Origin of the sequence: Pseudomonas sp. NPDC087346 (genome assembly GCF_044744235.1) — a bacterium.
Lineage (GTDB): Bacteria > Pseudomonadota > Gammaproteobacteria > Pseudomonadales > Pseudomonadaceae > Aquipseudomonas.
Genome location: NZ_JBIUXX010000010.1, coordinates 117,490 through 163,403, shown reverse-complemented (window position 1 = coordinate 163,403; position 45,914 = coordinate 117,490). Strand labels below are relative to the sequence as shown.

At 58.6% G+C, this 45,914-nt stretch carries 42 protein-coding genes, 1 pseudogene and 1 riboswitch (1 of these 44 running past the window's edge); of the genes and pseudogenes, 16 read left to right on the top strand and 27 right to left on the bottom strand.

Annotated features, from left to right (window positions below; all coding sequences use genetic code 11):
- Together ACIOZM_RS09330 and ACIOZM_RS09325 are read left to right on the top strand one after the other, a co-directional pair.
- A pseudogene (locus ACIOZM_RS09330) lies at positions 1–306 on the top strand (integrase core domain-containing protein); the annotation flags it as partial.
- Between the two features lie 47 nt (positions 307–353).
- Positions 354–434, top strand: coding sequence for a hypothetical protein (locus ACIOZM_RS09325; protein WP_401212418.1), 81 nt, complete (start codon positions 354–356; stop codon positions 432–434).
- A gap of 46 nt (positions 435–480) precedes the next feature.
- Here ACIOZM_RS09325 and cdiI read toward each other — a convergent pair whose 3' ends face one another.
- The 6 genes from cdiI to ACIOZM_RS09295 form a co-directional block, all read right to left on the bottom strand.
- Entirely contained in the window at positions 481–843 is a 363-nt protein-coding gene (gene cdiI, locus ACIOZM_RS09320; RefSeq protein WP_401212404.1) for a ribonuclease toxin immunity protein CdiI, read from the bottom strand.
- Between the two features lie 14 nt (positions 844–857).
- Positions 858–1,286, bottom strand: a complete 429-nt coding sequence (locus ACIOZM_RS09315; RefSeq protein WP_401212401.1) for a CdiA family toxin C-terminal domain-containing protein — start codon at positions 1,284–1,286, stop codon at positions 858–860.
- A 43-nt stretch (positions 1,287–1,329) separates the two neighbouring features.
- Positions 1,330–1,635 carry a hypothetical protein gene (locus ACIOZM_RS09310; protein ID WP_401212398.1) on the bottom strand — a complete coding sequence of 102 codons (306 nt, stop codon included), beginning with the start codon at positions 1,633–1,635 and terminating at the stop codon, positions 1,330–1,332.
- Positions 1,632–12,968 (bottom strand): filamentous hemagglutinin N-terminal domain-containing protein, encoded by an 11,337-nt coding sequence (locus tag ACIOZM_RS09305; RefSeq protein ID WP_401212395.1) that lies wholly within the window; start codon positions 12,966–12,968, stop codon positions 1,632–1,634. The genes ACIOZM_RS09310 and ACIOZM_RS09305 overlap by 4 nt, the downstream gene beginning before the upstream one ends.
- 24 nt (positions 12,969–12,992) lie before the next feature.
- Complete coding sequence (locus ACIOZM_RS09300) at positions 12,993–14,699, bottom strand: ShlB/FhaC/HecB family hemolysin secretion/activation protein (protein ID WP_401212392.1); 1,707 nt, start codon at positions 14,697–14,699, stop codon at positions 12,993–12,995.
- 92 nt (positions 14,700–14,791) lie between these two features.
- Positions 14,792–15,241 (bottom strand): winged helix-turn-helix transcriptional regulator, encoded by a 450-nt coding sequence (locus ACIOZM_RS09295; protein ID WP_401212389.1) that lies wholly within the window; start codon positions 15,239–15,241, stop codon positions 14,792–14,794.
- 197 nt (positions 15,242–15,438) lie between these two features.
- Between ACIOZM_RS09295 and ACIOZM_RS09290 the strand changes: the two genes are divergently transcribed.
- Entirely contained in the window at positions 15,439–16,257 is an 819-nt protein-coding gene (locus ACIOZM_RS09290) for an alpha/beta fold hydrolase (RefSeq protein WP_401212386.1), read from the top strand.
- A gap of 29 nt (positions 16,258–16,286) precedes the next feature.
- On the opposite strand, the gene ACIOZM_RS09285 is transcribed toward ACIOZM_RS09290, so the two are convergent.
- Genes ACIOZM_RS09285 through ACIOZM_RS09265 form a run of 5 tightly spaced genes read right to left on the bottom strand, consistent with a single transcriptional unit; the run spans position 16,287 to position 21,105 of the window.
- Positions 16,287–18,314 carry an LTA synthase family protein gene (locus ACIOZM_RS09285; RefSeq protein ID WP_401212383.1) on the bottom strand — a complete coding sequence of 676 codons (2,028 nt, stop codon included), beginning with the start codon at positions 18,312–18,314 and terminating at the stop codon, positions 16,287–16,289.
- 22 nt (positions 18,315–18,336) lie between these two features.
- Positions 18,337–18,948 carry a hypothetical protein gene (locus ACIOZM_RS09280; RefSeq protein WP_401212380.1) on the bottom strand — a complete coding sequence of 204 codons (612 nt, stop codon included), beginning with the start codon at positions 18,946–18,948 and terminating at the stop codon, positions 18,337–18,339.
- A complete protein-coding gene (locus ACIOZM_RS09275) occupies positions 18,948–20,243 on the bottom strand; it encodes an exo-alpha-sialidase (RefSeq protein ID WP_401212377.1) in 1,296 nt (431 codons plus the stop codon). Before ACIOZM_RS09275 ends, ACIOZM_RS09280 begins: the two co-directional genes overlap by 1 nt.
- 50 nt (positions 20,244–20,293) lie before the next feature.
- Positions 20,294–20,839, bottom strand: coding sequence for a cytochrome b/b6 domain-containing protein (locus ACIOZM_RS09270; protein WP_401212374.1), 546 nt, complete (start codon positions 20,837–20,839; stop codon positions 20,294–20,296).
- Positions 20,839–21,105, bottom strand: a complete 267-nt coding sequence (locus tag ACIOZM_RS09265) for a PepSY domain-containing protein (RefSeq protein WP_401212371.1) — start codon at positions 21,103–21,105, stop codon at positions 20,839–20,841. The genes ACIOZM_RS09270 and ACIOZM_RS09265 overlap by 1 nt, the downstream gene beginning before the upstream one ends.
- A gap of 171 nt (positions 21,106–21,276) precedes the next feature.
- On the opposite strand from ACIOZM_RS09265, the gene ACIOZM_RS09260 reads away from it, so the two are divergent.
- The 3 genes from ACIOZM_RS09260 (at position 21,277) to mntP (ending at position 24,244) form a co-directional block, all read left to right on the top strand.
- Positions 21,277–21,939, top strand: coding sequence for a response regulator (locus ACIOZM_RS09260; protein ID WP_401212368.1), 663 nt, complete (start codon positions 21,277–21,279; stop codon positions 21,937–21,939).
- Positions 21,936–23,312 carry an ATP-binding protein gene (locus ACIOZM_RS09255; protein ID WP_401212365.1) on the top strand — a complete coding sequence of 459 codons (1,377 nt, stop codon included), beginning with the start codon at positions 21,936–21,938 and terminating at the stop codon, positions 23,310–23,312. Before ACIOZM_RS09260 ends, ACIOZM_RS09255 begins: the two co-directional genes overlap by 4 nt.
- 191 nt (positions 23,313–23,503) lie before the next feature.
- Positions 23,504–23,673: riboswitch (yybP-ykoY riboswitch) on the top strand.
- Positions 23,674–23,680: 7 nt separating this feature from the next.
- On the top strand, positions 23,681–24,244 hold the full coding sequence (gene mntP, locus ACIOZM_RS09250; RefSeq protein ID WP_401212362.1) for a manganese efflux pump MntP: 564 nt from the start codon (positions 23,681–23,683) through the stop codon (positions 24,242–24,244).
- 2 nt (positions 24,245–24,246) lie between these two features.
- Here the strand turns inward: mntP and ACIOZM_RS09245 are convergent, their stop codons facing one another.
- From ACIOZM_RS09245 to ACIOZM_RS09180, 14 genes are all read right to left on the bottom strand, one after another.
- The gene (locus tag ACIOZM_RS09245) at positions 24,247–24,963 is read right to left on the bottom strand and encodes a DUF72 domain-containing protein (protein WP_401212359.1); all 717 of its coding nucleotides are present in this window, start codon (positions 24,961–24,963) and stop codon (positions 24,247–24,249) included.
- Positions 24,960–25,391: a DNA methylase gene (locus ACIOZM_RS09240; RefSeq protein WP_401212356.1), complete on the bottom strand. Its 432-nt coding sequence runs from the start codon at positions 25,389–25,391 to the stop codon at positions 24,960–24,962. Before ACIOZM_RS09240 ends, ACIOZM_RS09245 begins: the two co-directional genes overlap by 4 nt.
- Positions 25,392–25,490: 99 nt before the next feature.
- Positions 25,491–25,748, bottom strand: a complete 258-nt coding sequence (locus ACIOZM_RS09235; RefSeq protein ID WP_401212353.1) for a hypothetical protein — start codon at positions 25,746–25,748, stop codon at positions 25,491–25,493.
- A 2-nt stretch (positions 25,749–25,750) separates the two neighbouring features.
- Complete coding sequence (locus ACIOZM_RS09230) at positions 25,751–26,392, bottom strand: cytochrome c oxidase subunit 3 (protein ID WP_401212350.1); 642 nt, start codon at positions 26,390–26,392, stop codon at positions 25,751–25,753.
- A complete protein-coding gene (locus ACIOZM_RS09225; RefSeq protein WP_401212347.1) occupies positions 26,379–27,977 on the bottom strand; it encodes a cbb3-type cytochrome c oxidase subunit I in 1,599 nt (532 codons plus the stop codon). The genes ACIOZM_RS09230 and ACIOZM_RS09225 overlap by 14 nt, the downstream gene beginning before the upstream one ends.
- The gene (coxB, locus tag ACIOZM_RS09220; RefSeq protein ID WP_401212344.1) at positions 27,974–28,918 is read right to left on the bottom strand and encodes a cytochrome c oxidase subunit II; all 945 of its coding nucleotides are present in this window, start codon (positions 28,916–28,918) and stop codon (positions 27,974–27,976) included. Before coxB ends, ACIOZM_RS09225 begins: the two co-directional genes overlap by 4 nt.
- Positions 28,915–29,709, bottom strand: a complete 795-nt coding sequence (locus ACIOZM_RS09215) for an SCO family protein (RefSeq protein ID WP_401212341.1) — start codon at positions 29,707–29,709, stop codon at positions 28,915–28,917. Before ACIOZM_RS09215 ends, coxB begins: the two co-directional genes overlap by 4 nt.
- Entirely contained in the window at positions 29,699–30,085 is a 387-nt protein-coding gene (locus ACIOZM_RS09210) for a hypothetical protein (protein ID WP_401212338.1), read from the bottom strand. The genes ACIOZM_RS09215 and ACIOZM_RS09210 overlap by 11 nt, the downstream gene beginning before the upstream one ends.
- Complete coding sequence (locus ACIOZM_RS09205; RefSeq protein WP_401212335.1) at positions 30,075–31,079, bottom strand: hypothetical protein; 1,005 nt, start codon at positions 31,077–31,079, stop codon at positions 30,075–30,077. Before ACIOZM_RS09205 ends, ACIOZM_RS09210 begins: the two co-directional genes overlap by 11 nt.
- On the bottom strand, positions 31,079–31,609 hold the full coding sequence (locus tag ACIOZM_RS09200) for a c-type cytochrome (protein ID WP_401212332.1): 531 nt from the start codon (positions 31,607–31,609) through the stop codon (positions 31,079–31,081). The genes ACIOZM_RS09205 and ACIOZM_RS09200 overlap by 1 nt, the downstream gene beginning before the upstream one ends.
- The gene (locus ACIOZM_RS09195) at positions 31,606–32,130 is read right to left on the bottom strand and encodes a DUF3341 domain-containing protein (protein WP_401212329.1); all 525 of its coding nucleotides are present in this window, start codon (positions 32,128–32,130) and stop codon (positions 31,606–31,608) included. Before ACIOZM_RS09195 ends, ACIOZM_RS09200 begins: the two co-directional genes overlap by 4 nt.
- The gene (gene nrfD / locus ACIOZM_RS09190) at positions 32,123–33,496 is read right to left on the bottom strand and encodes an NrfD/PsrC family molybdoenzyme membrane anchor subunit (protein WP_401212326.1); all 1,374 of its coding nucleotides are present in this window, start codon (positions 33,494–33,496) and stop codon (positions 32,123–32,125) included. The genes ACIOZM_RS09195 and nrfD overlap by 8 nt, the downstream gene beginning before the upstream one ends.
- Positions 33,477–36,392, bottom strand: a complete 2,916-nt coding sequence (locus tag ACIOZM_RS09185; RefSeq protein WP_401212323.1) for a TAT-variant-translocated molybdopterin oxidoreductase — start codon at positions 36,390–36,392, stop codon at positions 33,477–33,479. Before ACIOZM_RS09185 ends, nrfD begins: the two co-directional genes overlap by 20 nt.
- Positions 36,389–37,045 (bottom strand): cytochrome c3 family protein, encoded by a 657-nt coding sequence (locus ACIOZM_RS09180; RefSeq protein WP_401212320.1) that lies wholly within the window; start codon positions 37,043–37,045, stop codon positions 36,389–36,391. Before ACIOZM_RS09180 ends, ACIOZM_RS09185 begins: the two co-directional genes overlap by 4 nt.
- A gap of 599 nt (positions 37,046–37,644) precedes the next feature.
- On the opposite strand from ACIOZM_RS09180, the gene ACIOZM_RS09175 reads away from it, so the two are divergent.
- The 4 genes from ACIOZM_RS09175 to ACIOZM_RS09160 all read left to right on the top strand — a co-directional run bounded on the left by ACIOZM_RS09175 (position 37,645) and on the right by ACIOZM_RS09160 (position 39,300).
- On the top strand, positions 37,645–38,151 hold the full coding sequence (locus ACIOZM_RS09175; protein WP_401212317.1) for a PAAR domain-containing protein: 507 nt from the start codon (positions 37,645–37,647) through the stop codon (positions 38,149–38,151).
- Complete coding sequence (locus ACIOZM_RS09170; protein ID WP_401212314.1) at positions 38,151–38,366, top strand: hypothetical protein; 216 nt, start codon at positions 38,151–38,153, stop codon at positions 38,364–38,366. The genes ACIOZM_RS09175 and ACIOZM_RS09170 overlap by 1 nt, the downstream gene beginning before the upstream one ends.
- Before the next feature lie 96 nt (positions 38,367–38,462).
- Positions 38,463–38,849, top strand: a complete 387-nt coding sequence (locus tag ACIOZM_RS09165; RefSeq protein WP_401212311.1) for a hypothetical protein — start codon at positions 38,463–38,465, stop codon at positions 38,847–38,849.
- Positions 38,850–38,940: 91 nt separating this feature from the next.
- Positions 38,941–39,300, top strand: a complete 360-nt coding sequence (locus ACIOZM_RS09160) for a hypothetical protein (RefSeq protein WP_401212308.1) — start codon at positions 38,941–38,943, stop codon at positions 39,298–39,300.
- Between the two features lie 256 nt (positions 39,301–39,556).
- Here ACIOZM_RS09160 and ACIOZM_RS09155 read toward each other — a convergent pair whose 3' ends face one another.
- Complete coding sequence (locus tag ACIOZM_RS09155; RefSeq protein ID WP_401212305.1) at positions 39,557–41,344, bottom strand: thiamine pyrophosphate-requiring protein; 1,788 nt, start codon at positions 41,342–41,344, stop codon at positions 39,557–39,559.
- 184 nt (positions 41,345–41,528) lie between these two features.
- On the opposite strand from ACIOZM_RS09155, the gene ACIOZM_RS09150 reads away from it, so the two are divergent.
- Positions 41,529–42,047, top strand: a complete 519-nt coding sequence (locus tag ACIOZM_RS09150) for a cupin (RefSeq protein ID WP_401212302.1) — start codon at positions 41,529–41,531, stop codon at positions 42,045–42,047.
- Positions 42,048–42,050: 3 nt separating this feature from the next.
- Here the strand turns inward: ACIOZM_RS09150 and ACIOZM_RS09145 are convergent, their stop codons facing one another.
- Entirely contained in the window at positions 42,051–42,326 is a 276-nt protein-coding gene (locus tag ACIOZM_RS09145; protein WP_401212299.1) for a DUF2798 domain-containing protein, read from the bottom strand.
- A gap of 126 nt (positions 42,327–42,452) precedes the next feature.
- On the opposite strand from ACIOZM_RS09145, the gene ACIOZM_RS09140 reads away from it, so the two are divergent.
- The 5 genes from ACIOZM_RS09140 to ACIOZM_RS09120 form a co-directional block, all read left to right on the top strand.
- Positions 42,453–43,421, top strand: a complete 969-nt coding sequence (locus ACIOZM_RS09140) for a LysR substrate-binding domain-containing protein (protein ID WP_401212296.1) — start codon at positions 42,453–42,455, stop codon at positions 43,419–43,421.
- A complete protein-coding gene (locus ACIOZM_RS09135; protein ID WP_401212293.1) occupies positions 43,418–43,822 on the top strand; it encodes a hypothetical protein in 405 nt (134 codons plus the stop codon). The genes ACIOZM_RS09140 and ACIOZM_RS09135 overlap by 4 nt, the downstream gene beginning before the upstream one ends.
- 37 nt (positions 43,823–43,859) lie before the next feature.
- Positions 43,860–44,312: a hypothetical protein gene (locus tag ACIOZM_RS09130; RefSeq protein ID WP_401212290.1), complete on the top strand. Its 453-nt coding sequence runs from the start codon at positions 43,860–43,862 to the stop codon at positions 44,310–44,312.
- 81 nt (positions 44,313–44,393) lie between these two features.
- Positions 44,394–45,425: an NAD(P)-dependent alcohol dehydrogenase gene (locus tag ACIOZM_RS09125; protein ID WP_401212287.1), complete on the top strand. Its 1,032-nt coding sequence runs from the start codon at positions 44,394–44,396 to the stop codon at positions 45,423–45,425.
- 103 nt (positions 45,426–45,528) lie between these two features.
- Positions 45,529–45,914 carry the 5' end (the start) of a GGDEF domain-containing protein gene (locus ACIOZM_RS09120; RefSeq protein ID WP_401212284.1) on the top strand. It continues 775 nt past the right edge of the window, so the window shows 386 of its 1,161 coding nt (coding positions 1–386); the start codon lies at positions 45,529–45,531; its stop codon lies off the right edge, out of view.

Here is a 45,914-nt window from a genome sequence, read left to right as displayed (position 1 = left end):
GCCACTGCAACGCCGGTGCAGTGGCTCAGCGATAACGGTTCGGCCTACACCGCCGAACAGACGCGCCTGTTTGCTCGACAGATCGGCTTGCAGCCGGTGACCACACCGGTGCGTAGCCCACAGAGTAATGGCATGGCAGAGAGCTTCGTGAAGACGATCAAGCGTGATTGAGTGGCGTACATGCCCAAGCCGGATCGAGAAACGGCGCTGCGTAACTTGGCAATTGCCTTCGAACATTACAACGAGCAGCATCCGCACAGCGCTTTGGACTATCGCTCGCCGAGGGAGGCAGTGGAGTCAATTTAACGGGGAGTTGGTGTCCGGTTTTGTAGGGGCAAGTCCACGGACTGTGGTTGCGGCAGGCGGAGTTTGAGGTGAACGAGCATGTTAAAGTTCGGGCGATGAAGGGGTGTTTGGTGATTACGGCGGAGTAACAGATATGAATATCCCCGGCAGTACCGGGGATATTTTCATGCAGGATTAGAAAGAGAGGCTATCCAAAAGCTCTTTTATTTTTGCGGTATCTTCGGGATGACGTTGAAGATATTTTTCGCAAGCTAACCGAATGTATTTAGAGCAAACAATTTCGCTCACAACAACTGTGTCTTCATCCTTAGGGGGATAACCATAAGCAAACTCAACCCCCTCAAAGTGCTCTTCATCAAACGGGCTATTTTCATCAGGAAAGTTACAGTACGCCCCATCCGCACTGAACCCCCACCTTTTCACGATATAGCCAACCGCCTCAATGAAGTAGTCATCATTATACATCCTGTCAAAATACCCTTTAACAATCCAATAAGGGTCTGACTCGCTATATGGCTGACCGAACAACTCTTTCATATAAACATACCACCTTATTTAGGGTGAAAGTTACTCACCACCCCAGTAGCCTTGTCTAAATACACCCTAAAAGTGACACCCCCGGCTGTAGCATCGTACTGGCTCAACCCTTTAGACACAGCCTCCTTGTATCCACCGCTTGCAGCCCGCTGCCCTAGATCAAGAATTTTTTGATCGGTAAACACCTTGGGATCGTAAACAGTTTTAGGAAAAACCTTGTCTTTATACCCAACAACATTCCCTGCCCGATCATATGCAGGTATTTGGTATCTAACAGTGGCAATCCCCGCGACAGAAGTTGGAGTATCACTAAGTATCTTTACACCATTTGTCGCTGCCGCCTGATTGAAAGCATCCAGATTATGAGTGCCACTAATCCCGCTCTTCTGCGACAAACCATCAAAATTGCCTAGGTGGTTCTTGATATTAGGATTGAAGCTCATCCCTTCAGCGAAACTGACAGTTCCTTTTGCACCAAGTCAAAAATCACTCTTTTCGACGATAAACGACCCTCTCAGCTTCCGACAAGCTAGGTAGATCTTCGTTGCCGACCAAAATTTCCGACTTGCATTTTAAATCTGAGTCCTGATAAGCAGTATATTGACATATGATATCTTCTACCTCACCAATATCATCCTCTATATTTTCCTCAAGATAAAATTTTATTACCCAAACATCATCTTCACAAGACAACACCACCTTCCTGAAGTTTGGAGTAACTGCCCCCAGCATCGCTTGAACAAGCATTAAGACTTGGAAATTCCAAGCTTTCAATTCGGCTTCTGCATTCATTTCTGAGTCCAATTAGGGTTAGCAGGGACAATACTTGGGCTTTTTGTACCTTTGATGATAAAGACATTAGTTGGCTGACTGGTTATACCAACGCCAGCGTTAACGTTGGTCCCGGTTACGCCTTCGAACTTGACCACCGGGAACCCTTGAGCATTCTTACCTAAAATCTTAACCTGCCCTATGCGGTAAGCATCTAGTACTTTTTGAGCATCATCAACGCTGTTCAAGAACCCACCGCCTCCTCGAGCTTCAAGCTCAGGCCTTCCAGCGATATGCCGAAGCTGTTTCTGGCTGATTTTGCCAGCCACCTCTGGAAAGTCTTTAGGTGTAAGAATGCCTTTTGCACCGCCGGACAGATAATTTATAGCCTTTTCGATCCGTGATAAAGCTGCAGCCTCCGCAGGCTGCAAGCTTCTCCCTGCGCTCCCAGCGCCAATCGCAGCGCCGTTCATCATGCCTAAACGATCATTCGTGGGAGCCCAATCCTTAATCACTCCAGATAAATAATCAATCGTGTCCAACGATCGCTGCATCAGTATTTGCTTATATGCTTCACAGGTACTGTTTTCGCAAACCATGGCCGTAATAGAGCCCAGCGAATCAAGAACCCGATCTCGAGTCAATTTGGCCCGCATGGAGCCAGCTATATCGTCCGCATACTCGACGTTGGCCTGACTATCCTCGTCGTATTTACCCTGTTCCCACTGTTTCTTAGAGCACTGGTCGTCAGTATCACATCCCCCCATATCCTTTACAAACGCGTTTTTCTCGTCGTGCTCTAGATAATTGAATGTGGTCGCCTGTTGAGCGACCCATCCTGCGATGGCTTGGTCTTTATCAGAACCACCCGCCACGGCAGCCACCGACACTCCGATTAGTTGGGATGTCAGTGCTAAAAGTTGGTTTCGAGCGTCACCCGTAAATATGTAGTCACCCACTGACGTTACAAATGCCTCGTTGGCACCTGCAGCCAATGCACCTGTTCTGAAGTCTCCTCCTGCCAACTCTGCAATCAACCCACCCACCAACGCGTGTGCTGCAACTTTTGCGGGCAGACCTGAAAACTCCAACTGGGTCCCGAGCTTGTTATAAATCGAGGCCGACAAGGCATCGGCAACACTGCCTATGGCTGCTTGAGCCAGTGCGTCTTTGAGACTGCCGCCATTAAGTGCAGCGTTAGTCGAAGCAGCGAAGCCATTTTCGGCCAAGGTGTAACCGGCGTATTTAGTGAAACCATCCAGCTCACCCAATTCGAAACCATGAGTTGCCTTTCCCGCGCCTTCGGCTGTCACGCCAAATGCCTTATCGAGTACTCCAGCAGCAAAACCGGCCGCCAGCCCACTGACGACGTAGCCTTTCAGGCTATCCGGAGAGGTCACATCCTTGAGCGTTGCGCCCAAATTGCCCTTGTTGTTGATCCCGCTGATGGCTGCCTGCGATAGAGCCGCCGAGAAACTCGCCGTTGCAGCAGCCGCTGCTGCGGCGCCAATAGTTGCTGCCGTGGCTGTTGACATACCAGCGGCTAGCGCGGCAGTTTGTGCTGCGGAGAAAGCGGAACTAGCAAGAGCTGCGGCAGTGCCCGAGCCCGCGGTCAAGACTGTGACGATGATAATGATCGCCAGCATCGCCCCTTGACCTAATCCGGAATGGCTGTACTCGTAAGAATCGTGCACCTCCTGGATTAGATGCCAATCCACATCTCCGCGCTGCTCAGCATCTTTCAGCCAGGCCATTTGCGGGTCGGCGGCCACCATCGCATCAATGGCCTGGCTCACCGTCTGCTGATTGACTTGCTTTACGTCGATATACAGACCGTTTACCGCATTGATTGCGACCCTCCCCTGCGCAGCCAGCACGCTTTGGCGCAGGGTTTCGTCGGTGCTGCCCTTACCTGACATCGACATCCACGCGAGGTTGGTATCACTCTTTTCGTGACTTTCCTGATGCGAATCCTTTACGGCCTCAAAAGTGATGCTGCCACCGCTGTCCAGCGTCAGGTCACCACCGCTGTTAAGCTTGGCGCCCTGGTAGCGCTGGTCACCACCGCTGATCAACGTCAGGTCGCCACCGGTCTTTATTTCGCTGCCGATGTTCTTGACGTCGGTCACTTCATCGCGCTGGGTCTTCTTGCTGCCCCAACTGCCCTTTTTCTTCATGTCATAAAGCGAATAGTCGGTATCCTGCGCAGCAAGGATATCGAGACGGTCGCCTGCCACCAGATAGGCTTCATCGCCGGCGGTGACGCGACTGGAAACCACGGCCAGGTTTTGCCCCGCGGCCAGCGACACGTCCCCACCCGCCGTAATACCCGACATGACCTGAGTGACATGATCCTCCTGACGTGTCATGTGCTTGTTCTTCGCCTGCGAGTGCTCCTCATCCGCCGCGGAGCTGATCAGCATGTTCTCGGTCGCTGTCATCGCGACATCGCGCTTGGCATCGATCTGACTGGCTATGACGTTGATGTCACGCTTGGCGTCAGCCTTGAAGTCACGTCCGGCATCGATATCGGCGCCCAGTTGCGTAACGCTGCTGACGGTTCCTCGCCAGCCCAAGGAGGCGCTGTTGTTGACCTGCACTGCCGCCACGTTGAGGTCGCGGCCAGCGTTCAGGGTCATGTCCTGGCCGCTTTTCAGGACGCCGCCGACGATGTTGATATCCTTGGCCGCTTTGACGGTGAGGTCATTGGCGGCTTCAATCCGCGCGGCGTTATCGGCAAAGTCGTGATGCTGGGTGACCGTGCCATATTGGTCGTCCATCGAGGTGATGGTCCGCTCGTTGATCACATCGCCAGTGCGGGCGGTCAGGCTGACGTCTTTGCCGGCAATGATGCCGCCGGCCTTGTTGACGATGTTGTTGGTCGCCAACAGGTCAAGACGATTACCCGCCTCGATCGAACCGCTGTTGACCAGGTCCTTGCCCGCCGTAGCGGAAAGGTTGTTGGTAGCTTTGAGCGTGCCGACGTTATCGAGGTTTTCACCGGCGATCAGCGTCACGTCGTTACCGGCAATCAGCGCACCGGTCGGGCCGAGGCGGCCGTTGGCCTGAGCCAGATACACCACTGGCACCAGGACTTTCTCGCCATTCACTTCGTGCTCTTCGAGCCAGACGATGTCGTGAGTCAGTGCGGCCACTTGCTGCGCCGAGAGGCCAACACCCACGGAAAGATTGAGCGCGTCCTTGCTGGCGATGGCGTTGTTCATCAGGTACTTGAACATGCCCTCGTTAGAGGTCTGGCCGTCGAGGAAGGCCTGGCCGGTGCGCGCGGTGACGGCTTGTTGAATCAGGCGTTGTTCGTAGAGACCGTCGCCCAGACGTTTGGCGCTCTGATCAGGGTCGTAGCCCAGTTTGCCGAGCAGGTAGTCCGAACTCATGAATGATTTGAGGTCGGTGAGTACCGGGTTGGTTTCGATCAAGTATTTATGTGGGTTGGACGGAGCCGTAGTGTCTGGCAGGCCGGTGACACGAGTGACCGGACGAATGCCGTTCGACTCTTTCATGTCATTGCCACGAGTGGGAATGCCGATGCCAGAGGAGTTTTCCGGAACATTGACATCGACCGTACTGGCAACTGCCTGAACCATGCTTGGGGTACGGTGGAACGTGTCCACGGCGCGGGTGCTGTCGGACACCGGCGCCGGTGCATCGATGAACAGGTTGCGCGGGCCGCCGCTGCTGGCGGCGACCATATGATCCTGAGCATTCACCGACTCACTGCCGACCGTCCACGTCGGTGCCGGGCCGGTGTTGCCGGCGGCGGCGCCGCTGGCGCCCTGCCCGCTCAGCCGGAACAGACCGTTCTCGCCCGTCGGCAAAGAGAAGCCTGGCAGGCTCAGCGGATTGACCTGCTGTTGCGCAAGGTCCGGCGGCAGTTGGCTGTTGATGCGCACAACGACAGTGCCGCTGTTTCCGACTGCGGTATCAGAAACTTTGTTGGTGCCACCGGTTGAGCTGTAGTCCTGATGGATAACGCTGTTTTCAACTTCCCGGGTGGCGGTAATCGAGACGTTGCCGCCTGCCTGAATCACTGCGTTGCGCGAGTTGTTGGTATCAGCAGCACCCGTGCTGTTAACCGGGGTTTCGAGGGCGACGCCTTTCGCGTATGGGGCCAGCTCAGCAGGTATCGCTAATAAATTATTCGGGTCATACAACGATGGCGTTGAAGTCTCAAATCCAGCACTGAAACCGGACAGGGCCTGATGATATTTTTGAATGCTGAGGTTTTCGCCGGTCTCAGCATCGACGATTAAGACGCCATTCCCAACAGTTTTGGCGATCGCTTTACGGATCAATTCATCCGGTCCAGAGACGTAATACACAAACGGGAAATCAGGGTTGTTGCGCTGGTTGTACGGCATGATCACGTTGGCCATGAATTGCGCCGTGGTGCCAGTGCCCATTTCGAAGTTGTAATGGCGCGTGACTTCGACGGTCCCGCTCTTGGCACCGATATTCTTCAAGCTGTCGGCGGTGATGGTGATGTTGCCGCCCGCTGCTACCGTGCTTTTGCTATTGAGGAACGTGCCACCTGTGAACGTAAAATCCTTGCCGACGTTGAACATCGCCGAGGCGCTGGTATCGGTATCGAAGAATTGGTAAGTCTCGCGAGTGGCGAGGAAGTTGTTGAAGGTGCCGCCAACGCAGTCACCACAGCTGGCTGCAATCAACCCGGAAATGAGCTTGCGCTCAACCGATGCTGTCGGCCCTTCCGTACGGTTTTCGAACACATCGGCACTCAGCGTGAACCCGCGTCCGCTCTCCATCGAGCCGGAAATGTTGTAAACACCGGCCGCCCGCGCCGCGCCGCCATAGCCGCCCATTACCACATCACCCAGACCGTAAAAATCACCGTAATGGTTGGTCAGCGTGCCGACGCCGAGCGTCATGTTGTTGCCGCTGAAAATCAGCCCACGGTCATTGAGCAACGAAGGTGTATTGATGATGAGGTTCTGCGCCGCCCCCAGAGTGCCGGAGTTGACGACACTGCCAGCGTTGATCGTGAGGTCCTCACTGGAAGTCATGCGCCCGGCGTTGACGAGTTGTCCGCCGACACCGATGGTCGATGTTGCCCCCGCAGCAAAACTCCCGGCGGCGCCGATGTTCATCTGTGCGGCGGTCAGGTAAGTGCCGCGCTGGCTCGACAGTCGTCCGTTGCCGCTATAGGCACCGCTCAACTGCATATCGATGGTGCCATCACTCGCGATCAATCCGTCGTTGATCCAGTTGCCGCCGCGCGCTTGCAGATGTTCGGAAGCCAGCAGTTTGCCGCTGGCAGTCTGAGTGAATTGGCCAACGTTGACGTTCAGGCGCCCGGCCTGAATGACACTGGAGTTGCTCCAGGTATCAGCATTGAGTTCCAGCAACCCACCAGTAGTGATGCTGCCGCCCGCGCCCAATACATTGGCGGTAGAGATGTCGAACTTGCCGCGCCCGACGTGGTTAAGCTGCCCGCCGGCATTGAGGAAACTGCCGACGGCCAGGGTCATATCAGTGTTGGCGGTTTCCAGCACGCCGTTGCGGTTGTCAAGCAAACCACCGATCTGGAACAGAGTCTTGCCGATGTTGCCCAGCGAGCGCAGGCGACCGTTCTGGTTATCGACGCTGGCCGCTTTGACGGTGAGTTGGGTATCGCTTTCGATGACACCCGCGCCGTTGCTCAGCGCGCCGCTGAGACCGAAGTCGATGCGGTTGGCGGCGATCTGGCCAGCGCTGTTGTCCAGACTGGAACCGCTGACACCCAGCAGCCCTTTTGCGTACAGCACACCGTTGCGGTTATCCAGCGCGGCGGTAGTGATGCTCGCATCAGCACCTTGCGCAGAGATGCGCCCACCGTTGTTGCTCAGGCCAGCCAACGCCGAGAGCGTCAACGCTTGCGCCTGAATGATGCCGCCCTGATGATTGTTGTTCAGGTCAAAACCGTTACGCAGAACGCCTACCGTGCGTGCCTCCAACGCACCTTTGATGCTGGAAAGCGTCCCGCCACGGTTATCGATATTGGCCGCTTTGATCGTCACATCACCGTTTTGCGCGATGATTTTGCCGCTCTGGTTATCGAGGTCACCGCCGACCTCGAGCGTCAGCGCCTTTTCACTCTGGATCGAGCCCTTGGCGTTGATCAGGCTGGCGGCAGTCAGTTGCAGAGCCGCGTTCTGGCTGTAGATCAAACCGTCGGCGCTGTTACGCACCTCACCGCTGGCGGTGATCTGCAAATCATCCTTGGCGGCGATAGTGCCTTTGTTGCTGTTGTTCAGCGAGCCGGTACCCAGACCCAAAGTGTTCTGGCTGGCGAGTTGACCATTCTGATTGGTGAAATCGGTTACGCCCTTGATCAGCATCGGACCGGCACCGGCCAGTTTGCCGGCGTTGTTGTTCAGGTCGCCGCTCAGATTGAAAGTGATAGCTCCGTTGGCGGCGATCTGCCCGCCACTGTTGTCCAGTCGCGAAGCCGTGGCGCTGATGGCCTGCTGCGCATTGATGGCGCCGCCGGCATTGGTGAAGGCCGTGCTGACGATATCCAGCGCCGCGCCACTGGCAATCAGGCCACCCTGATTGTTGTTGAGTGCGCCGCTCAGGGTCAGGGTCTGCCCCGCCCCACTGCTGAGATTGCCTTTGTTGCTGTTGTCCAGACTGCCGGCTTTGATGCTCAGACTGTTCTGCGCAACTAACGCGCCGGCGCCGCTGTTGAGCAAAGCACCTTTGAGATCGACCGACACATCGGCGAACTTGCTGGACAGCGTGCCGTTATCGCGGTTGTCCAGACTGTCAGCGTTGACTGTCAGTCCTTGCCAGCCTGAGAGCAGCCCTTTCTGGTTGGTCAGAGATGTGCCGGCGAGCAGCAACTTCTCGCCGCTGATGATTTTACCGGCCGAGTTGTTCAGCGCCCGGGTGATAAGGTCAAAACCGAGGTTGCTGGAGAGTTCGCCGCTCTGGTTTTTGAGATCTCGCAAGCGCTTGAGGGTCAACGGGCCTTTGGCGGTGAGCAAACCGTTCTGGTTGTCGAGATCGCCATTGGCGAGATCCACGGTGACGGATTTGTCACCCAACAGCCGTCCGCCGTTCTGGGTCAGCGAGGTCAGCGTAAGGTCGATGTCGCCGCTGGCGGAAATTTCGCCATCACTGCTGGAATCCACACCGGTTGCGCTCAGCGTCAGGTTGCCTTTGCTGTTGATCAAACCACTGTCGCGGTTGTTCAGTTCAGCACTGCCGATGTACAGCGTTTGCGCCGCGCTGATCAGGCCTTTGCCATCGTTGCGCAACAAGCCATCCACGGTCAGATCAAGATCGCCTCGGCTGACCAGTTTGCCGCCGCTGTTGTTCAGGCTGGCAGCACGCGCATCAATCGATGCTGCACCGATCAGCCCCTTGACGTTGTCCAGCGCCCCGGCGATGCGCAAGATCAGGCCTTGATTGCTCAAGAGCTTGCCGTCGCTGTTGTCCAGACTCCGCGCGGTCAGGGTGAACGCTTCACCGCTGGAGATCGTGCCGCCCTGGTTGTTGACGCCATTGAGTTGTTTGAGCAGCAATGTGCCCGGGCCGTTGATCAAACCCTTCTGGTTGTTCAACTGGCCGTTATTCAGATCCAGGCTCAGGTGAGTATTGCTGAACAGCTTGCCGCCCTGTTGATCAAGCCCGGTGACCGATGCGGTCAGCGCTTCCTGACTGCCGATACTGCCTTCATCGTTATTGGTGACTTGTCCTGCGACCAGACTCAGGGTGTCGGCACTGCTGAGCGTACCGGTGCTGTTGTCGTAGGCGCCGGTGGTCACGGTGACCGCGCCTTTACCACTGAGCGTGCCTTTTTGCCGGTTGTCGAGGCTGCCGCTGGCGAGGATCAACGCACCATCAGTGACAATGCTGCCGCCCTGATTATCGACCTTGCCGTCGCTTTCGAGCTTCAGATCCGCAGCACTGGAAAGACTGCCCAGCGTGTTGGTCAGTTGCCCGGCTTTTACGGTCAACGCGTCTTCGCTGCTGACTTTGCCTCGGGTGTTATCGAGCGCACCGCTGAGGGTCAGGCGCATGTTTTGCTGGCTGAGCAATTCGCCAGCGCTGTTGTCCAGCGAACGCCCCTGCACAGTCAGTAACGTTTGCGCACTGATCAGGCCTTTGTTGCGGTTGAGCAGATCATCGACAGTCAGGGTCAGCGCGTTGCCGCTGAAGACTTTACCGGCATCGCTGTTATCGAGTTTTTTGCCGGTGATTTGCAGATCGCTATTGGTGCTGATTTCGCCGCCGCGATTGTCCAGATCATCGACAGTCAAGGTCAGGGCCTTGGTTGCACCGAGCAAACCCGCCTGACGGTTATCGACTACATCGGCGCTCACTTCGAGCGCGCCAGTGGCGACCAACTTGCCTTTCTGGTTGTTCAGGCTTTTTGCCTTGACGGTCGCATCCGACATGCCGGCGAGACTGCCGCCACGGTTATCCAGCTCATCCGCTGTGAGCGTGAGTTGACCGTCGGCAATGAGCTTGCCGAGCTGGTTGTCCAGCGTCTTGTCCGTGGTCAACAGCAACACGCCGCGACTGCTGATCAGACCTTCGTGGTTGTCGAGGCTGTCACTATGGCTGTCCAGCGATGTGCTGGAAATGGAGCCTTTGACGTTGTTCAGCGCTTGCGCAATGCGCAACGTCAGGCCCTGCTGGCTGATCAGTTTACCGTTGCTGTTGTCGAGGTCGTGAGCGGCGAGCGTGAACGCTTGCTGACTGGAAATTTCACCACCCTGGTTGTTTACACCATTGAGGTTTTTCAGCAACAGCGTGCCGGGAGCGTTGATCAAACCTTTCTGGTTGTTCAACTGACCGTTGTTCAGATCCAGGGTCAGACCGGCCTTGCTGTACAGTTCTCCGCCCTGCTGATCCAGGCCAGTGACCGACACGTCCATTGCCTGCTGACTGGCGATCCGCCCGGTAGCGTTATTGACTTGAGCGGCCTTGAGCTTCAAAGACGCCTCGCTGGTCAGCTTCCCACCGAGACTGTTGTCCAGGTCGCCGGTATCAATCTGACTGACGTCTTTGCTGAAAATCAGGCCTTTGTGACTGTTATCCAGGCTGCCGCTGTTGAGGCTCAATGTGCGGTCGGTGCTGATTGATCCTGCCCGATTGAGCAACGCGCCACGGCTCGTGATCAACAGCTTGCCGGCACTGCCGAGGCTGCCGCCGCTGTTGTCGAGTCGCCCGACATTGACCGTCAGCGTTCCTTCACTGCTGATGTTGCCTTGAGCGTTGACCAAGGCATCGTCGAGGGTGATCACCAGACCGTTGAGGCTGTCGAATCGTCCACCGCTGTTGTCCAGCGTGTTGCCGGTCAGGGTGGTAACACCCTTGGCGGTGATCAAACCTTTGCTCTGGTTGATCAGTTTGGCCACGGTGAGCCCGAGGTCGCTACCGGCAAGAACTTTGCCGCCGTCGCTGTTATCCAGACGCTGTCCCTTGATGTTCATCAGCAGGCTGCTGGAGATTTCGCCTGTGCGGTTATCAATGTCATCGACTGTGAGACTCATTGTTTTTTTGCTGCCGATCACCCCGCCGTTGCGGTTATCGAGGGTCTTGCCGGTCAGGCTCAGGTTACCCAGAGCGGCCATTGCACCGCCCTGCTGTTGCAGCAGACCGATCGTTGCAGTCAGATCGCCCTGACTGGAGATCCGGCCCGCGGCGTTTTGCACTTCGTCGGCCTTGAGGTTGACCGGCCCGACAGCGCTGATCAGGCCGCCGCTGTTATCCAGACGTGTGCCCGTGTAAGCGATACCGGCCTTGCCGGTGACCTGGCCTTTGTTGCGATTGTCGAGCAAGCCGCTGACGCGCACCGTCAGGTTGCCATCGCTGACCACTACACCGGCATCGCGGTTATCCAGGCTGGCAGCGTTGAGATTCAGCGACTGGCCGGAACCAAGTAAGCCAGCACGGTTATCCAGCGCGCCACCGAGGTCGATAGTCAGGCCCAGATCACCGAGAATCTGCCCATTGCGGTTGTTCACCGTACCGGCGTTGAGCCGAGTGGTACCGCCGCTGGACACTTCGCCGTTGCGGTTGTCCAGCGCTCCCGCCGTGATCGCGGTAGTTTGCCCGTTGAGTGTGCCACCCAGGTTATTCAGGGTTTGCGTGGTATTGACCGTCAGATTGCGGCTCGCGATCAGGCTCTTGCCAGTGTTGTCGAGGTTTTGTGCACTGAGACTCAAGTCACCGGTGGTGTTGCGGCTGCCGTCAGCATTGACGCCGGCCTCGATTGCGCCAGCGTTGGTAATCTGCCCACCGGCGCTAAGGTTGATGCTGTCGCGGGCCGCAAGGGTTTGGCGGTTGGTCAGGTTGCCCTGAGTCTGCACGTTCAGCGCAGTGCCGGCGTACACCGGCCCGCGTGCATCGAGGCTGGCAGCTTTGACGTTCACCGCGCCAGTCGCCGAGGTATCAACCATGCTCAGTTGGCCGCTGGCATCGAGCTGGATATCACCGCCGCTGGCGATCAGTTTGCCGTCGAGTTTGACCCCGACGCCCGCCTCGGTGCCGACCAGTTTGATCGCCCCGGCGTACATCCCGCCGAGGGCCGAGGAGTCGATGGCCAGTTGTGGTTTGGCACTGCCGTCATCGGCCCGGGCGGTGGCATTCAGGGTTTGCGCGTTGACGTCGTTGCGACCGGCGACAATCGTCAGGTTCTGTGCCTGGAGCTGCGCATTGATCTTCGCGCTGCGGGTGATGATTTCGAACCGATCAACGTTGGTCGCGTTAAGGCCTGCGCCTTCGATAGCGACGCTGCCCTGATCGACCTGAAAACGATCCAGTCGACCGTTGTCGAGCACCGGTTTACCGGTGGTCAGCGTCACCCGTGGCGCGTTGATGAAACCGCAGCCGTTGCAGGTGATGCCGTAAGGGTTGGCCACGATCACCCGCGCCGACTGCCCCGCCACTTCGGTGTAACCGCGCAACTGGCTCGGATTGCCGCTGATGACTTCGTTGAGAATCACCTGCGCCGAACCGCTGTTCTTCAGGTTCGGGTTGTCGATGATGTGCCCGCCCAACTGCGTGACGGAATTCTGAGTCGAGCCGTTGTTGAGGATCAGGCCCTGCGCCGTGACGTTGTAGTCATGGAACTGGTTGTGCGACAGCCCACTGCCGTTAGGCGTGGCGATGTTGATGATCGGCACGCCGTTGCCGGCTCGATCCAGCGAAGTGTTCGGGTTGGCCACGACGATGCCGTCGGCCTGCGCCCACATCGGTTGCCAGAACATGACGTTCGCCAGCAGGAAAGCCAGACCACGTTTGGGCATGCCCAAAAAGGTCTCACGGTTTTTTACGGCCGCAGTCGGCTGATCTGCAAGAAAGGCAAATTGGCGAACATCCATGTCGATGGTCTCTGGAAATAAGTTTTAGAGGAAGAAATCCAGACGGAAATAGATCGGTGCTTCACGCTCGGTGAGCGCGTCCGGTCTTTCCAGAGAGTGGGCAAACGTCACGCTGGCGGCGACGTGTTGGCCACGGGCAAACAACTCCAGCGAGTTGCTCGACATGCGTCCGTGCTGATTGCCGTTGTAGCGACCGTTCTCGATCACGCCCTGGTCGTAACCGAGGCTGCTGCCGTATTCGGCAAATACCGGTTGCAGCCATTCGAGGGTAACCGGACGCGACCAGCGCAGGTCGTTGCGCCAGTAGCCGCCGCTGTCGCCGGACAGCGATTGATCCTTGTAACCACGAATGGAAGACGACCCGCCGAGGCTGGTGCGTTGCGAGCTGAACAGCACGTCTTCGCTGTGCTGGCCGGTCATCAGGCTACTGAAGCTGAAGGACTCGCCCAGTACTTTGAACGGTTGCAGATAGCTCAGGGTTGCGGTGTATTTACGATAGCGCGCGTCCGGTTCGCCGGGGCCCGGATCGTGGCTGCCCTGCGCATCGAATGCGCCGATGCCCTGCTGCATGCCGGCGTCGAAGTTGACGAAGGCACTGCCGATGCGTCGACCATGGTTGAAACCGAACTGCGCTTCGCTGATGCGGTTACTGCTCAGTTTGAGTTTGCTGTCTTCGATGTAGGCGTTGGTGCGCAGGTACGACAGACCGGTGCTGAGCGAGGTCTTGCTGACCGAGTCACGGTAGATCACCCGCTCGGCGCGCACTTGATGGTTTTCGCTATCGCCGGTCTGCTTGAAGTTGTAGCCGTTGGCAGCGATCTGTGAGCGGTACTCGCTCTGGCTGTAGCTGTAGTTGAAATTCCACCAGCCCCACGGCACGTTGTAATTGAGCATGGCGTTGTTGGAGGTGTGCTGGTGATCGGTCATCGCATCGTGACCGCCGCGCAGGTTCAACTGATCAGCCAGGCCCAACGGGCTATCCCAATCGAACGTCGTGCCCCACTGTTGCTCACCGGTGCTGCGCTGGCCGTCGTTGCTGCGCGACAACCCGGCTCGCCACGGCTTCTGCGGGGAGTTGGTGACCAACACCTCGCTGCCGCCGACGTTCTTGCCCGGCGCCAGCTCCATTTTGGCCTGATTGGATGGCAAGCGATTGAGCTGATCGACCATCTGCTCGATCTCGCGCAGGTTGACCAGCTCACCGGTCGTACCCGGAAACGCCATCGCCAGTTCGCGCTTCGAGAGCTTGCTGTTCTCGGCGCCCTTCATGCCTTCAAGCTTGCCCTCGACCACCAACACTTTCAGATGTCCGCCGGACAAATCCTGTTGCGGCAGGTACGCACGGCTGGTGACCAGACCTTTTTCGATGTAATGGTCAGTGATGACTTTCAACAGTTCGTTGAGCTGCGGCACACCCAGACACTGATTGATGTACGGCTTCAGCAGGCGCGTTTTATCACTGTCGGAAAGACTGTCAGCGCCCTTGAGCTCGATGTCCTTGATCTCGAAACAGCGAGTATCGGTCGGGGCCACCGGTTGCGCCGGCTTGGCTTCTTTGCCGGGCAGATCCTTGAGCTCTTCGAGACGCCGCTGTTGCTCTTCGAGCAAGCGATTCTGGCGTTCACGGATCAGGTCGGTTTCACCGGGGGTGGGTGCAGCAACTGCAGACTGGAGCGGAGAAAGGCACAGCAAAGCCAGGCACAACCTCGCCGCAAGGGCGGGTGAGTACATGTTCGATCCCTCGAGACGGAGAATGACATCAAAATAGTGGCGCGATATTAGATGGCCATCATTTTGACGTCAAACATATGTTTAACCGTCTGTCAGTGTTTAACACCCAGTTGGGTAGCGACTTCTTGCGGCGCCAACTGGCGGCCATCAGCGGACAACAGCTCTAGCTTGCGGATCGGCTGGCGTTTTTGCGCATCAACCATGACCGAACCGGGCTCGCCGGGCTCGTACATAAACTCTCCACCCCATTGCGACAGCGCGACGATTACGGTCTGCAACGCCTTGCCCTTCTCGGTCAGCACGTACTCTTTGTAGGCGCTGCCGTCAGATGCTGGCACCAGTTGCAGAATCTCCTGCTCGACCAAGCCCTTGAGCCGGGTGCTGAGCATGTTTTTCGCAATCTCCAGGCTTTTCTGGAAATCATTGAAACGACGGATGCCATCCAGCGCATCGCGAATGATCAGCAACGACCACCAGTCGCCGATCAGATCCAGCGTCCGGGCAATCGGGCAGGCATTGCCTTGCAGGCTTTTGCGCTTCACGTCGTGTTACTCCGTTGAAAAGTATTGGCCAGACCTTTATCAGCTATAAGGCCTCGCGGTTGCATCTTACAACTGCAACCTGCGTAAAGGACAACGCAGCAACCCAGCACTTGCGTACAAGTTGTCGAGCCGATTTACGCGGATAGTCAATCGCGCCACTTCGGCACTCGACCGCACCCCCTACGCAAGGAGTTTCCATGAGCACATTCACCACGCAAGACGGCACCGAGATCTATTACAAGGATTGGGGCAGCGGCAAACCGGTGCTGTTTAGTCACGGCTGGCCACTGGACGCCGATATGTGGGAATACCAGATGGAATACCTGAGCAGCCGTGGCTACCGCACGATTGCTTTCGACCGCCGTGGTTTCGGTCGCTCCGACCAGCCATGGACCGGTTACGACTACGACACTTTCGCCGATGACATCGCTGGGCTGATCAATCACCTCGACCTGCGCGACGTGACGCTGGTCGGTTTCTCCATGGGCGGCGGCGACGTCAGCCGCTACATCGCCCGCCACGGCAGTGAACGCGTTGCCGGTCTGGTATTGCTCGGCGCGGTGACGCCGCTGTTCGGCAAGAAACCGGACTTCGCCCAAGGCGTCGACAAGTCGGTGTTCGACGGGATCAAGGCCGGCCTGCTGAAGGATCGCGCGCAATTCATCGCCGACTTCGCCGCACCGTTCTATGGCACCAATCAGGGCCAGAAAGTCTCCGATGGCGTGTTGACCCAGACCCTGAACGTCGCCCTGCTCGCCTCGCTCAAAGGTACCGTGGATTGCGTCACCGCGTTCTCGGAAACCGACTTCCGCCCGGACATGACCAAGATCGACGTGCCGACGTTGGTGATCCACGGTGACGGCGATCAGATCGTGCCGTTCGAAACCACCGGCAAACTGGCCGCCGCGCAAATCAAGGGTGCTGAGCTGAAAGTCTACGCCGGTGCGCCCCACGGTTTTGCGGTGACGCACGCCGAAGCACTGAATGAGGATTTACTGGCCTTCCTCAACCGCTGAGATACAGCGCTGGCCGGATTTGCATCCGGTCAGCGAACGTTTCGATAGAGCATCAACCGCGCACTTTCATGCAGCCCGCGGGTCAGTTCCAGCAAGCGCTGAAACTCCTGCGGATGCTGCGCGGCGACGTCATCCAGCGGCGTGTTCGACGCCAGGTCATGCATTGTCGGAGAGCTGCCGTCGTGCTGCATTTGCAGCAGGTGGTTTTGGGTGACGCCGCCGATCAGCGGGAAAGTCCCTTCGCGCAACACCAGCGGCACCACTCGCTCACCTTCCGGGGCTGGCTGCTGAATATCCCGTCCCATCGCGCCTTGAGTGAAGGCGACACCGGCCATGCCGGCCACCGTTGGCAGCAGGTCTGCGAGGCCTACGGCTTCATCGATCACCCGCGGTTTGAGCAGACCCGGCGCGTGGATCAGCATCGGCACATGATTGCTTTCCAGCCCCAATTGTTCGAAGGCCGGCGGCATGTGCGGGATCTGGCTGATGCGGGTGTTGTGGTCGCCGAAGAACACGAAAATCGTGTTGTCGTAGTAACCGCCCGCCTTGGCCATTTCCATCAACTTGCCGATGTTGAAGTCGAGCAGGCGCACTGCGTTGTATTGCTCGACGCTGCGTGAACCGGCGGCCTGAACCTGTTCCAGCGACAATTTGCTGACCTCAAAGCCGTCATTGTCCTTGGGAATGGTGAACGGCCGATGGTTGCCCGAGGTTTGCATATAGGCGAAGAACGGCCGGTTCTTAGGCAGGTCACGCAAAATCCGGTCGCCTTCCTTGAACAGATCCAGATCGGAAATGCCCCAGACATCAACCCGTGGCGAACGCCAGTCGCGCTCTTCATAGAGGCGCACGCCGTCGATGCTTTGTTGAATCAACGCATTGATATTGGCCCAACCGGCATTGCCGCCGATCATGTAGAGCTTCTGGTATTCGGTGAAGTCGTTGATCACCGTGTGCTGACGAGTAATCAGCGGATGGCGGGTGGCGGTCTCCTGGCGGGTGACGTCGGGCACGCCAGTGATACTCGCCCAAACGGTTTTCGCGGTGCCCGTGACCGGCACATAGAAGTGCTTGAAGAGCCAGCTCTCGGTGGCCAGACGATCAAGGTTCGGCGTCGGGTTCAACGGATTTCCATATGCGCCGACGGCACTGGTGCCCAGGGATTCGAGCATGACGAACATCACGTTCGGCGCACCCGCCACTTGATACGGCTGCGCAGCTTGATGGCGCGCAAAAGTCAGGGTCTGCGGATCAGGTTGATCGACGCCAAGATACCGCGCGACAACCGGATAATGCTCGCGCACCTGCGCTTCATCGAACTGAGCCTGTCCCGCCTTGAGCGTGTCGTAGAGAAACAGCACCGGATTGAGCCCGACCGCAGCAATCTGCGCATTGCCGGAAAAGAACGCATCGCTCCAGCGCAACGGCACCGGGTTTTCCAGATTGAGGTTGTCCACTCGGCCCAACAAGGCCAGCAACACAACGACGAATCCCAGGCTGCTACCGACTACCAGCGAGGTGCGGCGGATGACCTTCGGCTCGCGTGCCAGCGTCAGGCGTTCCAGCTGCAAAAACCCGTAGAACCACAGGCCGAGAACCGCCAGCCAGCCGAGCACGATCCACAGCACCGGGTAGGTTTCCCAAACCATCTGCTGCGAGATCTGCGCATCCTCCAGATAGCGTAAAACCGTCGCATTGATCCGTACGCCAAGGTAGGCGTAATGGCCGAAATCGATGATGTACACCAGCCCGACAACGCCCAGTGCCAGCAGCCAGTAGCACCGCGCCACAGTGCGCAACAACGGCACCCGCGTCAGGTTCCAGCGCGGCAGCCACGCCAGTATTGCCAATGGCAACATCAGTAACAGCGCCAGCCGCAGATCAAAGCGCAGGCCGATGCCGAGGGTTTCGCGCAGTTGCGGATTGGAGGCAAGTTGCGCGACATCGATGCCGGAAAAGCCCAGCACAAATGCCAGCCTGAGCAAGGCAAACAGCAAAAATGCCAAGCCCGCCGCGCCCACGCCATAGCGCAGACGTCGTGATTGCAACCAGCCCATCGTTGACCTCAGTGTCAGTGGATTAAAGAGAAGGTGCCGCGACGGCCGGTGCGCTGCGAAAGCGCTGCCAGACTGTCTGGATCACAAGCGAGATGCCGGCCAACAGGCAGTAACCCACCAGCAGCGGATCGATCAGGTAATCCCAATAATTTTCCGAAGCTTTGAGGCGCAAGGCGAAGGCCAGCGTGCCGAGCGCGAGCATCCACACCGCCAGCGCATTGCGCAGCCACAACAGCGCCAATGCAGCCAAGCCGATGCACACAATCATCGGCCGTGGATTGAAGCCCCAGCGATACGGATCGACATAGGTCAGGCCCATCGTCGCCGGGTACAGCACCGCCGCCAGCAGCACAAACAAGCCCAGCAATTGAGCGCGTTTGAGCGCCGGCAGCGGCTTGACCACACCCAGTCGCAATAGGCTGGCCCAGCCCAACAGCACCAGCGTGGTGATCGCCAGATCGTCGGTAAAACTGCGCACGTAAGCCGCCAGCGGCAGATCATTAACCGAGATAAAACTGACCAGCGCCAACGCTGGCAACAGCCACGGACGCCAGCGCCGGGTAAAGCCGAAGGAGCCCAGCAGAACAAAACCGAGCAGGATGAAACTCAAATGGGCTTGCCAGAGAAACAGCATTACAGGCGCTCCGCCAACCAGGCATCGTTGAAGCTGACATGTTTGATAAAGGTGTTATTCCACGAATACACCAAGTGATAGAGACCATCGGTGCCACGGCTGAAGTACGGGTACTCGTACTCGAAATCACAGCCTCGCGGCTTGCACACGCGGTAGTCCAGATTGCTCAGGAAACGTTGTTCCAGCGGCAAGCGCCGAGCGCCGCTGGAGGCGCGAAAGCCTTCACCGATGATTGCCTTGTAGGCTTGCGGCGAGAACGGCTGACCGAGTGGATCGGGAGACTGATCAAGGTCGATCACACTGCGCCAGTGTTCAAGATTGGCATCGGTGCCGTACAGGCTGAGTTTGAAGCGTCCGTCCTGCAGATCGTTGAGCGCCACCAACAAACCGTCATCGTCAGTACCGACCGCCGCCAGTGACGAGTTGGGATTGGCCGGTTCCAGTGGATACGGCTCGCTCCAGGTTTGCCCGGCGTCTTCGGTGCGGCTGGCCAATACGCGGTGATGGGTCTCGCCGGCATAACGCAACATCGCCACGGCGCGGCGACCGTCGAGCGGCACGATGGTGGGTTGCAACGAGTGCTTGCCCCGGCTGATGCGGAATTTGTCGATCACCTGACCGTCCGCGCTCAGGTACAGGTATTCGGCAAATTTGCCCATGAATTCGTGGTACACCGGCAAGCCAATCGAGCCATCGGCATGGAACACCGGCGCGGCGCGCACCAGGGTGCTGATGTTGAAAAATGGCGAGGTAATCAATTGTCTTGGCGTCGACCAGTTGCGGCCAAAGTCATCAGAGACCATCACGTTGATCGCACTGGTAGCCCAGCCGCCCACGGACACCGAAACGTAAAACATCCACAGACGCTGATCCGGTGCCAGCGCGATCACCGGATTGCCCAGTTTGCGGATGTAGCGCCGCGTGCCGTCGCGGGTTGATTCGCGGGTCGCCAACACTTGTTCGGCGCCCCACTCGCCGCTGCCGGAATCGAAGCGTGCGGTACGGATCTGTACATCCGCCGCGCCCTCACGCGAACCGGCAAACCACGCGGCCATCAGATCACCGCCGGGCAGCGCAGTGACGGAAGATGAATGGACAAAATCCTTGAGTTCGGAAGACACGAAACGGCTGTTGTACAGCGGCTCCGGCGCTTGCAGCGAAGCATCAACCGACGGCGTCGCCAACGCGAAAGGCGCCAGCACATGCTCCGGATGACTGCGCCAGGCAGCCACAAAAATCAGGCTCAGCGCCAGGCTACCGGCGATGAATTTCAAGCGAAAGGACAACGCGCGCATAGTCAGCTCATGGCAAATGCAGGATGGAAAACAGCGGAAAAACATCCTTGTCAGCGCGTCGTATCGTCCGGTAATCGGCGACGGCGTCCCGTGAGCATCGACAACGGCAAGTTGTCGCGGACCTGAAAGCTTTCAAACACGGCGGCGGCAATGTGGATACACACCAGCGCCAACAAAATATCGGCGGCAGTTTCGTGCACTTGCAGCGGCCAGTCGGCGCCCCACAAGGCATCGACTTCTTCCATGCCCCAGCCGCTGAGCCCTACGGTCAACATCGCCAGCAACATCAGCAGCATCACCAGCGCACCGATCGGCGAGTGCCCGAGACGATGCTCGGGTCGGCCATTAATCAGCGACCGCACGTGCGCCGACAACCTGGTCGGCGTCGGCCAGAAGTCTGACCAGCGCGCACTGCGCGGCCCGACAAATCCCCACAACAGGCGCGCCAGCAGCCAGCCCATGGCGTAATAGCCGAGCCAGACATGCCAGTCATCACCGGCCTCATTGAAAAAGTAGTTGGCGACGAAGACGCCCGCGATGGACAGATGAAACAGCCGCACCACGGGGTCCCACAGTCGCAGGGTGTCGCTCGGCATCAGCCCTTGATCTCGGTCTTGACCGCTTTACCGGTGACCGGATCGTGGTAGATCTCGACTTTGCGTTTGTCCTTGTCGAAGCCGTAGATCTCGTAGCAGTTGCCGTCGGTGACTTTGAATTTGCTGATCTCGTAGCCCTGGGATTTCAGCTGTTCCTGAAACGCCTTCTGGTCCTGCCATTGCGAGCGTTCCGCCGTGGTGCATTGCGGGCCGGCAATCGCCAGTGGGCTTGCAACAATCAGGGACAACAGCAGAAGTTTGCGCATGGAAACACTCTCGCTAGATGAGGAAAGGCCTCACTGTGCAAAACCAAGCTTAGTGAAAGCTTAGTTGGCAACGAGCGGTTACATCTTTCTCGTCGGATGGCCTGCCACGCCTGCTCTCGCAGCGGCATGATGCCGCCGATCCAGCGCCCTATTTCCTACAGAGAACCAGCCATGCGCCTACTTCTGGTCGAAGATGACCGTGCCCTCGGCCAAGGCATCCGGGTCGCCCTCGGCAGCGAAGGCTATACCCTCGACTGGTTGCAGGACGGGGTCAGCGCCTTGCATGCCCTGCGCAGTGAAAGTTTCGATTTGCTGCTGCTCGACCTCGGCCTGCCACGGCTTGATGGTCTGGCGTTGCTGCAACAGTTGCGCGCCGAGCAACTGGACTTGCCGGTGCTGATTCTCACCGCCCGCGACGGCACCGCCGAGCGCATTGCCGGTCTGGATGCCGGCGCCGACGACTACCTGATCAAACCCTTCGATGTCGACGAACTCAAAGCGCGCATTCGGGCCCTGCTGCGGCGCAGTCAGGGCCGTGCGCAACCGGTGCTGGAACATGCCGGCGTGTGCCTCGACCCGGTCAGCCAACAGGTTTCCTGGCAAGGCAACGACGTGGTGGTGACACCGATGGAGTATCAGTTACTTCATCAACTGCTGGCGCGCCCGGGCAAAGTCGTCACCCGCGAACGCCTGTCGCGGGCGCTGTACGGTTGGCAGGAACGCGTCGAGAGCAACACCCTCGAAGTGCTGATCCATAACCTGCGCAAAAAACTCTCGACCGAGTTGATCCGCACCGTGCGCGGCGTCGGTTATGTGCTGGAGCTCAAGCCATGAATTCGATACGCACGCGCATCTTGGTGCCGGTACTGATTCTGCTGTTGATCGGCGATGTGCTGATCAGTTGGCTGGTGCTGCGCGACAGCCACCATGAAATCGAAGAAGTGTATGACGCCCAACTCGCGCAAAGCGCCCGTCTGCTGCAAGGCGTCCTGGCGCAACGCGCACCCGGCGACAACGACTGGGGCCGGTTGTATCAGGCGTTCGACGCAGCCATGAGCCGCGTCGGCGATGGCGAAGCCGCGCACCCTTACGAGACGCGCCTGACGTTTCAGGTCTGGCGCAGCGACGGCCAATTGTTGATGCGCTCTGCCGAGGCACCTGAACTCAAGGAGCCACCGACCACTTTCGGTTCGCATGACTTGATGGAGAACGGCCGCGACTGGTGCGCCTTCCTGCTCAAGGACCCGCAACAGGGCCTGTTGATCTGGGTCGGCGAGCGCGACGACATTCGTCAGGATCTGATCGAGCGCATCGTCGGCCATACCCTGTGGCCGAGCGTGATCGGTGTGCCGCTGCTCGCCGCGCTGATCTGGCTGACCATCGGCTGGGGCTTGCAGCCATTGCGCGCAATGGCACAAAGCATTCGTGGGCGCGACACCGAGACGCTGAAGCCGCTGCACCTCAGCCCCCTGCCCCACGACCTCGAACCGATGCAAACCGCGCTTAATCGCTTGCTGCAGCAGATCGACAATCTGCTGGCGCGGGAACGGCGCTTTATCGCCGACGCCGCCCACGAACTGCGCACGCCGCTGGCGATCCTGCGCATACACGCGCAAAACGCGCAATTGGCCGCCACGCCAGAGCAACGCGAGGAAGCGCTGGAGTTTCTGGTCAGCGCTGTGGATCGCGCCACGCGCATCGCCAGTCAACTGCTGACCATGGCGCGCATCGAGCCACGTCTGGCCAACCCTGACAGAAGCCCGGTGGAACTGACCGCGCTGGTGCGAGAAGAACTGGCTGAACTGGCGCCACTGGCGCTGGAAAAAGACGTCGAACTGATCCTCGACAGCGACCACCATTGCCCGGTGGAAACAGATCCGGTGGCGCTGGCCATTGCCCTGCAGAATCTGGTGACCAACGCGCTGAACTTCGCCCCACCGGGCAGCGAGGTCCGCGTGCAGGTCCAGCCGCAAGCGTCCGGCGCGGTGTACATCAGCGTCGAGGACGCCGGCCCCGGCATCGACGAGCAAGAGTATGCGCGACTGTTCGAGCGTTTCTACAGCCACGGCCACGGCAATGGCGCCGGGCTGGGGCTGGCGATTGTGCAGATGATCGTCGGCAAGATCGGCAGCACGTTGCAGTTGTATAACCTGCCGCAGGGCGGTCTGTGCGCTGAGTTACGGATCAACGAAGCCCAACAATGTTGAGCCTTGACGTCACCTTCGTGGCGAGGGGATTTATCCCCGTTGGGTGCGAAGCGCCCCAGCTTTCCGAAAGTACGGGCCTGCTGCGCAGTCCAACGGGGATAAATCCCCTCGCCACAAAAGCAGATTGAAGTCTGTAAATCAGTATCAGTTTGCGGTTTTAACGAAATTTTCATATTTGCCCGTCTACCATCACGCCCCTCGTTGGGGAGTAGCCTGCTTTCGATTCCGTCGAAAGCGTTCGTATCAACATTCTCGGCAACATGCCGTGGTGCGAACACCTTTTGGTTGGTGAGACCGACGACACATCCATGCCTAAAGTCGGGCGTGTGGTTGTGTCGTTGACTCATAGCCCGACTGGAAGTATTCCCGTGAATCCCGTTTCCCTCATATTCCTCGCTTTGGCCATGTCCACGGATGCGTTCGCAGCCGCCATCGGCAAAGGCTCGAGCCTGCACAAACCACGCCTGCGCGAAGCACTGCGCACCGGTCTGATCTTCGGCGTCATCGAAGCCATCACCCCGATCATCGGCTGGCTGATCGGCCAGGCCGCTACCCGTTGGGTCGCTGAATGGGACCACTGGATCGCCTTCACCCTGCTGCTGATTCTCGGCCTGCACATGATCTACAACGGTCTGAAGCACGAAGAAGAGGAACAGGAAAAACCCGGCAAACACTCCTTCATGGTCCTCGCGGTCACTGCATTTGCGACCAGCATCGACGCCCTCGCCGTCGGCGTTGGTCTGGCGTTTGTCGACGTCAATATCTGGGTTGCGGCGGCGGCCATTGGTCTGGCAACCATGACCATGGTGACCATTGGCGTAATGCTGGGTCGAGTGTTGGGCACTGTCGTCGGCAAGCGTGCGGAAATCGTCGGTGGTGTGGTGCTGATGATCGTCGGCGCGACGATTTTGTATGAGCACTTGGCTGCCTGATATCAGGCCTGAATCAGCTCCGCCAGTGTCAACGCGTTGCCTGACGCGGCGCCACTGGCGGTGTTGTCGAAGATGCACCAGACAGTGGCGCCTTCGGCAGCGGCTGATTGCATGTCTTGCGCCAGCCTTTGCAGATAAGGCACGTCATAAGCGCTGTGATAAATCCGTGGCGAACCGTGCAATCGCCAGTACCTCACGCCCATCCAGCCGCATGCTGAAGAATCAGTGCTGATTCGTGAAGGATCGACCTGCGCCTGAGCAACTCGATAAGCCATCAACATCGGCTCGGCTGCCACCCAGGAGTCATGTCGCGGTTCGAGTATCACTGCCCCATCAAATCGTTGTCGCAGTGCCACGAAAAATCCTTCAACTATCGCCGGATCAAACACCAGCGACGGCGGCAATTGCACCAACAGACAACCCAACCGATTACCCAACCCGCCACACTGGGCAAGAAACTCCTCAAGCGCCTGATCACTCTGGGCCAGACGCAACTCGTGGGTTATCTGCTTCGGCACTTTCACCGCAAAGCGGAAACCCTCCGGCACCGAATCAGCCCATCGCTCATAAGTCTGCCGACGATGCGGGCGATAGAACGAGCTGTTGATCTCCACCCCATTGAACCGCGCGGCATAACGCTGCAGATGCGTGCCCTCTGCCGGAAACTGCGGCCAATACTCTCGCCCCAGACTCCAGCCTGCGCAGCCAATGAAAATCAAAAAAGCACCCTCGCCGCTTCCCGCATAAAGATTTCCACGGTCTTCGGCCCGATGCCTTCGAACTCCGCCAGACGCCGCTCAAAATCCGCTTGGTCAGCACTGGCTTCGACTATGTTGCTGATCTTCCCGGCGTATTCCTCGTTGAGCTTTTTCGCCAGCGCCAGCAAGCGCTCCGCCGTGGTTTCGTCGTAGCGCACGTAATGCGCCTCACCGAGCATGGCGACAAGTTGCCGATGCGTGCAGTTCGCCAGTTTGCGCGGCGTATCACGCTGATGTTTGTCGGCGATGACCCGAAACGCCTCGGCGGCGATCTCGGCCTGAATGCGTTTGCCCATCAGAAAACTCGCGAGCAGCCATTTGAACAGTCCCTCTTCGGTGACGGGATCAAGGCTGATGTGCAGGTCGTGGGCGCTGACGTTTTTGTTCATCGGGCAATCGCTCCCGTCTCTGGAAAAGGCTTGTAATTAAGGCCTGTAAACGCAGGTTGGCGTTCATTTTTTCCGTGAGAACAGTCGATCAATGGCGAGTCAGCGCGTCAGTTGTTCACCAAGAATGAACAGCGCCATGATCCCCAGCCAGCACAGGTACATCCAGCCGAACAGCCGGACCCAGCCGCGATTTCGCGCCAGTCCCAGCCAGAAAATCAGCACCAGCAGAAACTGGATGCACGCGGTGATGATGATCACCCCATTGCGCCACGACCAACCGCTGTTCGCCGCATAGACTTCCAGCGCCAGCAATAGCAACAACAGCGCATAAATCCGCCACGACGATGCCTGCCGCATGTTCAACGCCCCACCAGATAAAGGGTTGGAAACAACAGCAGCCAGATCGCATCGACCAGGTGCCAATACAGCCCGATCATTTCCAGGCGAGTGGCTTGTGCCCGAGGCGTCAAACGCCCTGTCCTGATCCGCCAATACAACCCCGACACCAGCGCGACGGCCACCAGCACATGCACGCCATGCAGGGCGGTGGTGAAGAAATAAACATTCATGAACAGTCTGGCCGAGGGCAATTGCAGCGCCGGCACCGCAGTAAACCCCGGCAGCAGACCTTCGCGATACTCCAGAAAATACTCCAGCCCCTTGCAGGCCAGAAACAACAGACCCAACCCCGCCGCGCCCAGCAGACACGCCATCTGACGGCGCCGTTGCCGGCGTGCATCGGCGGTCAGGGCCAGGTTCATCAACAGGCTGCTGGTCAGCAGAATCAGCGTATTGGTCGTTGCCAACAGGTAATGCAGACCGCGTACTGCCTGCGCCACGCCGTCCGGGTGCTGCCAGCGATAGAACCACGCCACCAGAATCAGGCTGCCGAACATCATCGCTTCGCTGGCAAGGAACAGCCACATACCCAGCCGCGCTGCTTCGCGCTGTTGTGACCAGCCGCTGAATGGCTCGGCCGGTTTTTGCTCAGAGCGGATCACGACGCGCCTCGGGCGAGTAGTCGTAGGCCTCGAAATCGACGGTCACCGGCGCTTCGAAATTGTGCACCGGCGGTGGCGATGGCACGCGCCACTCAAGCCCGGCCGCCTCCCATGGATTCATCAATGCACGCTCGCCCCAACGCAGCGAACCCAGCAAATAAAAGAACGGCAGCACATACGCCAGCGCGAGAATCGACGCGCCAGCGGAGGACAACACATTGAGAAATTGCAGATCAGGATCGTAGCTGTGATAACGCCGGGGCATGCCTAGATAACCAAGCAGGAATTGCGGAAAAAACGTCAGGTTGAAACCACAGAAAATCAGGATCGCGGTAATCTTGCCCCACAGTTGCGAGTACATGCGCCCGGTGATTTTCGGCCACCAGAAATGCAGTGCGCCGAAGTACCCCGCCACCGCTGCGCCGACCATGATGTAGTGGAAATGCGCGACCACAAAATAGGTGTCGTGAGCATGCAGATCAGCCGCAAGCAACGCCAGAAACAGACCGGTCACCCCGCCGATGATGAACAGACCGATAAAGGTCAGGGCAAACAGAAACGGCGCGGTAATGGTCAGATCACTCTTGTACAGGGTCGCGCTCCAGTTGTAGGCCTTGATCGCCGACGGGATCGACACCAGGAAACTCAACAGCGAAAACACCAGGCTGGCGTACATCGACTGCCCGGCGACGAACATGTGATGCCCCCACACCAGAAAACCGATCACCGCGATGGCTACACTGGACCAGGCGACAAATCGATAACCGAAAATCCGTTTGTGCCCTGACGCAGTGATCAGCTCGCTGACAACCCCCATCGCAGGCAGGATCATGATGTACACCGCCGGATGGCTGTAGAACCAGAACAGATGCTGGAACAGCAAGGGATCGCCGCCCAGGTTCGGGTCGAACACACCGATATTGAACAAGTGCTCGGCGGCGACCAATAGCAGCGTGATTGCCAGCACCGGCGTGGCCAGCACGAGGATGATCGAAGTCGCGTACATCGCCCAGATGAACAGCGGCAGGCGCATCCAGGTCATGCCCGGCGCGCGCAGGGTATGCACGGTGACGATGATGTTGATGCCGGTGAATATCGAAGAAAATCCGGCAATGAACACTCCGCAGATCACCGCCACCACATGCCCGTTACTGAACATCGTCGACAGCGGCGTGTAGAAGGTCCAGCCGGTATCGACCCCGCCGAGCAACAGCGCCAACAAGGTGAACAAGCCACCGCCCAGCAGCAGATACCAACTGAACAGGTTCAGGCGCGGGAATGCCATGTCTCGCGCACCGATCATGATCGGCACCAGAAAGTTGCCGAACACGCTGGGAATCGACGGAATCAGAAAGAACCAGACCATGATCACCCCATGCAGGGTAAAGGCACGGTTGTAGCCATCGGCGGTCAGCAGATCGCCCTGCGGCGTGACCAGTTCGATGCGAATCAGGCTCGCGGCCAGACCTCCGACAAAGAAAAAGAAGGTCACGGTGATCATGTACAGCACCGCAATGCGCTTGTGGTCGCGGGTCAGAAACCACGACCACAAACCCTGTTTGTGCAGATAGCTGGGCGAACTCATTGATGCTCCCCGGACGGCGTCGCAGGCAATGAGCGCAGATACGCCAGCAGACGCTGCACCGCCTCTTCGTCCAACAAATTGCTGTAAGTCGGCATGATCGGCAGGTAGCCGGCGACCAATTGTTTTTGCGGAAACATGATGCTGTCACGCAGATAGGCATCATCAGCGGTGACGCGACTGCCATCGGCCAACTGCACCGAACGGTTGAACACCCCGGCCAATGGCGGCGCATTGCCCGAATCGTGACAACTGCCGCAGCCATATTGGCGGTACAGGGTTTGCCCCTGACTGGCGAGATCGGCGGCGCTGCCGTTGGCGGCCAGCCAGTGTTCGTAGTCGCCGGGGTCGAGCACCACCAATCGGGCCAGCATCGCAGCGTGGTCGGTGCCGCAGTATTCGGCGCAATACACTTCATAGGTGCCGGCGTGTTCGGCCTGAAACCAGAGCATGCTGTAGCGCCCCGGCAGCACATCCTGCTTGATCCGCAGGCTGGGAAAAAACAGGCTGTGAATCACGTCCTCGGAAATCATCGTCAGCTTCACCGGGCGCCGCGCCGGGACGTGCAAGGTGTTGATCTCGCGCTGTCCACCTTGATGCTGGAATTTCCACATCCACTGCCGCGCCGTGACCTGTACTTCCAGAGCATCGGCGGGTGGCGTGCGCGCATAGAAAAACAGCCGCGCAGAAAACCCGAAAATCACCAGCGAGCCAATGAATGGCAGGATGATCCAGGCCAGTTCGATCGGCAGATTGCTCTGTGGGCGGTGATCGCGATCGGCCTTGCGCCCGCGACGGTAACGCCAGATAAACAACCAGAGCGCGACGAACACCGGCACCACGAACAGCGCCATCATCCCGGTGAAACCGATCACCAGCCAATCGACGGACGCCGCATAGTCCGAAGCCTGATCCGGCCACAAATGCAGGAAGCGCTCGTTCATGCCTGCCTCCGTCGATCGCGGCGCAATGCCAGGCCAATGAACAGACCCATCCCCAGCGTCGTCGCCACGCCGGCGATTTGCAGCCACAACATGATCCGGCTGTTGTAGGTGCCGCTTTGCGGGTCGTAGTGATAACACAGCAACAGCAACTGCTCGGTGAGCGTTCCGAGCTTGCCCTGCCCGGCTTCAGTCAGCGCCAGGCGCAGATCATCATCCTGATAGCCGAGGCCGTAGAGCCAGCGCGACAGTCGCCCATCGCCGGTCAGCACCGCGACCGCCGAACTGTGCGCGTATTGCTGTTGCTGCGCATCGAAGCGGTATCCAAAACCCAGCGACTGCGCCAGCGCCTGACTGGCTTCGGCGTTTGCGGTCAGCAGATGCAGACCGGGTTCGGTAGCGAGTGTCGGCCAGTGTTGAGTGAGCTTGTCCAGCTCTTCGCGGGCGGCGCTGACGTCCTCGCGAGGATCAAAACTGAAGGCGATCACCTGAAAATCGCGCCCCACTCGATAAGGTTGATGCGCCAACTGACTGAACAGCGTTGAAAGCGCCGCGCCACAGACATTCGGACAGCGGAAGTACAGCGGAATCAGCAATGTCGGGCGGCCATTGAGCAACTCGCCAATGCGCACCGTGCGCCCCTGTTGATCGGTGAACTGCGCCTGCATCGCCACGCTTTCGCCGATTCGCGTGGTATCGATGCCGGCAGCGGAAAACGGGTCGAAATGCTCGGTAGCGCTGACGGGCAGCGCGAGCATCAGTAGCAGCGCAAGAACCAAACGCTCAAGGCCCATTGGCATGCTCCCCGGCGTTGGGCCAACCGCGTTCCAGCAACAGCTGCCGCGCCTGATCCAGCGGCAGATGGACGATGCGCTGTTGCTGGTCAACCCAGCCAAAGCTGTTGAGATGGATACGCTGAGCGTCGAGCTGCCGTTCGCCGTCCTGTCGCGGCCGGGATTGCAAACGCGGTTCGGGCGGCAGCAGGCGCTCACGTTCGAGCGTGCTTAATGACGGCTGTTGCGCTTGACCGCGCTGCTGCTCGCCATGCAGCCACCACGCGATCCCGGTCAGGCACAACGCGACTGCGGCCAGCAATAACGCAAGCATGCTCCAGACCCTCGCGCTATCGACTCGATTGGCTTCGTAGCCGCGCCGCGTTTCAGCTTTCATCGCGCCTCCTCTGCCAGTGCCACCGCCACCAACCGCACAAACCCAGAGCGTAGACGCCCTGGCACAGCAGCGCGATGGCTGCGGCGCCAATGGAAAATTCCGGGAAGATCGACGGCAGGCTGAACCAGATCGACTCAAGCGTTCCCAGCAGCAAAATCGCCACACAACCGCCGACGAGGATGCCGCGCCGGGTGCCCCACGGCGCGGCCAGCCCGAACAGGCACAACAACTGGCCGCCGATCAACAAGCCGCTGAGCACACCCCAACCACCGTTTTCACGCAGGAGATACCACCGGGTTTCGTGTTGCAGATTTACCGACCAGATAATCAGGTACTGCATGAAATGCACGTACGTCCAGAACGCCAGCGCACTGACCAGCAAGCCGCGCAGCACCTGACGTTGCGCAACGGGTAACGGCACGACGTTCCAGCACAGCACACACAGCCCGGCGAATGCCAGCGCAGCCAACAGCTGCCGGGCGATCAACAACAGACCAAACAGGCTGGAAATGAACTCCGCCTGCAACGACATCAGCCAGTCGACCGCCGCTAGACTGGCGAGCAGCGCATACACGATCAGCCCCGGCGCACAGCGCTCGCGGCGCAAGCTCCAGCGTTGCAACAGCAACGCAATGCCTGCGTACAACAGCGTTCGCAAGACAAAAAACCACGGCGACAGCCACACCCCGCGAAAGCCTGATGTATCAGCCTGCATCCACGGATAAATCCATTTCAGCGTCAGCAACACCGGTAATAACATCGGCACCAATAGCAGCAATGCGCTACGCCCCAAACGACTGCCGGGAGCCAGTAGCGTTTGCCAGCGACCTTTGATCAACGGCGTCAGCAGCCCCAACAACAAACAGCCCAGCGCGATATTGCTGGCGTTGATCGCAGCCGCCAACGCCCCGGCGCCGAGCCATTGCGGCTGCCAGATTCCAAGCATCAGTAAACCGATGATCCCGAGGATGGCGAGCAGCGACAGTCGACGCATTACTTGCCCTCCTCGAATGCTTGCTGCAATGCATCGGGCAAGCTGTCCAGCGGCGCGTGCTGACTGAGTTGCAACAGCCGCAGATGGGCGACGATTGCCCAGCGTTGCGCGGGGGGAATGCGTGAGGCGTAACCGGCCATCAGACCTTTACCATCAGCGATGGTCTGCATCAGTTGCGCGTCGCTGAGATTGAGCAGGCGCGCATCGGCCAATGCCGGGGGCGCTGGAAATCCACGCCCGACCACCAAGCCATCGCCCTGCCCGGCCAATCCATGGCAAGGCGTGCAAAAGGTCTGATAAGCGTCCTGACCTTTCGCGAGCAATTCAGCGGTCAGCGGTGGGCGCTGGCCGATGATCGCTTCCTGTTGCAACTGACCACGAGCGACGGTGCCTGCGGGTGGCGTGCGGCTGCTCAAACCGTTTTCGAACAAGGCGCCGGGGCGCTGCGGCTGAATCTTCGCCTGACGCGACATGTCATCGCAGCCGCTGCACGCCAAGGCCAGCAACAGCACCCACGGCCAGCGATTCACGGTTGCACCTCGTGTACATCGAGCGCCCGCTCGGCCAGCCAGGCCCGGGTCAGTTCGGCGTCGAACAGCGGATCGGCGGCATCGATGAACAGAAAGTAGCGGTCATCACTGGCGCCTTCGAAAGCCGCCAGTGCGAACAACGGATGATGCAAGCGCGGCAAACGGCTGCCCCACAACAACGTCAACACCGCCGCCAGCGCAGCTCCCACCACAGCGAACAGAAACGTCACCACCATTATCGACGGCACAGCGATCAACGGGCGGCCGCCGACGTTCAAGGGATAACTCAGCACTGAACCGATCTGCATCCACAACGCCAATGCGATGCCGAGCAACGCACCCACACATGCCACTCGCGGCACCCGGCGTGCCTTTACCGTCAGCAATGGCTCCAGCGCTTCAATGGGGAACGGCGCAAATGCATCGAGACGCCGATAGCCGAAAGCCCGAGCCTGGCGGCTTGCATCGACCAAGGGCTGTACAGCGGCGAATTCGGCGAGCAAGCCGCGCGTGTCATTCATCGCCGCGCTCCTGATGCAGTACCTGCTTGACCTCGAACGCCGAAACCATCGGCACGTAGCGCAGAAACAGGCTGTAGGGCACCAGAAACACGCCGAAGCTGCCGATGAGCAGTGTCCAGTCCCACAGCGTCGGGCTGTACTCGCCCCAACTCGCCAGCAGAAAGTCGTGAGTCTGCGGCGGGATCAGCAGCATGAAACGCTCGGCCCACATGCCCACCAACACCGCCAATGCCACCGCCGCCAAAACCGCCGGACTTCGGCGCATCGACCGCCACCACAACAGTTGCAGCACCCCGACGTTGCAGACCATCGCCAGCCAGTAACTCCAGGCATGCGGGCCGCTGAGGCGGGTCAGCAGAATCTCGATTTCGTGGGCATCGCCGCTGTAGAACGGCATGAACAGATCCGCCAGATAGCCGTAAGCCGTGAGCCAACCGGTAGCCAGCAACAGGCAAGCGAGCATGTCGAGATGGCGCAGGGTGATCAACGCTTCGATGCACAACAGCCAGCGCACGCCGATGGCCAGCAATGCTACCAGCGCAAACCCGGAAAACACTGCACCGGCCACGAAATACGGTGGGAACAGCGTCGAATGCCATCCGCTTTGCGGGCCCATCGTCAGCAGGAACGAGTAGCCGCTGGACACCGCAAACACCAACGGAATCGCCAGGATCGCCAACACTCGGCTGGTGCGCCGCCACAACATCCAGTGCCGCTGCGAACCACGCCAGCCCAACGCCAGCAAGCCGTACAGACGCTGGGCGACGGGGCCTTTGGCGCGGTCGCGAGCGGTGGCGAAATCCGGTATCGCGCCCACCGCGAGAAACAGCAGCGACACCGTCAGGTACGACAGAATCGCGAACATGTCCCAGGCCGTCGGGCTCTTGAACTGCGGCCACAGGCCCATTTCATTCGGGTACGGCATAGTCCAGTAAAACAGCCACGGCCGCCCCAGATGCAGGATCGGATACAGCGCCGCGCAGATCACTGCCATCAGCGTCATCAGTTCTGCCAGTCGATTCAGACTGTTGCGCCATGGCCGTTCGATCAGCAACAGCAAGGCAGAAATGAACGTGCCCGCATGGCCGATGCCCAGCCACCAGATGTAATTGAGGATGCCAAAGCCCCAGTGCACCGGCTGATTATTGCCCCACATGCCAACGCCGTTGGTCAGCAACACCGCAGCGGCGCCGATGTACATCAGCAACAAGGCAATGCCGATACCGAACAGCCAACGCCAGGCCACCCGGTGCGGGAATTTCTGCAAGGGTCCGAACACCTGCTGCGACACTTGCTGATCGGTCAGATCCGGTGGCAGAAAATGCGCGGTGTCATGCAGCAGCGGCTCAGGTTTCATCGCTGGCATCCCCCTCCTCGATCCGCGCCAGATAGCTGGTGCGCGGGCGAGTGCCGAGGGCTTCGAGCAAGCGGTAATGCCGGGGATCACGTCGGCCCTGACTGACCGCGCTGGCGGGGTCGCTGATGTCGCCGAAGCGAATCGCCTGACTCGGGCACGTCTGCTGACATGCAGTCACGACGCTTGCCGGATCGAAGTCATGCGCTTGTTGTTTGTCGTCGATACGTGCGGCACTGATGCGTTGCACGCAGTAGGTGCATTTCTCCATCACACCGCGTGCGCGCACCGTCACTTGCGGATTGCGCTGCGCCTGAATCGACGGCGCAGCGTTGGCGCTCCAGTCCAGCCAGTTGAAGCGCCGCACTTTGTAGGGACAGTAAGACGCACAGGTGCGGGTGCCGATGCAGCGGTTGTAGACCATCTGATTCAGGCCATCGCGGCTGTGCACCGTGGCATTGACCGGGCAACCGGTTTCGCACGGTGCCTGCTCGCAATGCATGCACGGCAACGGTTGAAAGCGTGAGCGCGGAGCGTCCAGCGAGCCCTGGTAATAATGGTCGATGCGCAGCCAGTGCATGCTGCGACCGTTGGCCACCTGTTCGGCACCGACCACAGCGATGTTGTTTTCCGCCTGACACGCGGTGACGCAGGCATTGCAGCCGGTACACAGATCGAGATCGATAACCATGCCCCACTGCGGGCCGCTGTCGGTGGCCGGCGCGTAGAGCGAAACCGGAATCTGCTGCGCCGGCAACTGCGGCGATTGACGCTGGACCACGCGAACCGGTGGTTCTTCATCCTCGGGCAATTGATGATGTGACTGCGTGAACGCCAAGGCATGACGCTCGCCGCTGGCGCGCAGCGAAGCCCCGACAGACAACGTCTCGATAGGTCGTACCGCATAGCCCAGCGCATTGCCGACGCGCCCGGCGTGGCTACGACCATAACCGGCGTACAAGGCAATTACCTGATCAGCCTGTCCGGGTTGCAGCCACGCCGCGCCGCGTATTATCTGCCCGGGCATCAGCACTTCGACGCCGTCACCATTGCGCACACCGATGCGCTCGGCCAGACGCGGCGAAAGGCCGACGACGTTGCTCCAGGTCAGCGTGCTGATCGGTTTGGGCAACTCCTGCAACCAGCCGAGGTTGGCGAATCGGCCGTCCCACACACACGGGTCGGGACGCACCACGGCGTCGAGATCACCGATCTCGTTCAGGTTCAGGTTCAGGTTCAGGTTCAGTTCTACCGCAGCGGCTGGCGGCACTTCGACCGAAATGGCGGCCGGTTCGATCCAGCCATCGGCCAGGGCCTGACGCCATTGCTGTTGTGGGACATGGCGCCAGGTTTCACGGACGAGGCTCAAGGCATCGCTGTCGCCAGAAGTCATCAGCAGCTCGATGACCTGATGCAAGGTGCGGGTCGAATACATCGGCTCGATCAGCGGCTGAACGATGCACGCGCTGCCATCCGCTGCCCGCGCATCGCTCCAGCCGTCGAGTGGATGATTGAGCGGCAAATGCCAGTGACACTGGGCGGCGCTTTCGTCGTAATACAGGCCCGCATGCAGGCGCAGCGGTACTCGCTCGATCATCGCGGCAAAGCCTGGCTCCGGCGCCGAGGTGTACAGCGGATTGCAGTCGAGCAGCCAAAGTTGACTGACATTGCCTTGAGCCAGTTGCTTGCTCAGTTGGTCGAGTGATTCATGAAACTGCCCGGGCTCGTAGCCGAGTAACGGTGGCTTATGCCATTCCAGCGTCTGGCCATGCGCGCCGAGCAGCTGATTAAGGCGCATGACCTGTGCTTGCACATCCTGCGGCGCTTGTTTGCTCAGGCAAATCAGTCCGCGTCCCGGATGCGCCTTGAGGGCCTGCGCCGTCGCGTTGACCCACTGCAACTGCCGCGCACTCAGGCGCGACTGACCATTGATGGTTTCGCCCAATGCCTGACTGAGCGCCAGCACCACGTCCGCCAGCAGTGACGGGGCAATCGCCAGCCTTTTGGTTGCCGCCGCGCCGGTCAGGCTCGGGACACTTTCGGCGACGTAACACAGCGCCGCACCCTGCCCGTGCGCCGCCTGCCTGCGCCGCTCGGCCCAGCCGCGCTGCAACGGAGTCTGATAAGGGCCGCTGCCCAGCGGATCGTCCTCCAGACAGACCAGCACTTCGGCGTTTTGCAAGTTTCGATGAGCGGCCAGCGGTTGCCCGAACACACGCTCGCTGGTACGCAGGGATTCGGTGTCAGCGAACGGTTCGCCGTGGTACAGCCTCGCTTGCGGCCAGCGCTGACGCAGGGTTTCGAGTTGTCGGCCAAGGGTCGGTGAACTGCTGGCGCCGCAAACGATGTGCAGACCTTTGCCGGCGTTGGCATCAAGCAACGCCAACTGCTCGGCCAGTGCCGCACGCACTTGGTCCCAACTGGCTTCACGCCCCTTGAATCGCGGCGACTGCGAGCGGTCAGGGTCGTACAGTTGCAGGATCGCCGCCTGGGTAACGGCATCGCAGGCACCGCCGGACATCGGGTGCTGCGGATTGCCTTCCAGCTTGATCGGGCGTCCGGCGACGGTTTTACCGAGCACCGGTTGCGCGACGCCGGCAAAGGCAATCGCTGTCGCGTACCAAGTGGCGATGCCAGGCGTCAGTTGCTCGGCCTGACGAACGCTCGGCACCGCTTGCTCAGGTGTTTTGCCGCAAGCGGCGAGCCCGGCCATGGCCAACGAAGCAGCCATCAATTGCAGAAAGCGTCGGCGATCCATCAGCGGCGCGCTGCCGGGGAACTCGGCCTCGATCAACGCCTGTCCCTGCGCAGTCGCCGCCAACGCTTCGACGCCACGCCAATACGCCGGGCCTTTGAGCCCGGTGAGTTGTTCACGCAGCGCGGCGAAATCCTGCGATGGGGTGCTCATCGATGGCAGATCCCGCAGTCGGTCAAACCTTGCGGATCAATCTTGCGCTCCTTCATCAAGCGCTCGCCGAGAACGCGACGGTCTTCGTCGGTGTGCCATTGCATCTGCGTCACCTGATCGACCGGGCGCAGGTGCGGCGCCGGATCACGGTGACAGGCCAGACACTGGCCCATGCTCAGTGGCTCGGCCTTGAACATCAGCTGCATGCGATCCACCGCACCGTGGCATTCGCTACACCCAACGCCGGCATTCACATGCACCGCGTGATGGAAATACACGTAATCAGGCAGTTCGACGACGCGCTGCCAATGCAGCGGCTGGTTATCGCTGAGGCTTTTGCGCAGGGGCTCAAGCAGATCGGAATTTTTCCAGATCTGCGAATGGCAGCTCATGCAGGTTTCAGTGGGCGGCAGACTGGCCATCGCGGAGGACTCCACGGAGCTGTGGCAGTAGCGGCAATCGATTTTCAACTCGCCGGCATGGTGGGCATGGCTGAACGGCAACGGCTGCTCGACCACCCAATTACGGCCGGTTCGGTAGTCGGAGCGATCCAGAGCCAATGCCACCAGCAAGCCTCCTGCGAGACCGACAAACAGCATCAGCAGCCCCAGGCGCAGCCAGGTATCGGCCGAGCGGCTGAAAATCTGCGCCATCGCCGGATTCCAATGTTCATGTCCTAAAAGCTATGGCTACGTTTACGCGCAGGAGTTCTTATTTTTTACGCAAATTGATGTCTGTAGGAGCTCACGAGTGAAACGAGGCAGTGATTTTTTGATCTGGCTTATAGACTTTCCATCATCTGTGTTGCTACGAGAAAGCGGCGGGCCGCACTGGCATGAAGCAAGTCGACTGATGCTTGGGGGGAAACGAGAGCCGCGTACAAACTGTTGATCAAATATCACACCAGAGCGTGAGCAATGTTGATCGTTTGCTCACTGATCCAGAACAGCTACCCGCTGTGTTGTGTACGGGCGAAGGTATACGCCTCTTGGGCTAGAGCTTCGGCGCAACTAAGGTAAAACGTGGCGTGTTTAATGGCGTCGAGTGAGGGAATATATGCTTGTAGGGTGAAAAAATGGTGATCGACGTGATCGCCTCGTGTAAAGGCAGCGAACGTAGGGCCGTCAACACGCTGATGCGTCAGAGAACTCTGCAAATTTTACAAGCAGTTTCCGGTTCGAATATCGCTCGTTCAAGAGTCATCAAAAATCAGGTAGCATCCATAGATTGTGGCATTCAACGGAGATAAAGCATGGCAGGAAAGCCAGTCGCACGACTCGGGGATCCGGGAAGTCACGGCGGAAATATTACCACCGGATCTAGCCCCATCTTTGTTAACTCAATGCCCGTGGCTTTGGTAGGAGATATCTATTCCTGTCCAATTCATGGCAGCAATCCAATAACATCGGGCGCTCCCCATGTATTCGGTTTAGGCAAAGACGTTGCGCATGTCGGCTCGCTGACAGCATGTGGCGCGACGATCACAGCTGGCTCCCCCGATACCTTCGTCGGTGAATCAGGAGGTGGTGCTCCTACCAGCTTCCTCTCGCAATTCCTGAAAGAAAAGACTTTTGTCGAGTTTCAGTTACTTAATGAGAGAGATGAGCCAATCGCCAACGAAACGTACGAATTAACGCTTCCCGATGGCACATTGATGACAGGCGCCCTTGACGAAAATGGCTTCGTCCATGTGGCAAATATTCCAAGGGGAAGTTGCAGTATAAAATTTCCGAAACTTGAAGATACGGAACGTCTTTAATGGTTCAGCCTACTAGAACTACCAATACAACGCAGGCAGCAAAAAATTCAGGTGCATCAGGAAAAACGACGAAGACTAATCAAATAGTCGTGTTGGGGGCTTACATGGAAATACTAGTGGGTGGCCCCTACACCCGCGACAACGAAGAGCATCCTTTTGGACACGCGGCTTTACATGTCGTAGTCGGTAGTAAAGACATTACCTACGATTTTTGACGTTACGGGAAAACTTGGGGGACGTTCGACAGCGAGGGAGAGGGAGTACTGAATGTTTGGACATCCTTCAAGGCGTACATATCCGGAGAAAACAGCTTGGGGCGCACAACGACTGGGTTTGTTTATTTTTTGGACAATGCAAAAGCCGAGGCTGTTATTGTCCACTTTGACGGTATCGTCGCTCAAAAAAAAGAGCTAAGAAAAAAGAATGCAACATCAACCCGCTACGTGCTTCCATCCGACTATCATCCGACCGTTAATAACTGCACAACAGTGACAATTGCAGGCGCTAACATCTCGGGCAAGCCAATCGTCCAGAACCCTTCTAAGTATAGCGAAATGCGGGGCCTATCATTCATTGAAAGACAAGCAGCACGCACACAGAAAACTCCAAAGGATGGGATTTTTATGCCTGCGGACTTGCAAGCCATGCTCGAAGGAAACACCGAGGCGCACTATGACAAGAAGAACGTTTATAAGTAGAAACGTTGGCTTATGGCTGGTGGCAGCTTTAATTTTAAATGCTTTGATATTTGGCTTTTTATTTTTTTACGATAGTACGAGGGCGCACGACATGAAAATGATTAAAACTAAAGAACCATTACTGATTGAAGGACCAAATGGTGACGAAAATTATTATGTCCTACCACTTGGCACTACGCTATATCACGATAAAAGCTTTCCTGAAGGGCATGATCGCTATGTAGTTTACCTGAACCATAAAGGTGCTATTGCCCACGAAGAAGTCCTAATGAAGCCTGAATATGGTGGTTCTTTTATTGATCCTCTATGGCTGTCTAATGTTGATGAAGATACGCTGAAAGAAATATTCAAGCGTTTCCCGCTTTCCAAAAAAGACATCGCTGCAGCAATCAAAGCCAATGAAATCACAAAGGATGATTTGGCCGATATCATCCGCTCGATGCCCGACTGACCGACTTCTAAGAGACTCCTGTCGGTTCTTGGCGGTTGAAAATCAAGATCAAAGATCGCAGCCTTCGCTCCGCTCGACGGCTCCTTCAGGGAGCGGTGGTGGATTCAATGGCGACGGGAATTTCATCCATCGTCATGTAGGAGTTCACGAGTAGAACGAGGCAGCGATCTTTTGATCTGGCTTCTGGGAAATCAAGATCAAAAGATCGCTGCCTCGCTTCGCTTGTAAGCTCCTACAGGGGAGCGCTTGTGGGGGATTATTTTTTCCCGGGTAGGACGGAAGCCAAGACCTGTTTGGCGGTTTGCAGGATGACACCGGTTTCGTCGGGGTCGCCTTTCAGCAGGGTTGTGGCGAATTTTTTCGCCTGTTCGAGTTTGATGTGCGGCGGTAGCGGCGGCACGTTAGGGTCGGTCTTGAATTCGATCAGTACCGGTACATCCGAGGCCAGTGCTTGTTCCCAGGCTGCGGCGACGTCTTCTTCGCGATCGACGAAAATCCCTTTCAAGCCGATGGAAATGGCGAACAGGTGATACGGCACGTCCGGGATACTCTGGGATGCTTCGAACTTCGGATCGCCCTCCATCACCCGCTGCTCCCAGGTGACCTGATTGAGGTCTTCGTTGTTGAACACCGCGCAAATCCATTTCGGGCTCGCCCATTGGCGCCAGTATTTGGCGACGGTGATCAGCTCGGCCATGTTGTTCATCTGCATCGCGCCGTCGCCGACCAGCGCAATCACCTGGCGTTCTGGATAGGCAAATTTCGCGGCAATTGCGTACGGCACTGCGGCGCCCATTGAGGCCAGTCCACCGGACAATGAGCACTGCATACCGCGGCGGATTTTCAGGTCGCGGGCGTACCAGTTGGCGCAGGAGCCGGAGTCGCTGGTGATAATCGAATGATCCGGCAGACGTGGTGACAGCTCGTAGACCACCCGTTGCGGATTGACCGGATCAGCCTTGGCCATTGCGCGCCTCTCAAGGGTTTTCTCCCATGTGCCGCGCCAGCCTTCAACTTTCTTGCGCCATTTACCGGAGGTTTTCTGCTCCAGTAACGGCAGCAGCGCAGCGAGGGTTTCGGCGGCGTCACCGAGCAAGTTGACCTCCATCGGATAACGCAGGCTGAGCATGTCGGGCTGCAAATCGATCTGCACGCCGCGCGCCTGGCCTTCCTTGGGCAAGAACTCGGAATAAGGGAACCCCGAACCGATCATCAGCAAGGTGTCGCACTCGGTCATCAATTTGTAGCTGGGCTCGGTGCCAAGCAGACCAATGCTGCCAGTGACCCACGGCAGATCGTCCGGCAACACAGCTTTGCCCAGCAGCGCCTTGGCGACCCCGGCGCCGAGTTTTTCCGCCACGGCGATCACTTGATCGGTAGCCTGCAAAGCACCGGCCCCCACCAGAATCGCGACCTTTTCGCCGGCATTCAGCACGTCCGCTGCCCGCTGCAAATCCGCCTCATAGGGCACCACTTTCGGCTTGCTGTAGCCGACCCCGGAATGCGCAGTGCCATGCGCTCTGCCCGGCGCTTCGTAGGGAAGATCCTGCAAATCATTGGGCAGGATGATCGCTGTGACACGGCGTTCGCCGACGGCAGTGCGCACCGCCCGATCAAGCAAGTGCCGCACCTGCGATGGCGCCGAGGCTTGTTGCACAAAGGCGCCAGCAACGTCCTTGAACATCGAGACCAGATCCAGCTCCTGCTGATAATGACTGCCAAGCGCCGTGCGCGCCTGCTGACCGACGATAGCCAACACTGGCATGTGGTCCATCCGAGCATCGTAAAGCCCGGTGATCAAATGCGAAGCGCCAGGGCCAGAGGTGGCGATGCACACGCCCAACTCGCCAGTGAACTTGGCATGCGCCGAGGCCATGAACGCGGCCATTTCCTCATGCCGCGCCTGAATGAATTCAATCTTGCCCTTAGCCCGACTGAGCGCGCCAAACACGCCGTTGATGCCATCACCCGGGTAACCAAAAATCCGCGTAACGCCCCACTGACTGAGCCGCTCGACCAGAAAATCGCCCACTGTCGTTGTCATCTCGATCCTCGCCTTTCACCGATTCGTGAAGCTCCCGGCGTGAACATCCGCCGGGAGGTGTAAAGGTCTGGACAGTTGGCTGAAGCGCGAAGTTTCGATTGATTGCCAATCGCTGGACGAGTTTTTTTGAGGCAATCGCCCGCCTCCGCTGTCACTTGAAAACACATGACTGGCGGAGGCTGCAATGACCGACCCGAAACCGACTCCCGTGCAACCCTTGCTTCTGCAACGCAATGGCTGGGTGCCGAACAACCCGCAACTGCCGGTGCTGATTTATCCCGGCGCGATTGCCCTCGAAGGCAACGACCCGGCGGCACTCTTCGAGCAAACGTTCAGCGCCAACGGCTGGCCGCCGCAATGGCGCTACGGGATTTACAACTATCACCACTATCACACCGAAGGTCATGAAGTGCTCGGCATCGCCAGTGGTCATGCGCGACTGGTGCTCGGTGGCCCGGGTGGTCAGGAGCTGGAAGTCAGCGCCGGCGATGTATTGCTGTTGCCGGTGGGAACCGGTCATTGCAGTTTGAGTTCCAGCGACGACTTTCTGGTGGTGGGTGCCTATCCGCCGGGGCAGCATGCCGATATTTGCCGTGAGGCGCCGAGCCGTGAACAGCTGGAAAATATCGACGGACTGCCATTCCCCGACGAGGACCCGGTGCAAGGTGCTGGCGGTGCGCTCGGGCAATACTGGATCAAATAACTTTCAACGATGCGGATGCACAGTCAGCGCCACCAGTTTGATCACCACAGGACGAACAACAAGAATGCACAGAAACGCCACCGGCATCGCCAGCTTGTAGGCGTGCAGCGCATTGCTCAGGTAGTCGTTATCAATTCCGGAGTTGGCGGCGGTGATCACCAGCGACATCAGAAACGCCATGATCGTTGCCATATACAGCGCAAACACATAAGGCGTTGCACGCGCCGACAGTCTGCGTCGGCTCAAAACCAGCGCATCCGAAGAAGTTCTTTGATTCATAGGGCTTTTCCATCCATTGACAGGGAGCCCGCACCTTAGCAAAGCGAAAAACCCTCAACTAGACGGCCAATCACAGGTGCTTTATAAAGCAGAACTTACGAATCAACCCTTCACGGCAGGCCACGGATGAATCTGTTAGCGGCGATTGCGAGCTTTATCAAAGTGGTCGAAGCAGGCTCGATTGTCGGCGCGGCGAAGACTCTAGGCGTCAGCGCGGCGGCCGTGAGTCAGACGATTAATCGTCTGGAAACACATCTTGGCGTACGCCTGTTGCAGCGCACTACCCGCAGCATGGCGCTGACGGAAAACGGCGCGGTGTATTACGAAAAAGTCCGGCGCATCGCGGCTGATCTGGAGTCGGCGCAAAGCTCGATTACCAGTGCCGAATCCGAGCTGCAAGGACGTTTGAGCATCGCGTCCACCTCGGCATTTGGCCGACATGTGCTGGCGCCGTTGATTGCCGGTTTCGCCGCCCTTCATCCACGGCTGATACTCGAACTCTCGGTCAGCAACGGCAAAATCAACCACATCCAGGACGGTGTGGATTTAAGCCTGCGGATCAAGCCGCAGCTGGAAGACGGCATCGTCGCCCGCAAGATCGTTTCGCTGCCGTTCATCTTCTGCGCCGCTCCGGCCTATCTGCAACGCGCCGGTTGGCCACAGACCCCGGAAGACCTGCAACACCACGCCTGCCTGGCGTTTCGTTATCCGTTGGATGGGCGTTTTCTGCGCTGGAGTTTTATCCGCGATGGCCAGCGTTTTGACGCACCGATCAACGCAACGGCAATCAGCGACGACATCGATGTGCTCGCGCAAATGGCAATCGCCGGAGCGGGCATCACCCGCCTCGCCGAGTTTGTCGCAGCGCCCTATATCAAGCGCGGGCAGCTGGTGCCACTGTTTGAAACCCGCCAATCGACGACGCACACTTACTTTGAGCCGATGGAGATTTACGCCTGCGTGCAGGAGCGTGCGGCGCTGACGCCAAAGGTCCGGGCGTTCATCGATTACTTGACCGAACACCTGAAAACCCGCTGGCCGATGGAGGAGGTTTCGATTGATGAGGGACAGCTTTTTAAAGGGAGCGCGCCGTGATCAAACTACGTTATACGAAAGGCTCGGGCACGCCTCCAACACATTTGGCGTCGATCGACTGGGAGAACCCCGAGGCGGGCGAACTCATATTTTCCGGTGCCTGCGAGCATCGAGAGCCCTTCACTTCTCGTCCCCGGTTTCTGTCCAGGCTGCAACAGCTGATCCAGCAGCGTGTGCCGTTAGCCATCGGCGGCATGTGCCCCGGCCCGGCGGACGAAGTTGCTCTGTTGATTGCTAAAAAAGAGCTGCAAGGCCTCTATATCGAGCTGTCATGGACCGGGTCGCAGCAATGGATACTGCGTGAAGTCTCCGGCGATTCAGAGCAATGGGAGCTCGAACCGGAGGCCAGCAAAATCGCCAACTCAACCTACAATCCAATCACATTGAATGGCTCTGATTGATACGCCGATTGCAGTTCCTCAACAACAGAGGTCAGCCATGCAGCTCAGAAACGCACTCGTCGCGCTCGTGATCGGCGCCAGCCTGTTCGGCTGTGCCACCTCATCAAACCCCGGAGTGAGCGTGACGTTGAATGCCACCCGGCAGAACACCGGACAGATCGGCAATGTCACGCTCGCCGATTGGGGCAAACAAACCGGCTTCAACTTCTTCGTCAGCGGCACACCGAGCGGCGCCTCCCTGCCCTTGCGTCTCTCGGCCTTCATCAATAAAGGCAGTTGCGCGCAACCCGGTCCGGTGGCCTACGCCTTGAATGATCGGCTGACTACCGAGCGCGAGGCGGTGCGCGGCTGGTCGTTCTCCAGAACCGCGCCGGTCGCACTGTCGGTATTGCTCGCAGGCGATTATTCGGTGGTGGTGCGCACAGCGGCGACCGATGGTGGCGTGGATATTTTCTGCGGGGATATTCCCAGGCAAACTGCCGGGAAATAACCGGATCTCCAGCTAGACTTCTCGGGCTGCGCCGCAGCACCCGGGCGATAACGCCTGGGTTTTGTGATCTGGAGGTGACCCATGAGCAACAGCACCGAACCCGCTACCTTCAACGGCTGGGCCGCCACCGCTGCGGGTGCGCCTCTGGAACGTTACAGCTACGATCCCGGCACGCTCGGCGAAGAAGAGGTCGAAGTCGCGGTGGAATACTGCGGCGTCTGTCATTCCGATCAGTCGCTGATCGACAACGACTGGGGCATCAGTCGCTATCCGTTTGTGCCGGGGCATGAAGTGGTCGGCCGCATCGTGCGTATGGGCGGTCAGGTGCGCGGTCTGCAAATGGGTCAGCGTGTGGGCATCGGCTGGTACAAGGGTAGTTGTATGCATTGCGCGTCCTGCATCACCGGTTCGCAGCAACTATGCGGCACTGCGCAACCGACTATCATCGGCAGCAACGGCGGTTTTGCGGATCGCTTACGCTCGCACTGGGCTTGGGCGATTCCGGTGCCCGCTGACCTTGATCCGGCAATGGTCGGGCCGTTGTTCTGCGCTGGCTCGACGGTGTTCAATCCGCTGCTGCAATTTGGCGTCAAACCTACTGATCGTGTCGGCGTGGTCGGCATCGGCGGACTCGGCCATCTGGCACTGCGCTTTCTCAACGCCTGGGGCTGCGAAGTCACCGCGTTCACCTCGTCACTGAACAAGCAGGATGAAGCCAAGCGTCTGGGTGCACATAACGTAGTCGCTTCGACCGACAGTAAAGCGCTGAAAGCCATCGCCGGAACCCTCGATTTTCTGTTGATCACCGCCAACGCCGACCTCGACTGGCCTGCGATGCTCGCCACCTTGCGCGGCAATGGTCGGCTGCATTTTGTCGGCATCGTGCCGAATGCGATTCCGGTGCATGTTTTCGATCTGATTCCGCAACAGAAGTCTCTGTCCGCATCCCCAGTAGGCTCGCCCGGCACCATGGCGACCATGCTCGAATTCTGCGCCCGGCATCAGATTCTGCCGCAGGTTGAAATGTTTCCCATGAGCCGGGTTAACGAGGCAGTTGATCACTTGCGCAGCGGCAAGGCGCGTTACCGCGTGGTGCTGGACGCCAGCCAGTAAATTAATTGGCGTGGCCGGTCTGTACGACGGTGAGCCCTGCGAAAAGTCGGCGTAAACGCTTACAATCGCCCCCTCACCGCCCATCAGACAGGCCAGTCAAGAAATGCCGCTCGACCCTCCAACGATGTTGACGCTCTCCATCGCTCTCGCCGCAGCCGCTGCGCTGTATCTGGCGGTGGAATGGCGCAGCATCCGTGAACCTTCACTGCTGTTCTGGAGTGCCGGTTTCGCGACGATTTCCGTGGGCTCGACCCTCGCCCTGCTGCGTGTCAGCGGCTTTTTGCTGATCGGCATCTGGTTCGCCAACGGCTTGCTGATCACCGCGCATTTCCTGTTTCTGCTCGGCGTGGCGCGGTTCACTCAGACGCGTTTGTCCCGTGGCTGGTATCTGATTTTCGTCGTCTGGTTTGGCATGTTGCTGTTGCCGGACGGACCGCAGTGGTCGAAGGTCATGCTGGTCGCCAACTCGCTGCTGGTGGCGCTGTCGAC

Excerpts from the sequence above, each read along its gene's own strand:
- cdiI (WP_401212404.1), bottom strand. The coding sequence starts at position 843 with ATGAAAGAGTTGTTCGGTCAGCCATATAGCGAGTCAGACCCTTATTGG.
- ACIOZM_RS09315 (WP_401212401.1), bottom strand. The coding sequence starts at position 1,286 with ATGAGCTTCAATCCTAATATCAAGAACCACCTAGGCAATTTTGATGGT.
- ACIOZM_RS09310 (WP_401212398.1), bottom strand. The coding sequence starts at position 1,635 with ATGAATGCAGAAGCCGAATTGAAAGCTTGGAATTTCCAAGTCTTAATG.
- ACIOZM_RS09305 (WP_401212395.1), bottom strand. The coding sequence starts at position 12,968 with ATGGATGTTCGCCAATTTGCCTTTCTTGCAGATCAGCCGACTGCGGCC.
- ACIOZM_RS09300 (WP_401212392.1), bottom strand. The coding sequence starts at position 14,699 with ATGTACTCACCCGCCCTTGCGGCGAGGTTGTGCCTGGCTTTGCTGTGC.
- ACIOZM_RS09290 (WP_401212386.1), top strand. The coding sequence starts at position 15,439 with ATGAGCACATTCACCACGCAAGACGGCACCGAGATCTATTACAAGGAT.
- ACIOZM_RS09285 (WP_401212383.1), bottom strand. The coding sequence starts at position 18,314 with ATGGGCTGGTTGCAATCACGACGTCTGCGCTATGGCGTGGGCGCGGCG.
- ACIOZM_RS09280 (WP_401212380.1), bottom strand. The coding sequence starts at position 18,948 with ATGCTGTTTCTCTGGCAAGCCCATTTGAGTTTCATCCTGCTCGGTTTT.
- ACIOZM_RS09275 (WP_401212377.1), bottom strand. The coding sequence starts at position 20,243 with ATGCGCGCGTTGTCCTTTCGCTTGAAATTCATCGCCGGTAGCCTGGCG.
- ACIOZM_RS09270 (WP_401212374.1), bottom strand. The coding sequence starts at position 20,839 with ATGCCGAGCGACACCCTGCGACTGTGGGACCCCGTGGTGCGGCTGTTT.
- ACIOZM_RS09265 (WP_401212371.1), bottom strand. The coding sequence starts at position 21,105 with ATGCGCAAACTTCTGCTGTTGTCCCTGATTGTTGCAAGCCCACTGGCG.
- ACIOZM_RS09260 (WP_401212368.1), top strand. The coding sequence starts at position 21,277 with ATGCGCCTACTTCTGGTCGAAGATGACCGTGCCCTCGGCCAAGGCATC.
- ACIOZM_RS09255 (WP_401212365.1), top strand. The coding sequence starts at position 21,936 with ATGAATTCGATACGCACGCGCATCTTGGTGCCGGTACTGATTCTGCTG.
- ACIOZM_RS09240 (WP_401212356.1), bottom strand. The coding sequence starts at position 25,391 with ATGAACAAAAACGTCAGCGCCCACGACCTGCACATCAGCCTTGATCCC.
- ACIOZM_RS09235 (WP_401212353.1), bottom strand. The coding sequence starts at position 25,748 with ATGCGGCAGGCATCGTCGTGGCGGATTTATGCGCTGTTGTTGCTATTG.
- ACIOZM_RS09225 (WP_401212347.1), bottom strand. The coding sequence starts at position 27,977 with ATGAGTTCGCCCAGCTATCTGCACAAACAGGGTTTGTGGTCGTGGTTT.
- coxB (WP_401212344.1), bottom strand. The coding sequence starts at position 28,918 with ATGAACGAGCGCTTCCTGCATTTGTGGCCGGATCAGGCTTCGGACTAT.
- ACIOZM_RS09215 (WP_401212341.1), bottom strand. The coding sequence starts at position 29,709 with ATGGGCCTTGAGCGTTTGGTTCTTGCGCTGCTACTGATGCTCGCGCTG.
- ACIOZM_RS09210 (WP_401212338.1), bottom strand. The coding sequence starts at position 30,085 with ATGAAAGCTGAAACGCGGCGCGGCTACGAAGCCAATCGAGTCGATAGC.
- ACIOZM_RS09205 (WP_401212335.1), bottom strand. The coding sequence starts at position 31,079 with ATGCGTCGACTGTCGCTGCTCGCCATCCTCGGGATCATCGGTTTACTG.
- ACIOZM_RS09195 (WP_401212329.1), bottom strand. The coding sequence starts at position 32,130 with ATGAATGACACGCGCGGCTTGCTCGCCGAATTCGCCGCTGTACAGCCC.
- nrfD (WP_401212326.1), bottom strand. The coding sequence starts at position 33,496 with ATGCCAGCGATGAAACCTGAGCCGCTGCTGCATGACACCGCGCATTTT.
- ACIOZM_RS09185 (WP_401212323.1), bottom strand. The coding sequence starts at position 36,392 with ATGAGCACCCCATCGCAGGATTTCGCCGCGCTGCGTGAACAACTCACC.
- ACIOZM_RS09180 (WP_401212320.1), bottom strand. The coding sequence starts at position 37,045 with ATGGCGCAGATTTTCAGCCGCTCGGCCGATACCTGGCTGCGCCTGGGG.
- ACIOZM_RS09175 (WP_401212317.1), top strand. The coding sequence starts at position 37,645 with ATGGCAGGAAAGCCAGTCGCACGACTCGGGGATCCGGGAAGTCACGGC.
- ACIOZM_RS09170 (WP_401212314.1), top strand. The coding sequence starts at position 38,151 with ATGGTTCAGCCTACTAGAACTACCAATACAACGCAGGCAGCAAAAAAT.
- ACIOZM_RS09160 (WP_401212308.1), top strand. The coding sequence starts at position 38,941 with ATGAAAATGATTAAAACTAAAGAACCATTACTGATTGAAGGACCAAAT.
- ACIOZM_RS09155 (WP_401212305.1), bottom strand. The coding sequence starts at position 41,344 with ATGACAACGACAGTGGGCGATTTTCTGGTCGAGCGGCTCAGTCAGTGG.
- ACIOZM_RS09150 (WP_401212302.1), top strand. The coding sequence starts at position 41,529 with ATGACCGACCCGAAACCGACTCCCGTGCAACCCTTGCTTCTGCAACGC.
- ACIOZM_RS09145 (WP_401212299.1), bottom strand. The coding sequence starts at position 42,326 with ATGAATCAAAGAACTTCTTCGGATGCGCTGGTTTTGAGCCGACGCAGA.
- ACIOZM_RS09140 (WP_401212296.1), top strand. The coding sequence starts at position 42,453 with ATGAATCTGTTAGCGGCGATTGCGAGCTTTATCAAAGTGGTCGAAGCA.
- ACIOZM_RS09130 (WP_401212290.1), top strand. The coding sequence starts at position 43,860 with ATGCAGCTCAGAAACGCACTCGTCGCGCTCGTGATCGGCGCCAGCCTG.
- ACIOZM_RS09125 (WP_401212287.1), top strand. The coding sequence starts at position 44,394 with ATGAGCAACAGCACCGAACCCGCTACCTTCAACGGCTGGGCCGCCACC.